Consider the following 40,903-nt stretch of genomic DNA (forward strand, 5'->3'; position numbering starts at 1 on the left):
CGCGTGTTTTAACCGGGGGCCCCGCCTTTTAAACCCGGTGTAGCGCGCGGGGGGCGGGGGGGGGGGGGGGGGGGGGGGGGGGGTGGGTGGTGGTGCCGCGTCTACCATCCGCGCCGCTCGTTCCTCGCGTCGCTCCCGCCAGGCCCCCCACGACGCGGCACCACCACCCACCCCGCCCTACTCCGCCTCGCCCTGGTCGTCGCGCACCCGGGCGACCACCCGCGGTGCCGGTTCGCCCCTTGCAGTGCCGCGAGATGCGGCGGGCGACCCACCGCCGTCGGGCAGGACCACGGTTCTGCTTCGCGGGACCAGGGTTCTGCTTCGCGGGACCAGGGTTCTACCTCGCGCAACCACGGTTCTACCTCGCGAGACCACGGTTCTACATCGGCGGAGCAGGGTGAGCCGCATGCTGAGCGGTATCCAGGCCCGGCGGACCACGGTGACGGCGCCGCGGGCTCGAGCACCGAGGCGACCCGCGCCGCGGACCCGATCACGCGGGCTCGAGGCGGAGGACGGAGATCGGACCTTGCCTCGAACCGTCGACTCGACAACCCGTAAAGGCCGTGTCTCGGGGCGGGCCTGGGTGCTAGCGTCGGTGCCGATCGTGTATGGAGCCGAGGAGGTGAGCCCCGTGAACGCTGTGTCCGTACCGGGCGCTCCCTCGCTGCCCACGATCGCGCGACGACCGTAGTCGTCGTCGGGAGCGCCCGCCGCACCATCGCGAGAGGCGACTCCCATGCGCACCACCACACCTTCTTCTGCACCGGGCACCGCGCCCGCAGGTTCCTCGCTCCCTGATCCCACGGTCTCCGGCACCGTCCCGACGACGGGCGAGCGCGCCCTCGTCCTCGGGGGCGGTGGATCCACCGGCAACGCGTGGCTGATCGGCGTCGTCGCCGGTCTGGCCGACGCCGGGCTGGACGTGTCCACGACGGCCGACCTGACCGTCGGGACGTCGGCCGGGTCGACGACGGCGGCGCAGCTCGCCGGCGCGACGCCCGCGGAGCTGTACGCCGCCGCTCTCGTCGCGCCGACACGCCCGCAGGCGGGGCCGGGCGGCCCGGCCGCGGGCGGGGACCGCACCCGACAGGCGGCGGACCAGATGGCGCGGACGGCCGCGGTCATCGCCGGTGCCCGGGACGCGGCGGACATGCGCCGCCGGCTCGGGGAGGCGGCGCTCGCGCTGCCCGGGTCGTCGGACGAGGCCGTGCAGTCCCGGTGGCGGGCCACCGTCGCCGCGCGCCTGCCGAACCCGTCCTGGCCTCGGACGGCCGTCCTCCTCACCGCCGTCGACGCGCGGACCGGTGAGCCTGCCCTCTTCGACCGGCAGAGCGGGGTCGACCTCGTCGACGCCGTCGCGGCGAGCTGCGCGAGCGGGTTCGCCTACCGGGTCGGGGAGGGGCAGTACCTCGACGGCGGATATCGCCGCAACGAGAACGCGGACCTGGCGGAGGGGTTCCGGCGCGTGCTGGTGCTGTCGCCGTTCGGGGGCAGGACGCGGGCGCCGCTGGGCTGGGGCCTCCAGCTCTCGGCCCAGGTCGACGAGCTGCGGGAACGGGGGAGCGAGGTCGAGGTGATCGTCCCAGGCCCTGGCGCGGACCACTTCTTCGGGCCCCAGGCGATGGACCTGTCGCTGCGCCCGGCGGCGGCCGAGGCAGGGTACGAGCGGGGTATCGCGCTCGCGGAGCCCGTCGCAGCGCTCTGGCACTGACTGGCACTGACTCGCTCTGACGCAGCGGTGGCCCGGGCTGCTCAGGCCCGGGCCACCGCCCGCTCAGGCGCGGGTGCGGGTCGTGAGGACGACGCGCGTGGAGCCGGCGACGAGGAGCGCCGAGCCGAGCATGTGCAGGCCGACGAGGAGCGCGGGCAGACCCGTGAAGTACTGGACGTACCCGATCAGTCCCTGGCCCAGAGTGATCGCGAGGAGGATCCAGGCCGCGCGACGCACATGCTGCGGTCCGCGGCGGACGCTCACGAGGTACGCGACGAGAACGGCGACGAACACCCACACGGCCCACGCATGGAGCTTGCTCATGAGCGCGGGGTCGACGGCGAAGCGGTAGCCGACCTCCTCGTCGCCGCTGTGCGGGCCGGCGCCGGTGACGATGACGCCGAGGACGACGACGAGCGCGGTGAGCCCGTACAGGGTCCAGGCGAGCGCGCGCGAGCGCGGCGCGACCGTCGGGACGGGCGGCGCGTCGCCCTCCCCGGACCGGTGCAGGAGGAGCAGGGAGACGGACACGAGCGCGGCCGAGACGACGAAGTGCAGCGACACCCAGCCCGGGTGCAGGTGAAGCAGGACGATGACGCCGCCGATGACGGCCTGGGCGGCGACGCCCAGCAGCGGGACGGCACCGAGGAGCCGGTACGACAGGACGCGCGAGCGGTCGGTCCACACGAGCACGAGGGCCGCGATCGCGATGACGCTCAGCACCCCGGTGAGCGTCCGGTTCCCGTACTCGATGAACTGGTGGTACGTCGTCTCGGGGTGGAACTTCGCCGCGAACTGCCCGGGCTCGCACTGAGGCCAGGTCGAGCACCCGAGCCCCGAGCCCGTGAGCCGGACGGCGCCCCCGGTGACGATGATGCCGATCTGGGCGACGAGGTTCGCGACGAGCACCGGCCGCGTCCAGCGGCGCAGCGGCGCCAGTCGGTCCGGACGTGCGGCGCCGTCACCGGCAGCCGTGCCGGCGGGGCTGCCGGCGGGAGCGGGATCGAGCGCAGGGGGCGGGGTGCTCACGGTCCCACGGTATCGGGACGACGGCACAGCCCCGGAATCCTGCGGGTGTGAGATGGGCCCGGGGCTCAGGTCCAGCGGAAGAGCTTGCCCGCGCCCCAGCCGAGCGCGGCGGTCCAGCCGAGCAGCACGACGACGGAGAACGGCGGCACCGAGCCGTCGAGCAGCGCGCCGCGCATCGCCTCGCCCAGCGCGCCCGACGGCAGCAGGAGCGCGACGTGCTCGAGCGGACCGGGGAGCTGGTCGGCCGGGACGAGGACGCCTCCGCCGACGGTAAGCAGCACGAGCACGAGGTTCGCCACCGCGAGCACGCCCTCGGCGCGCAGCGTCCCGGCGAGCAGCATCGCGAGCGACGTGAACGCGGCGGTCCCGAGCAGCACGGCGAGCAGGGCCGCGGGAATCCCGGCGAGGTCGGGCTGCCAGCCGAGCGCGAGCGCGACCGCGGTGATGACGACGACCTGCACCACCTCGACGGCGAGGACGCCGAGCACCTTGCCCGCGAGGAGGCCGCCGCGGCCCAGGGGAGTGGTCGACATGAGGCGCAGGACGCCGTTGCGACGGTCGAACGCCGTCGCGATGGCCTGGGACGTGAACGCCGTCGACATCACGGCGAGCGCGAGGACGCCGGGCGTCACGAAGTCGACGCGCGTGGCGCCGCCCGTGTCGAGGTCGACGAACGACGTGAGCACGAGCCCGAGCAGGAGCATCACGGGCAGGATGATCGTCACGAGGAGCTGTTCGCCGTTGCGCAGGATCATGCGCGTCTCGAACGCGGTCTGGGCCACGACGCGACGCCACGCGGGTGCGGCGAGCTCGGCGTCCTGGGCCGGGATCTGGGCCTCGGGCGTGGTCGGCGTCGTCGGGGTCGCGCTCATCGCAGGTGCCGTCCGGTGAGGTCGAGGAACACGTCCTCGAGCGTGCGGCGGCCCACGGTGACGCGCGAGGCGAGGACGCCGCGCGCGGCGAGCCACGTCGTCAGCGCCACGAGCGTCGCGGGGTCGGCGGGCCCGGTGAGGGTGTACGAGCCGGGCTGAGGCTCGGCGACGGTCCACGCGCCCGGCGCGGCGCCGTCGGGCACGCCCGCCCCGGCGAGCGCGTCGCTCAGGCCGCCGAGGTCGAGCGCCGGCGTCGCCTCGAAGCGGACGGTGCGGTCCGCCGCGCCGTCGGCTCCTGTCTCGAGCAGGGCGCGGGTCGCGCCCGCGGCGATGACCTTGCCGTGGTCGACGACGTAGACGTGGTCGGCGAGGTCCTCCGCCTCGTCCATGAGGTGCGTCGTGAGGACGATGCCCACGCCCTCGGCGCGCAGCTCGCGCACGAGCTCCCACACGGCGTGCCGGCTCTGCGGGTCCATGCCCGCGCTCGGCTCGTCGAGGAAGACGACCTCCGGCCGGCCGACGATCGCCGCGGCGAGCGCGAGCCGCTGCCGCTGCCCGCCCGACAGACGCCGGACGGTCGTGCGCGCGAAGCTCTCCAGCCCCAGACGCTCCGTGAGCTCGCCGACGTCGCGCGGGCGGGCGTACATGGACGCGACGTGCCGCAGCATCTCCAGCGCGCGCACGCCCGTCGGGAGCCCGCCGTCCTGGAGCATGACGCCGACGCGCGGGCGCAGGTCGCGCGCGTCGGTCAGCGGGTCGAGGCCGAGGATCTCGACCCGCCCGGCGTCGGGGGAGCGCAGGCCCTCGCAGCACTCGACCGTCGTGGTCTTGCCCGCACCGTTGGGGCCGAGCACCGCGGTGATCGCGCCGCGCTCGGCGGTGAGGGACACGCCGTCGACGACGGCACGACCGTCGTAGCGCTTGACGAGGTCGTGCACGAGCACGGCGGGGGCGGGCACCCGGCGATTCTAGGGGGCGGGCCCGCCACGAACGGCTCCCGCCCGGCCCGGACCGTACGGGTGTCGTGTACGCCACATTGCGGGGGAACGGGGCGGGTCTGAGGGTCGCCTTGCTTGCGCTGAGGCAATTAGGGAACAACCATGTTGTCTATATCTGTTCTGTAGATCTCTACGCCGTACAGGCCGCTGCCGCGCGCACGCGAGCCCACGGGACGCCACGGGAGGTGAGCATGGCCGCAGGATCCGTCCGCCCGGACGCGTTGCGTTCCGCCGCTCCCGCGAGCGCGCCCACGATGCCCGCCGACGCCGACCGGCGCACGCGCGAGCGCGTGCTCGAGCTCGTGGCGAGCGCGGGCCCCGTGAGTGCCGCCGACCTCGCCGCCACGCTCGGGATCACGCCCGCGGCCGTCCGCCGCCACCTCGCCCTCCTCGAGGAGGACGACCTCGTCGCCGTGCACGACGCCGGGCACCCCACCGGGATGCGCGGTCGCCCCGCACGCCGCTACGTCACGACGTCGGCCGGGCAGGGCGCGCTCAGCGGCACGTACGCCGACCTCGCGACCCAGGCGCTGCGGTACCTGCGTGACGTCGCCGGGCCGGACGCCGTCGAGCGCTTCGCCCAGGACCGGCTCGCCGAGCTCGCCGACCGCTACGAGGGTCGGCTCGACGCGGACGACGTCGAGGGGCGGGCCGCCCAGCTCGCGGCGGCGCTCGCGGACGACGGCTACGCGGCGAGCGTGCGCCCCGTGCCCGGCACCTCCGCGGTGCAGCTGTGCCAGGGCCACTGCCCGGTGCAGCACGTGGCCGAGGAGTTCCCGCAGCTGTGCGAGGCGGAGGCGCAGGTCTTCGCCAAGCTGCTCGGCTCGCACGTGCAGCGCCTCTCGACGCTCGCGACGGGCGCGCACGCGTGCACGACGAACGTCCCGGTGGGCATGCCCGTCCCGGTGCCCGCACCGCGGGCGGCTCGCCCGCTCCGAGACCACGACGGCCATGCTCACGCAGGCCACGACCACGACGTCCGGGCGCGCGGTCGCCCGACGTCGGGCGAGACCTGACCCGAGGGGCGCACCGCCGCCCCGAGGCACGCACGACACCCCCCGCACGAACCTTGTACCGACTGCCCCCGCCCGCACACGACGGACAGTGGAAGGACGACCATGAGCGCTCCCACCCAGGACGCCACCGGCACGGCCCAGCCGACCGGTGAGAAGCAGACCGACGACGAGATCATCGCCTCGATCGGTGCCTACGGATACGGCTGGCACGACAGCGACGCCGCCGGCGAGGCCGCGCAGCGCGGCCTGTCCGAGGACGTCGTGCGCAACATCTCGGCGCTGAAGGACGAGCCCGAGTGGATGCTCAAGACGCGGCTCAAGGCCCTGCGCCTCTTCGACAAGAAGCCCATGCCGAGCTGGGGCTCCGACCTCACGGGCATCGACTTCGACAACATCAAGTACTTCGTGCGCTCCACGGAGAAGCAGGCCGCCTCGTGGGACGACCTGCCCGAGGACATCAAGGAGACGTACGACAAGCTCGGCATCCCCGAGGCGGAGAAGCAGCGCCTCGTCGCGGGCGTCGCCGCGCAGTACGAGTCCGAGGTGGTCTACCACCAGATCAACGAGGAGCTCGAGCGCCAGGGCGTCATCTTCCTCGACACGGACACCGCGCTGCGCGAGCACCCGGAGCTCTTCCAGGAGTACTTCGGCACCGTCATCCCGTCGGGCGACAACAAGTTCGCCGCGCTCAACTCGGCCGTGTGGTCGGGCGGCTCGTTCGTCTACGTGCCGCCGGGCGTGCACGTCGAGATCCCGCTCCAGGCCTACTTCCGCATCAACACGGAGAACATGGGCCAGTTCGAGCGGACGCTGATCATCGCGGACGAGGGCTCGTACGTGCACTACGTCGAGGGCTGCACCGCGCCGATCTACTCGTCGGACTCGCTGCACTCCGCGGTCGTCGAGATCATCGTCAAGAAGAACGCCCGCGTGCGGTACACGACCATCCAGAACTGGTCGAACAACGTGTACAACCTCGTGACCAAGCGGGCGACCGCGGCCGAGGGCGCGACGATGGAGTGGGTCGACGGCAACATCGGCTCGAAGGTCACCATGAAGTACCCGGCGATCTACCTCCTCGGCGAGCACGCGCGCGGCGAGACGCTCTCGATCGCGTTCGCGGGCGAGGGCCAGCACCAGGACGCCGGGGCCAAGATGGTCCACGCGGCGCCGCACACGTCGTCGTCCATCGTGTCGAAGTCGGTCGCGCGCGGCGGTGGCCGCACGTCGTACCGCGGCCTGGTCCAGGTCCTCGAGGGCGCCTCGCACTCGGCCTCGACCGTGCTGTGCGACGCGCTGCTCGTCGACCAGATCTCCCGGTCCGACACCTACCCGTACGTCGACGTCCGCGAGGACGACGTGTCCATGGGGCACGAGGCGACGGTCTCGCGGGTGAGCGAGGACCAGCTGTTCTACCTCATGTCCCGAGGCATGGAGGAGACCGAGGCGATGGCCATGATCGTGCGCGGGTTCGTCGAGCCCATCGCGCGCGAGCTGCCCATGGAGTACGCGCTCGAGCTCAACCGCCTCATCGAGCTGCAGATGGAAGGGTCCGTCGGCTGATATGACCACCACCACCATTCCCGAAGAGGCCGGCCTGACCACCGACCACTCGCGCGCGCAGGCCGACGGGGCGCACTCGCACGGCGTCGTGCCCCAGGGCTCGCGCGCCGAGCGGCTCACGTCGTTCGACCTCGCCGACATCCCCGTGCCCTCCGGGCGCGAGGAGGAGTGGCGCTTCTCGCCCGTCGCGCGCCTCGCGCCGCTGTTCGACGAGAAGCTCGTCGGGCAGAGCGGCGGCGGCGACGTGCGCGTCACGGTCGTCGAGGCCCCCGAGGTCGAGGTCGCGATCGTCGGTCGCGACGACGAGCGGCTCGGCACCGCCAGCAAGCCCGGCGACCGCACCGCCGTCACGGCGTGGAACGCGTTCGAGCAGGCCACGGTCGTCACGGTGCCCAAGGAGGCCGTCGCGTCCGACGTCACGTCCGTGCGCGTCGAGGGCCACGGCTCCACGCCGACCGCGAGCCACGTGCTCGTGCGCGCCGAGCGGCACTCGGAGGCCGTCGTCGTGCTCGACCACGTCGGGACCGCGACGCTCAACGAGACGGTCGAGATCGTCGTCGAGGACGGCGCGCACCTCACGGTCGTCTCCGTCCAGGACTGGGCCGACGGCGCCGTGCACGCGTCGTCGCACCGCGCCCGCATCGGGCGCGACGCGCGGCTCAAGCACGTGGTCGTGACGCTCGGAGGCGACGTCGTGCGCATCACCCCGGACGCGACGTTCACGGCCGAGGGCGGCGACGTCGAGATGGTCGGCCTCTACTTCGCGGACGCGGACCAGCACCAGGAGCACCGCCTGTTCGTCGACCACGCCGTCCCCCGCTGCAAGTCGCGCGTCACGTACAAGGGCGCGCTGCAGGGCGAGGGCGCGCACGCCGTGTGGGTCGGGGACGTGCTGATCCAGGCCGAGGCCGAGGGCACGGACACCTACGAGCTCAACCGCAACCTCGTCCTCACGGACGGCGCGCGCGCGGACTCGGTGCCGAACCTCGAGATCGAGACGGGCGAGATCGAGGGCGCGGGTCACGCATCCGCGACCGGCCGGTTCGACGACGAGCAGCTCTTCTACCTCCAGGCCCGCGGCATCCCGGAGGCCGAGGCGCGCCGTCTCGTCGTCCGCGGCTTCTTCGCGGAGCTCATCCAGGAGATCGGCGTCGCGTCGGTCGAGGAGCGCCTGCTCGAGGCGATCGAGCGCGAGCTGAGCAAGTCCATGTCGATCATCGACGGGAGCGCCGAGCCCGCCGAGGCGACGGCGTGACCGCACAGCCCGCCTGCACGACGTCCGACCTCGGCCCGGAGGAGGCGCTCCGCGTCGAGCTCCCGGCCGAGGACGGGCGGGTCGTCGAGGTCGCGGTCGTCCGTGACGGCGACGGCGACTGGCACGCGATCTCGGACATCTGCTCCCACGGAGCGGTGTCCCTGTCGGACGGCGAGGTCGAGGGCTGCTTCGTCGAGTGCTGGCTGCACGGCTCGCAGTTCGACGTGCGGACCGGAATGCCGACCGCGCTGCCCGCGATGCGGCCCGTGCCCGTGTACCCGGTGACGGTCGACGGCGAGCAGGTGCTCGTCGACGTCGACCGCGTCGTCGCTCCCACCTGATCCGTCTCGCTGATCCGTCAGCGGTTCACCAGCACTGACCTGGCGCGCCGCGCGCGCCCCACGGCTCACCAGAACCTCTTGGAGAAGAACCAGATGTCCACTCTCGAGATCCGCGACCTGCACGTCAGCGTCGAGACCAAGGAAGGGCCCAAGCCGATCCTGCGCGGCGTCGACCTGACGATCGCCAGCGGCGAGGTCCACGCCATCATGGGCCCGAACGGCTCGGGCAAGTCCACGCTCGCCTACTCGATCGCCGGCCACCCCAAGTACCAGGTCACCAGCGGCACCGTGACGCTCGACGGCGAGGACGTCCTCGCGATGAGCGTCGACGAGCGCGCCCGCGCGGGCCTGTTCCTCGCCATGCAGTACCCGGTCGAGGTCCCCGGCGTCTCCGTGTCGAACTTCCTGCGCACCGCGAAGACCGCGATCGACGGCGAGGCCCCCGCGCTGCGCCACTGGGTCAAGGACGTCAAGGGCGCCATGGAGCGCCTGCGCATGGACGACTCCTTCGCCGAGCGCTCGGTCAACGAGGGCTTCTCCGGCGGCGAGAAGAAGCGCCACGAGATCCTCCAGATGGAGCTCCTCAAGCCGAAGTTCGCCGTCCTCGACGAGACCGACTCGGGCCTCGACGTCGACGCGCTGCGCATCGTGTCCGAGGGCGTCAACCGCGTCCACGGCGCGACCGACGCGGGCATCCTGCTCATCACGCACTACACGCGCATCCTGCGCTACATCAAGCCGGACTTCGTCCACGTCTTCGTCGACGGCAAGGTCGCCGAGGAGGGTGGCTCGGAGCTGGCCGACCGCCTGGAGGAGGAGGGCTACGACCGCTACCTCTCCGGCTCGGTCGAGTCCGCCTCCGCCGCCTCGGCCTGAGCGGTCGCACCACCCCTGAGGAGACGACCATGACGACCACCGCGCACAGCTCCCCCCTGACGGCGACGGAGCTCGCCGCCGTGCGGGCGGACTTCCCGCTGCTCGAGCGCACCGTGCGCGGTGGTCGTCCGCTCGTCTACCTCGACTCCGCGGCGACGTCGCAGAAGCCGCAGGTCGTCCTCGACACCGAGGTCGACTTCTACGAGGAGCGCAACGCGGCCGTGCACCGCGGCGCGCACCAGCTCGCCGAGGAGGCGACCGAGGCGTTCGAGGACGCCCGCGCGGACGTCGCGGCGTTCGTCGGGGCGCGCCCGGGCGAGATCGTCTGGACGTCCGGCGCGACGGCCGCGATCAACCTCGTCGCGTACGGGATCTCGAACGCGACGCTCGGCCGCGGGGGAGAGGCGGCCCGCCGCTTCGCGCTCGCGCCGGGCGACGAGATCGTCCTCACCGAGGCCGAGCACCACGCGAACATCGTGCCGTGGCAGGAGCTCGCCGCCCGCACGGGCGCCGTCCTGCGGTGGTTCGAGGTGGACGACGACGGGCGCGTGCGCGTCGAGGACGCGGCGACCGTCATCACGGAGCGGACGCGGATCGTCGCGTTCGCGCACGTGTCGAACGTGACGGGCGCGATCACCCCCGTCGAGCCGATCGTGGCCCGGGCGCGCGAGGTCGGGGCGCTCACCGTGCTCGACGCGTGCCAGTCCGTGCCGCACCTGCCGGTGGACCTGCCCGCGCTCGGCGTCGACTTCGCGGCGTTCTCGGCGCACAAGATGCTTGGCCCCACGGGCGTGGGCGTGCTCTACGGACGGCGCGAGCTGCTCGAGGCGCTGCCGCCCGTGACGACCGGCGGGTCGATGATCGAGGTCGTCACGATGACCGAGTCGTCGTACATGGCCCCGCCGCAGCGGTTCGAGGCGGGCACGCAGGCCGTCGCGCAGGTCGTCGGGTTCGGCGCCGCCGCGAAGTACCTGCACGAGCTCGGCATGGACGGCGTCGCGGCGCACGAGCACGAGCTCGCGGCGGAGCTGCTGCGCATCGGGGAGATCCCCGGCGTGCGGATCATCGGCCCGCGCGAGCCGGCCGACAGGCTCGCCGTCGTGTCGTTCGTCGTGGACGGCGTGCACGCCCACGACGTCGGCCAGGTGCTCGACGACGCGGGCATCGCCGTGCGCGTCGGTCACCACTGCGCCCAGCCCCTGCACCGCCGGTTCGGGATCGCGGCGACCGCGCGCGCGTCCGCGTCGGTGTACACCACGCGCGAGGACGTCGACGCGTTCCGGGAAGCATTGGCCGGGGTGCGCGCGTTCTTCTCGGTGGACTGAGAGAGGACCCGATGAGCTCGATCGAGCAGATGTACCAGCAGGTCATCCTGGACCACGCGAAGACCCCGCACGGCCGGGGCCTGGTCGAGGTGGCGGACGGCGCGGCCAGCGGCCAGTCGCACCAGGTGAACCCTACGTGCGGCGACGAGGTGACGCTGCGCGTCGAGCTCGCCGGCGACACGATCGACCGCGTGAGCTGGGAGGGACAGGGCTGCAGCATCTCGCAGGCCTCGCTGTCCGTGCTCACCGACCTCGTCTCCGGCCGACCCGTGACCGAGGCCGAGCACCTGGGCGAGGTCTTCCGCGAGCTCATGGGTTCGCGCGGCAAGGGCCTCGACGAGACCGCGGAGGACGAGCTCGGTGACGCCACGGCGTTCACCGGCGTCTCGCAGTACCCTGCTCGCATCAAGTGCGCCCTGCTCGGCTGGGCAGCGCTGCGCGACTCGCTCGTCACCTCGGGCGCCCTGAGCACGCTGGGCGACGCATCAACCGCAGCAGCTTCCGACGCGGCGCTCGCCGCGCGGGGAACGACGGAGGAGAACCGATGACCACCGAGACCGGCGCGCCCGCCGAGGGCGTCACGCCCAGCCCGCCGAACGTCGCCGACGTCGAAGAGGCGATGCGCGACGTCATCGACCCCGAGCTCGGCATCAACGTCGTCGACCTCGGCCTCGTCTACGGCATCCAGATCGACCAGAACAACCACGCCGTCATCGACATGACCCTCACGTCCGCGGCGTGCCCGCTGACCGACGTCATCGAGGACCAGTCCGCGCAGGCCCTCGAGGGCCTCGTCGACGGCTTCCGCGTCAACTGGGTCTGGATGCCGCCGTGGGGCCCGGAGAAGATCACGACCGACGGCAAGGAGCAGCTCCGCGCGCTAGGGTTCAACGTCTGACGATCCCTCCCGTCCGTCCACGACGCCGCGTCCCCCCGGGGGCGCGGCGTCGTGCTGTCTCCGGCCGTTCGACCCGCAGGCCGCGGCCCGCGGACGGGCCGCTCCGGGCTGCCGCTGCTCACGATCCGATTGCGATCCTTCCGGTGCGTTGACGAGGACTGTCCTGAGTGTTGGGATATGTGCGCCCACACCACTTTTCGGAGGATGACGTGACACAGCAGGACCAGACCGGCGCGGGCGGTTCCCCGCGGCAGGTGCGCTATCGCGGCCGGCACCTCCCGATGGTCGCCGTGGTCATCGCGGCGACGATCGCCACCGCGCTGGCGTACAGCGGCATGGTCCTGTTCGGTCTCGAGGTGGCGCACATGTCGCCGCTCGAGGCGTACGGGCTCGCGGGCTTCCTCGAGATCAGCCTCGTCGCCGTGGCGCTCATGGCGCGCAACGCGGCGCTCGAGGGCCGCCCGTACGGCGTCCTCCTCGCGCTGACGTGGGTGCTCTCGGGCACGTCGGGCCTGTTCGCCGCGCTGCACGAGATCGCCGTCCCGACGGCGAGCACCCCGTACATGGTGGTGTTCCGGTTCGTGCCGCCGCTGGTGGCGGCGCTCATGTGGCACCTCGCCCTCGTGGGGGAGCGGCACATGGTGACGGGTCACACGCTCGAGGAGCGTCGCCGTGAGCTGCGCGTCCACGGCTACGTCTCGGCTCTGGAGCAGTGGCGCGACGCTCGTGCCGACAGCGCGGGCTCGGCCGGGGACCTGCGCAAGGTCCGCGCCGCGCACGAGCGGCAGCGCGCCGCGCGCGACGCCGCGCTCAAGCTCCTGACGGTCGAGGACTTCGAGCGCCGCATGCAGGTCTGGGTCGACCGCCTCGAGGCCGCGGAGCGCCACGGCAACCGGCTCGACCTCATCGGGGCGAGCTCCGTGAAGCGCGGCACCGCCCGTGGGTCGGCCGAGGTCACCGGGTCGACCGACGCGGCGGCTGTCGTCGTCGCCCGGACCACCACGCCCGCCGAGGGGCTCGTCGAGACGCACCGCAGGGAGACGTTCGCGCTGGAGTCCGTGCGCGACGCCGGGGCCAGCACGGAGACCCCGGCGCCCGTCGAGCAGGCCCGGGACCTTCCGGCCGCCGAGCCGAGCCAGGAGAGCCCGGCCGCGGTCGCACCGGCCGAGGCGCCCGCCGTCGAGCGGGACGTCGAGCCGGAGACGGAGCCGGAGACCGAGCCTGCTCGCGAGGCGAACGACGAGAAGCCCTACGTGCCCGAGACGGCGTTCGAGGCGCTCCCCGACCTCGAGGCGCGGGTGAAGGAGCTGTTCGGGCGTCCGCTCCCCTGGGACCAGCCGGCCACGGAGGAGGACAGCGCGGCACCGGTCGTGGAGCCCCCCGCCGTGACGGGCCACACGCGCCGCGTCGAGGTCTTCGACCTCGTGGGCGGCACGAACGGCGCGCAGGCCGCGGCGACCGAGGGGGACGACGCCTCCCTCGGCGAGGACCCGACCGCGGAGCGCGACCGCCGCATCGTCGAGCTCGCCCGCCAGGGCATGAAGCAGGGCGAGATCGCCCAGAAGGTCTCGGCGTCGCGGTCGACCGTGAGCCGCGTCGTGCGCCGCTACGAGGACCAGCGGCCCGTGGCGGACGAGGACCGCGAGCTCGCGAACGCCTGACTTACGAATCGCGCTCGGTCGTCCGGCCACCGTGGCCGTCGTCCGACGCGCCCACCTCACGACGCCGCGTCCCCGTCCCGGGGGCGCGGCGTCGTGGCGTCCGGGTGCGGTCACGCGATGGCCTTCGATGGGGGTACTGAGGACCTTGGTCCCAGACGGCTGATGTGGTCAGACCACCTCCCCTAGGGTCGGAGCAGGGCACCGGTCGCACCCGGACCGAGGCCTCGACGCAGCCCCCGCCTCTCGAAAGTGCTCCCCGTGGCCTCCCTCTCTCACTCCCCGTCGGACGCGGTCGCTCACGCCGCCGGCGGTCCCCTGGACGGCGACCGGATCGTCGTCGTCGGTGCCGGCATGACGGCGCACCGCCTGGTCGCGGGCCTGCGCTCGCGCGACCCCGAGGGCGGCTGGTCGCTCACGGTGATCGGCGACGAGCCGCACGAGCCGTACGACCGCGTGCACCTGTCGGAGTGGTTCGACGCGCGCGACGCCGAGGCGCTCACCCTGGACCGCGGCGTGTGGGACGACCCGCGCGTCACCCTCGTCACGGGCGACGCGGTCGCGTCGCTCGACCGCACGGCGAGCGTCGTGACGACGCGCTCGGGGCGTCAGGTCCACTACGACCGCGCGGTGCTCGCGACGGGCTCGTGGGCGTGGACGCCGCGCGCGGAGGGCACGGACCTGCCGGGTCTGTTCACCTATCGCACGCTGGACGACGTCGAGCGGCTGGCCGAGTGGGTGCGCCTCCGCGAGCGGGCGCTGGGCCGGGCGGTGCGCGGCGTCGTCGTGGGCGGTGGCGTGCTCGGTCTCGAGGCCGCCGCGGCGCTCCAGCGCCTGGGCGCGGAGGCCACGGTCGTCGAGTTCGCCGACCGGCTCATGAGCGTCCAGCTCGACCGGGGCGGCGGCGAGATGCTGCGCCTGCTCGTCGAGGACCTGGGCGTCGCGGTCCGCACGGGTGCGGGTGCGCACCGGTTCCTGCCCGCCGGCGACGGGTCGGTGGGCTCGGTCGAGCTCACCGACGGGTCCGCGCTGCCGACGGACGTCGTCGTCTTCTCCGTCGGCATCCGACCGCGCGACCGTGTGGCGCGCGAGGCAGGCCTCGCGATCGGCGAGCGCGGCGGCGTCGTCGTCGGCGAGGCGTGCCAGACCTCCGACCCGGGAGTGTGGGCGATCGGGGAGTGCGCGTCGGTCGACGGCGTGTGCGCGGGCCTGGTCGCGCCGGGGAACGACATGGCCGACGTCGTCGTCGACCGCTTCCTCGGCGGCGAGCGCGTGCACCGCCGCGCCGACGACGGCACCAAGCTCAAGGGCGTGGGCGTCGACGCGGCGTCGTTCGGCGACGTCAACGCGGTGAGCGCGGGCGCGCTGGAGGTGTCGTTCGTCGACCCGATCCACCGCCGGTACCGGAAGCTCGTGCTCTCGGACGACGCGACGACGCTGCTGGGCGGTGTGTTCGTCGGCGACATCGAGCTCTACTCCGCGCTCCGGCCGCTGCTGGGCCGCCCGCTCGGCGCCGACCCCGCCGCCGTGATCGCGCCCGACGGCGAGGGCCTGGGCGACACCGAGCTGCCCGACGAGGCCGTCGTCTGCTCGTGCAACAACGTGGACGCCGGCACGGTCCGCTCGGCCGTGACCGAGCACGGGTGCCGGACGATCGGGCAGGTCAAGGACTGCACGACGGCCGGCACGGTGTGCGGGTCGTGCGTGCCCGCGCTCACCAAGCTGTTGAACGCCGAGCTGTCCCGGGCGGGCGTCACGGTCTCGGACGCGCTGTGCGAGCACTTCGCGATGTCCCGCGCCACGCTCTACCGGCTCGTGCGTGAGGAGGGGCTGCGCACGTTCTCCGAGATCGTCGCGGCGCACGGGACGGGGCGAGGCTGCGCCGTCTGCCGCCCGACGGTCGCGTCGATCCTCTCGACGCTGCGCCGCGGCCACGTGCTCGAGGGCGAGCAGGCTGCGCTCCAGGACACCAACGACCACGTCATGGCGAACCTGCAGAAGAACGGCACGTACTCGGTGATCCCGCGCATGCCCGGGGGAGAGGTGCGCGCGGACCAGCTCCTGGAGTTCGCGAGGGTCGCCGACGACTTCGGTCTCTACGTGCGCGTGACCGGCGGCCAGCGCCTCGCCATGTTCGGCGCGCGCCTCGACCAGCTCCCGGAGATCTGGCGCCGCCTGACGGCCGTCGGCTTCGAGTCCGGGCACGCCTACGGGAAGTCGCTGCGCACGGTGAAGACGTGCGTCGGGCGCACGTGGTGCCGGTTCGGCGTGCAGGACTCGTCGGCCATGGCGGTGCGGCTCGAGCTGCGCTACCGCGGGCTCCGCTCGCCGCACAAGATCAAGTTCGGCGTCTCGGGCTGCGCGCGCGAGTGCGCCGAGGCGCGCGGCAAGGACGTCGGCATCATCGCCACGCACAAGGGCTGGAACCTCTACGTCGGCGGGAACGGCGGAGCGCAGCCCGCGCACGCCCAGCTCCTCGCGGAGGACCTCGACGACGAGACGCTGGTCCGCTATGTCGACCGGTTCCTCATGCTCTACGTCCAGGAGGCGGACCGCCTCCAGCGCACGGCCCCGTGGGTCGCGGAGCGCGCGGGAGGGCTCGACGAGCTGCGCCGCGTCGTCGTCGAGGACTCGCTCGGGATCGCCGACGAGCTCGAGGCCGCGATGGCCGAGCACGTGCGTGACTACGAGGACGAGTGGGGCGCGACGCTCGCCGACCCGGCCAAGCTGCGCAAGTTCACGCCGTTCGTCAACGCCCCCGAGGCGATCGACGGCGACCTCGCCTTCGTCCCCGAGCGCGGCCAGGTCCGGCCCGCCGACGAGGGCGACGCCGTCGCCTATCCCGACCCGCGCGCCGCACGCGACGTCGCGCTCGTCGCCGCCCGTGCCGACCTGGAGGACGCCCGATGAGCATGTTCGTCGACATCTGCGCGCTCGACGACCTGGACCCCGAGCGCGGGGCCGGCGCGCTCCTGGGCGACACCCAGGTCGCCGTCTTCCGGCTCGCCGACGGCACCGTGCGCGCAGTCCAGCAGCGAGACCCGTACTCCGGTGCCAACGTCATGTCGCGCGGCCTCGTCGGCACGCACCGGGTCACCGGAGACGACGGCGTGGAGCGCGACGTCGACACGGTCACCACTCCCATGCTCAAGCAGGTGTGGGACGTCGACACCGGTGAGGTGCTCGACGCCGGGGGCAAGGACCGCAGGTCGCTGAAGGTCTTCGCGGCGCAGGTGCGCGACGGTCGCGTGTTCGTCGCCGACGCGCCGCGTCCCGCCGCACAGGGACGCTGATCCATCGTCGCCCACCACCCTCGTCTCGCCGTGGTATGACTGGTTATACTCGACGCATGAAAACTGCGATCTCCGTACCCGATCGTGAGTTCGAGCGGTTCGAGCGAGTGGCGGCCCGGCACGGGATGAACCGCTCGGAGTTCTTCCGACGCGCAGGCGAGAAGTTCGCCGACGAGCTCGAGGGCGGCAGCGATCTGACAGCACTGGCGGACGCTGCGCTCGCGGACGCCGGTCAGCCGTCCGAGGACGGCCTGTTCCTCGCTGCGTCCGAGCGCGAGATGTCGCGCGGGACCGAGTGGTGATCTCCCGCGGGGATGTCGTCTGGGTGGGCTTCGGGCAGCCTCGCGGGAGCGAGCCCGCGAAGACGCGCCCGGCCCTGATCATCCAGGAGGACTGGCTCCTCGCCTCGACGATCAACACGGCGATCGTCGTCCTGATGACCTCGAACCTCCGGCTCGAAGCGTTCCCCGGGAACGTCCTCGTGCCCGCGGCTGCGTCGGGGCTGGACAAGGACTCCGTCGCCGTCGTCTCGCAGGTTGGGCCCGTGAGTCGCGAGTTTCTCGATCCGTACCCGGTCGGGCACCTGCCGGGATACCTGATGTCGAAGGTCTCCGACGGCGTGCGCTTGGTCCTCGGGCTGTAGCCGCACCGCGCACAGCGACGTGACGGTCGCCCTCCGCGCTCGATCGGCGAGGGTTCGTCGATCACGGCGGCACGACACGCACACCGGCGGTTCCCCGCCAGGCCGACGGCGATCGCCTAGCCTGGCGCCATCCCGTCAGTAGGCGCGGACCACGCGCCGCGCGTCGCAAGGGAGCCGCGGGTGCGCGTCCTGCTCGTCATCGACCAGTTCGAGGATCCCACCAACGGGACCACGATCTCCGCGCGTCGCTTCGCCGTCGCCTTGCGTGAGCGCGACCACGAGGTGCGCGTCGCGTGCTGCCGAGGCGCGGCCCGCCCAGGTGGCGCCGACGCCGCGAACCGCGCGGACGGCGTCGCGCACTACCGGCTGGAACCCCTCGGCGTCCCGGGCTTCGACCGGGTCATCGCGGGCCAGGGCTGGGTCCTCGCCAAGCCCGATGACGACCTGCTGCGCGATGCCCTGGGCTGGGCCGACGTCGCGCACGTCATGTCGCCGTTCTGGCTCGGCTCCCGGGCCAAGCGGCTCGCGGACGCGCTCGGCGTCCCCTCCACCGCGGCGTTCCACGTGCAGCCGGAGAACGTCACCTACAGCCTCGGCCTGGGGCGGTTCGCAGCACTGAACGACCTCGTGTACGCGGTGTTCCGGCCGTTCTACGACCGGTTCGGGCACGTCCACTGCCCCAGCCGGTTCATCGCCGGGGAGCTGCGCGACCACGGCTACCGGGCGGCCCTGCACGTGGTGTCCAACGGCGTCGACCCCGGGTTCGTCCCGCGCACGCTGCCGAAGAGCGCCGACCTGGCCGGCCGGTTCGTCATCACCATGACGGGGCGGCTCTCGCGCGAGAAGCGGCAGGACGTGCTCCTCGACGCCGTCGGCCGGTCCCGGCACGCCGACCGCATCCAGCTCGTGCTCGCCGGGCGCGGTCCGCTCGCGGAGAGGTACGCCCAGCAGGGCGCGTCGCTGCCGCACCCGCCGCGCATCGGCTTCCTCGCCCAGGACGAGCTCCAGGACGTGCTGGCCATGAGCGACCTGTACGTGCACGCCGCCGACGCGGAGATCGAGGCCCTCGGCTGCCTCGAGGCCGTCGCCACCGGGCTCGTCCCGGTGATCTCCGACTCCCGCGCCTCAGCGACCGGGCAGTTCGCGCTCGACGAGCGCAGCCTCTTCCGCGCCGGGGACGCCGCGGACCTCGCGCGCGCGATCGACTACTGGATCGAGCACGACGACGAGCGTGCCCGCATGGGTCCGGCCTATGCCGAGGTCGGCCGGGAGCACGCGCTCGACGTGTGCGTCCCGCAGATCGAGGAGATGCTGCGCCAGGCGGTCGTCGAGCGAGGCGGCTCGGCCGACCCCACGCCGGTCGACCGGGACGACGCTGCGGGCCGAGGGCCGGGGCGCTCGCATGAGCGCTGACCGCGGTCGCGGGTCCGCGACGCCGCGGCTCTGGAGCCGCTTCGACGTGGTCTTCTTCGACGTCGCCATGGCCGTCGTACGTGGGTACGGGTACATGGCCCACGGGCTGCGGGTCACGGGGCGCGAGCACCTCGCCCGCGAGCGAGGTGGGGTCGTCACGGTCGCCAACCACGTGCACTACCTGGACGGCCCGTGGGTCGCCGGGCAGTTCCGCGGCCGGCGCGCCGCCGTCGTCTCCCAGCCCTCGAACTTCCACCTGCCCGTGGCGGGCGTCCTCGTCAGCCACCTGCTCGCCGTCCCGCTGCCCCGCGGGCCGGGAGAGCTCTCCGCGTTCGAGGCGCGGCTGCGCCGGACCGTCGCCGCCGGACAAGGCGTCCACTTCTTCCCCGAGGGCGAGCTGGTCATGTACGACACGACGCTGCGGCCGTTCCGTCGCGGCGCCTTCGTGTACGCCTGCCGCCTCGGCGTGCCCGTCGTGCCGATGGTCTTCACCTACGGCCGACGGCCCTGGTGGCGTCCGCGGCCGCCGATCCGGCTGACGATCCTGCCGGCGGAGCATCCCTGCGGCGCCGCTCCCGCCGACGTCGCCGAGCTCCTCGCGCGCTCCCGGGCGGCGATGGAGTCGGTCGCCGCGGGGGCTCCCGACGAAGCGGTCCGGCGGTGACGACGTCCGGGCCTACAATCGCTCGTCCCGGCAACGACGCCGGCAGCACCACCGAAGGAGTCCCGACACCCATGCTCGCCGCGTGGGGCGCGCTCGCCCTGCTCACCCTCGTCCACCTCGCCGCGCAGCTCGCGGGCGCCTCGGCGCTCGCCGACACGTCGCAGTGGTTCCTCATGCCCCTCCTCGCGGTCTGCCTGTGGCTCGCGACGCGACGACGCGACGGCGACGGACCGGCCCGGCGCTCGCGGCTGGTCCGCCTCACGCTCGTCGCGCTCGTCTTCTCGTGGCTGGGCGACACCGCCCCCGACCTCGCCGACGGGGACACCGCGTTCCTCGTCATGGTGGGGTTCTTCCTCTGCGCCCAGGTGACGTACACGCTCGCGTTCTGGCCGTACCGGGCGGGGTCCGTCCTGCGCCGGCCGCTCGCGCTCGCCCCCTACCTGCTGGCGTTCCTCGTCCTCGTCGCCGCGTGCGCGCCGGGTGCCGGTTCGCTCCTCGTCCCGGTGGTCGTCTACGGCGCGTGCCTCGTGCTGATGGCCGTGACGGCGACGGGCGTCGACCGGCTCGCAGCCGTCGGCGGCGCGGTGTTCCTCGTGTCCGACGCGCTCATCGCGCTTGACGCGTTCGCGCCTTGGTACGCCCTGCCCGTGCACGGCTTCTGGGTGATGCTCACCTATGTCGTCGGGCAGGTGCTCCTCGTCCTCGGCGTGCTCCGGCGGGAGCGCCTCGCAGCGGTGCCCGTCGACGAGAAGGGCGGCGCCGCGTGGGCGTCGACGTGACGCTCGCGCGGATCGTCCAGGAGGGGACGAGCCCGCGGCGTCGTGCGACGTCGTCGATCGCCGTGGTGCCCGACGACGGCGACGTGCTGGCCCGCGTGCTCCCGACGAGCGGTCTGCCGATGCTCGCGCGCGTCGACCCCGACGGCGACGTCGTCCTCAGCGGCTCCGAGATGGTCCTCGACGAGCTGCGCGTCCTGGTGTCGAGATCGGCCCGTTCCGACGTCGCCGTCGTGGACAGGGTGGTCGCGCTCGCCGAGCGGTGCCGTCGCGATCCGGGCACCGAGCTACGGTTCGAGGGCGGCTGAGGGCCCCCGACGACGATGGTCAGGCGTCGGGACCCGTGGAAGGGTCCCCGTCGTCGACGTGCACCATGACGAGGGCGACGTCGTCCTGGGCGCCGTGAGGGACGAGCCCGGCGAGGAGCGCGTCCAACAGCTCCTCGGGGGCCACGTCGCCGAGCTCCTCGACCCGGGCCGGGAGCTCGTCGAGCACGTCGCGCAGCGAGCGGTCCCGGCGCTCGACGAGTCCGTCGGTGTAGAGCACGAGGACGTCGCCCGGGCCGAGCGAGGCCTCGTGCTCCGCCCGTCCGCCGCCGAGGCCGATGCCGAGCATCGGTGCGGGGCGCGCCTCGAGCAGGTGCGCGGTGCCGTCCGCACGGCGCACGACGGGCGGCACGTGCCCGGCGCTCGCCCAGCGGAGCAGCCGTCGGCCGTCCGGTCCGGGAGCCCCGATCCGCGCGACGGCGACCGTCGCCAGGGCCTGGAGCCCCAGCCCCTCGGCGGTCTGCTCGGCGGCGTCGAGCGCGGCGGCGGGCCCGGCGTCGGTCGCGAAGGCGACGGAGCGCAGGACCCCACGCAGGTGGCCCATGTGTGCGGCGGCGGCGACGTCGTGCCCCGTCACGTCGCCGACGACGACGGTCGTGTCGCCGTCCGGGTGCGCGAACGCGTCGTACCAGTCCCCGCCCACGTGGACCTCGGGGACCGCGGGCCGGTAGCGGACGTCGATGGCCAGACCTGGGATGTCGGGCGGCGGGGTGAGGATCGAGTCCTGGATCGCGAGCGACGCCTGCCGCTCGCGCGTGATCACCTCCGCGTAGCGGTCGACCGACGAGCCGAGGAGCAGTGCCCGGTCCACGAGCGACATCTCGTCCGGGCACTGCGTCACCTCGTCCCGGACGGTCTCCGGTGCCGCGGGACCGCGGGCGAGCACGACGCTCGTCACGTCCTCGGCGCGGTGCACCACCGCCGAGACCCGCCCGCCCGCGTCGAGGACGGGGAGGTTCGTCGTGATCCACCAGCGCTCGGTCCACCCGCCGTCGTGGCGGTGCAGGTCGTACCGGTGCGGCCCGATCATCTCGAGCCGGCCCGTGCGCGCGACCCGTTCGAGCGACCGGACGACCCGCTCGACGGTGCCCTGGTCCGGGCCACGCGCGGGGAACACGTCAAGGTAGTGCCGACCGACGACGGCGCTCGCGGGCGCGTCGATCGTGCGCAGCAGCGACTCGTTCGCGTCGAGCACCGTGAGGTCGGGCGAGAGGACCGCCTTGGGGGAGGTGAGCACCGCGAAGACGGCGTGGTAGTCGACAGGACCGGCGGCCCTGTCGCTCGTGCGAGACGTCCGGACGGCGCGCCCCCGATGTCCTGCCACACCTCGAGCCTGCCCCAATTCCGGGCACTCGCAGGTCGAGCGAAAGTCCCGACGTTCCCGGGCGGACGGCAGGTAGAACCGCGACCGGTAACCCGAGCGGGTTATCCGACGGCCGTCACCGGAGACGCGAGCGGCGTACCCGACCCGTCGCGGCGCTGGTCGACATCGGGCAGGTCGACGGCCTGGCCGCCGGAGCCCGTGGCACGCGCGGGACCCTGCCCGACCCACGCGAGGATCAGCGCGTCCTCGCCCTTGAGGAACCGCTGCGCCCGGACGCCGCCGGTGCCGCGGCCCTTGCCGGGGTAGAGCTCGTACGGCGTGACCTTGCCGGCCCCGGTCTGGGTGCCCGCGAGGGCGCCCGACGACCCGGCGACGGTGACGACGACCCCGAGGTCGCGCACGTCGGCCGGCACGACGCCGAAGAACGCGACGCGGTGGCCGTCCGCGAGCCGGATCCCGGCCATGCCGCCCGCCGCGCGGCCCTGGGGGCGCACGGCCGACGCGTCGAAGTGCAGGAGCGACGCGTCGGAGCTGACGAACACGACCTCGTCCGCGTCGGTCGCGGGCGCCGCGCCGACGACGGTGTCGCCGTCCTTGAGGCCGATGACCTCCCAGTCGTCGCGGTTGTTCGGCACGTCGCCCGGGAGCACGCGCTTCACGACGCCCTGCGCGGTGCCGAGCGCGAGCGGGGGAGCGTCGGCGTCGAGCGACGCGATCGTCACGGCCTCCTCGCCCGGCTCGAGCCCGACGACCTCGCTGAGCGGCACGCCGCCCGAGAGGCTCGGCGCGTTGTCGGTCGGCGGCAGCGCGGGCAGGTCGAGCACGGACACGCGGACCATGCGCCCGCGGCTCGTGACGAGGCCGACCTCGCCGCGCGCCGTCGTGCGCACGACGGCCCGCAGCACGTCGTGGGCGGCTCGTGGCCCGCTGCGCGCGGGCTCGGTCTCGTCGCTCGTACGGGCCAGCAGGCCGGTCGCGGAGAACAGCGCCCAGCAGGGCGTGTCCGCGACCTCGAGCGGCACGGCCGCGGTCGTGGTCGGCGCGGCGCCGGCCGACTCCAGGAGGATGGTGCGGCGTGGGGTGCCGTAGGTCTTGGCGACGTCCGCCATCTCGCCCGAGACCACGGCCCGGAGCCTCGCGTCGCTGCCGAGGATCTCCTGGAGCTCCTCGATCTCGCGGCGCAGCGTCTCCTGCTCCTTCTCGAGCTCGATGCGGGAGAACTTGGTGAGGCGGCGCAGCTGGAGCTCGAGGATGTACTCCGCCTGCGGCTCGGACAGGTCGAACACGGTCTGCAGGCGTCCGCGGGCCGTCGCGGTGTCGTCGGACGAGCGGATCACCTGGATCACCTCGTCGATGTCGACGATGGCGATGAGGAGGCCGTCCACGAGATGCAGCCGCTCGGACCGCTTGCGCAGCCGGTAGGCCGAGCGTCGGCGGACCACGTCGATCCGGTGGTTCACCCAGACCGTGAGCATCTCGCGCAGGCCCAGCGTGCGCGGCTGCCCGTCGACGAGCGCGACGTTGTTCATGCCGAACGAGTCCTCGAGCGGCGTGAACTTGTAGAGCTGTTCCAGCACCGCCTCGGGGTTGAAGCCCGTCTTCACCTCGACGACGATCCGCAGCCCGTGCTCGCGGTCCGTCAGGTCGGTCGCGGCGGTGATGCCCTGGATCTTCTTCGTCTTGACGCCCTCGGCGATCTTCTCGATCACCTTCTCCGGCCCGACGAGGTAGGGCAGCTCGGTGATGACGATGCCCTTGCGGCGCGGCGTGAGGTTCTCCACCCGCGCGGTGGCGCGCGTGCGGAACGTGCCGCGGCCGGTGCGGTAGGCGTCGCGCACGCCGTCGAGACCGACGATCTTGCCGCCCGTCGGCAGGTCGGGGCCGGGGACGAACCGCATGAGCGCGTCGAGGTCGGCGTCCGGGTGCGCGACGAGGTGGCGCGCCGCGGCGACGACCTCGACGAGGTTGTGCGGCGCCATGTTGGTGGCCATGCCGACCGCGATGCCCGAGGCCCCGTTGACCAGCAGGTTGGGGATCGCCGCCGGCAGCACCTCGGGCTGCTGGAGCTTGTTGTCGTAGTTCGGCACGAAGTCGACGACGTCCTCGTCGAGCCCGGCCGTCATCGCGAGCGACGGGGGAGCGAGGCGTGCCTCGGTGTACCGGGAGGCCGCGGGTCCGTCGTCGAGCGTGCCGAAGTTGCCGTGCCCGTCGACGAGCGGGAGCCGCAGCGAGAAGTCCTGCGAGAGGCGCACGAGCGCGTCGTAGATCGCCGCGTCGCCGTGCGGGTGCAGCTTGCCCATGACCTCGCCGACGACGCGCGCCGACTTCACGTGGGCGCGGTCGGGACGCAGCCCCATGTCGGCCATCATGTAGAGGATCCGGCGCTGCACGGGCTTGAGGCCGTCGCGCGCGTCGGGCAGGGCGCGGGAGTAGATGACGGAGTAGGCGTACTCGAGGAACGACGTCTCCATCTCCGCCTGGACGTCGACGTCGACGATCTTCTCGTTCACCTCGGCCGGGTCGAGCGAGGGGGTCGAGGACTTGCGCGCCATGGGCCTGCGGGCTCCTGCCGTTCGGTGCGCCGCGAGGGCGCGGGATCTGTGCCGGCGTGCGCCGGCGCTGACGTGCTGCGGTTGCGTGCCGCACGCGAGGGTACGCCAACCCTCCGACACGCCGGGTCGCGATGCTGTCGAGGGACCATTGTCCTCCCGGGTCGGGCCGGGGTGGCGCAGGCGCACCGCGCTCCGGACCGCATAGCCTGAGGGCGTGAGCGACGGCGGCGCACCCGGGCGGGGCCCGGACCGGTACCCGGTGGAGTGGGAGGCGGACGTCGTCCTGCGCGACGGGACGACGACGCACGTGCGCCCCATCCGCCCCGAGGACGCCGACGCGCTGCAACGATTCCACGTGGGTCAGTCCGAGCGCTCGACCTACCTGCGCTTCTTCGCCCCCATGGAGCGGCTCTCGGAGCGCGACCTGGAGCGGTTCACGCGCGTGGACCACGTCGACCGCGTCGCGCTCGTCGCGGTCCGCCCGCGCGACGGCGTGGACGTCGGGACGCCGGACGCGGAGGTGGGGGAGGCGCAGGAGGACATCATCGGCGTCGCGCGCTTCGACCGCACGGGCACGAGCGAGGCGGAGGTCGCCTTCAACATCGCCGACTCGGCGCAGGGTCGGGGGTTGGGTTCCGTGCTGCTCGAGCACGTCGCCGCGGCGGCGCGCGAGCGCGGCGTGCGACGCTTCACCGCCGAGGTCCTGCCCCAGAACGGCAAGATGCTCGCCGTCTTCCGCGAGGCCGGCTACGACGTGCGCCAGCAGATGGACGACGGGTTCGTCCAGGTGAGCGTCGACCTCGACCCCACGGAACGGTCGCGGGCCGTCATGGCCGACCGCGAGCACCGCGCGGAGGCGCGGAGCATGCAAGGGCTGCTCGGTGCGACGAGCGTCGTGCTCGTGGGACCCGGCGCACCGCCCGGCGACGGGCCGGACCACGACGGCGCACCCCTCGACCGCGTCCTCGCGCACCGCGCCCTGGCGGCGCTCGTGCGCAGCCCGGACGTGACCGTCCACGTCGTGGGCGCCGGCGCGGACGTGCCCGACGGCGGGCCGGCACCCCTCGTGCACACGACCCTCGCCGACGTCCCCGGCCCGGTCGACCTCGCGGTCGTCGCCCTGCCGCCGCCCGACGCGATCGACGCCGTCCGCCAGCTCGCGCGCCTCGACGTGCGCGGCGTCGTCGTCCTCTCCGCCGGGTTCGCCGAGACGGGGCCCGACGGGCTCGCGCTCCAGCGCGAGCTCCTGCGCGTCGCGCACACGGCGGGACTGCGCGTCGTCGGGCCCGCGAGCTACGGCCTGCTGCGCACGGGCGAGACCCGCGAGCGGCCCGCGCTCGCGGCGATGCTCGCCGAGGACCTGCCGCTGCCCGGCGTCGTGGGCCTGTTCAGCCAGTCGGCGCCCATGGCCGTCACGCTGCTCGCGACGACGGCGCGGCGCGGGCTGGGCGTGTCGTCGTTCCTCTCCGCGGGCCACCGCGCGGACGTGTCGGGCAACGACCTCATGCAGTACTGGCAGGACGACGCCGCGACGCAGGTGGTCTGCCTGTACCTCGAGTCGATCGGCAACCCGCGCAAGTTCTCGCGCATCGCGCGCCGCCTCGCGTCGGTCAAGCCCGTCGTCGTCGTCACGGCGGGGCGCTCCGGCCAGGTCGTGCCGCCGGGCCACGCCGTGCGCTCGACGCGCGCTCCCCGCCGCACGCTCGAGGAGATGCTGCGCCAGTCGGGCGTGATCCGGGCCGAGAACACGCACCACATGATCGACATCGCCCAGCTCCTCGCGCACCAGCCGCTCCCGCGCGGGCGCCGCGTCGGCATCCTCGCCAGCTCGGCGTCGCTCGCCGCGCTCGTCGCCGAGGCGTCGTCGTCGGCGGGGCTCGTCGTTGCGCGGTCGGACTTCCTGCCCGAGGACGCGTCGTCGGACGAGCTCGCCGCCACGGTCGACGCGCTCTACGCGCCCGACGCGTGCGACGTCGTCGTGGTGGTCCAGGTCCCCGTGGTGCACCCGCGCCGCGAGGACGTCTCCCACGCCGTGGCGCTCGCGGCGGCCCGGACGGGCCGGACGACCGTCGCGAGCATGCTGGGGCTCCACGGCCTCACCGACGAGCTCTCGGCCCCGGACGCGCCCGACGGCGGGGCATCCGACGCCCTCCTGCGGGTCCCCGCCTACTCCACCCCCGAGGACGCGGTCGCCGCGCTCGGCGCCGTCGTGCGCTACGCCCGCTGGCGCGAGGCGGACCACGGGACGCCCGTGCGCCCCGCGGGCGTCGACGCGGGCCGCGCCCGCGCCCTCGTCGAGGGCGCCCTGGCCGGTCGGGACGCCGTCGACCTCGACCCCGCGACGACCGCCGACCTGCTCGCGTGCTACGGCGTGCGCCTGTGGCCCGCACGCCGGGTCCGTACCGCCGACGAGGCGGTCGCGGCCGCGCGCGAGATCGGCTGGCCCGTCGCGCTCAAGAGCACGGCGGCCGGGCTGCGCCACCGCGCGGACCTCGGCGGCGTGCGCCTCGACATCGCGGACGAGACGGAGCTGCGGTCGGACATCGCGCAGATGCGCGAGGCGCTCGCGGCCGTGCTGCCGGGTGCGGCCGACCAGCCGTTCGAGGTGCAGGCGATGGCCGACGCGGGCGTCGCGTGCGTGGTCCGCTCGACGGAGGACCAGCTCTTCGGCCCCGTCGTGTCGTTCGGCCTCGCGGGCGACGCGGTCGACCTCCTGGGCGACGTCGCGTACGGGGTGCCGCCGCTCACCGACGTCGACGTCGCGGCCATGGTGCGCTCGGTGCGCGCCGCCCCGCGGCTCTTCGGCTACATGGGCACGCACGTGGTGGCGACGGCCGCGCTCGAGGACGTCCTGGCGCGGGTTTCCGTGCTCGCGGACGACCTGCCCGAGGTCCGCAGCCTCGAGCTGTACCCCGTCGTCGTCTCCGAGCGCGAGGCCGCCGTCCTCAGCGCGCGCGTCACGCTCGCGGACGCCCAGCGCGCCGACGCGCTACGCCGCGCCCTGCCCGGCTGAGGACCGGTCGCCCGTCCACAGGTGGCGGGGCGGGTGGCCGCGCCCGCTCGCCGGATGGGAGAATGCGCGGGTGCCCTCAGCAACCTCGAACGCCTGGACCGACCTGACGACCCAGCTCCACCGCGCCGGCTACTACCCGGAGCTCGTCGCGGACGTCCTCGACCTCGCGGTCGCGGGGGAGGAGATCGTCTCGCACCTCGTGCTCCCGGAGACGACGTTCGACGCGTCGGAGGTACGGCGCCACCTCACGGTGCTCGTGCTGACGCCCACGCGGCTCGTCACGGCGCACGTCGACGACCACCCGGCCGACAGCGAGAACCCGTCCGCGTCCGCCGCCGCCACGACCGAGTCGGTGCCGCTGGCCGAGGTGCGGTCCGTCTCGCTCACGCACGTCGTGGCCGAGCCGCACGAGCACCGCGCGGGCGCCGCGCCGCTCGAGGTGACGCTCGCCCTCGGCTGGGGCGCGGTGTCGCGCGTCGACCTCGAGCCCGCGGGCTGCGCGGACCCGAGCTGCGACGCCGACCACGGGCTCACGGGGCAGATCACGCCGGACGACGTCGTCGTCCGCGTGAGCGCCGAGGCGGAGGGCAGCGACGCCGTGCGCGCCGCGGTCGACTTCGCGCGCGCCCTCTCGCGCGCCACCGCGAGGCACAGCGCCCGGTGAGCGAGGCACGCACGGACGAGGCTCCTGTCACCCCGGCGCTCCCGGCGGGGTTCCTCGCGCCCGACCTCGGGCTCGGCGGCCTCGCCGCCGTGCTCCCGGGGGCCGCGGGGGCGCTCGGCGTCCGCTTCACGACCGCCACGGGCATCGGGAGCGAGGCGGCACGCTCGGCCCTCGACCTGCCGCGGGCCGAGCGCGTGTGCGTCGTCCTCGTCGACGGACTGGGGCACGTCAACCTCGCGGAGCGCGCCGGGCACGCGCCGTTCCTGCGCTCGCTCCTGCCCGACGCGCGGGCGCTCACCTCGACCTTCCCCAGCACGACGGCCGCCGCGATCGGCGCGTTCGGCACCGGCACGGCCCCCGGCCGCACCGGCATGCTCGGGTACACGCAGCGCAACCCCGCGACGGGCGGGCTCGCCAACATGGTGTCGTGGGAGGGCGCGCCGGCCCCGGCGGAGCTCCAGCGGGAGACCCCGGTGCTCGAGCGGCTCGCCGCGGCGGACGTCTCCGTGACCTCGACCGGGCCGGCCCGGTTCGCCGGGTCCGGCATGACGGTCGCCGCCCTGCGGGGCGGGTCGTACGCCGCTGCCGAAGGGCTCGGGGCGCGTGTCGACGCCGCCGTGCGGGCCCTCAAGCGTCCGGGCCTCGTCTACCTGTACTGGGGCGAGGTGGACAAGGCCGGGCACCACCACGGCAGCACGTCCTGGCAGTGGGGCGACGAGCTCGAGGCGCTCGACCGCGAGCTCGCCCGGCTCGCCCGTTCGGTCCCGCGAGGCACGCTCGTGCTCGTCACGGCGGACCACGGCATGGTCGACATCGACCCGGCGCTGCGCCGCGACGTCGCCACGGACCCGGTGCTCGCGCGGGGCGTCACGCTCGTCGGCGGCGAGCCGCGCGCGGTGCACGTCTACACCGAACCGGGGGAGACGACCGCCGTCGCGGCGCGCTGGCGCGACGTCCTGGGCGACGACGCGCTCGTCCTGGTGCGCGAGGAGGTGCTCGCGCGCGGCCTGCTCGGGCCCGACCCGCGCCCGGAGGCGGTCGCCGCCGCCGGCGACGTGATCGTCGCGCTGCGCGGGCAGGCGACCGTCGTCGACTCCCGCACCCAGACGCCCGCGTCGCTCGCCCTCGTCGGTGTGCACGGCTCGCTCACCGAGCGGGAGATGCGCGTCCCGCTGCTCGTCGCCGGGACCTGACCACCCGCGAGGCCAGACGCCACCCACGCCACGTCGCGGCCCGCCCGCGATCTCGCACCGACCGACCTCGCACCGACCGACCTTGCGAAGGAACGCCCGATGGCCGAGCTCGTCTTCTTCTCCGGGACCATGGACTGCGGCAAGTCCACCCTCGCCCTCCAGCTCGACCACAACCACGCCGCACGTGGCCGTCGCGGGCTGATCTTCTCCCGCAACGACCGGGCCGGGACCGACCGGCTCTCGTCCCGGCTCGGGCTCGAGGTCGTGGCGCGCGAGGTCCGGGACGACACCGACTTCTGGACGCTCGTCACGGCCGAGCCGGACCCGGTCGACTACCTCGTCTGCGACGAGGCGCAGTTCTACTCGCCGGCGCAGGTGGAACAGCTCGCGCGGCTCGTCGACGAGACGGAGATGGACGTCTTCGCGTTCGGCATCACCGCCGACTTCCGCACCCGGCTCTTCCCCGGCTCGGCCCGCCTCATCGAGCTCGCCGACCGGGTCGAGGTGCTCCAGGTCGAGTCGCTGTGCTGGTGCGGACGGCGCGCGACGCACAACGCGCGCACGGTCGACGGGCGCATGGTCGTCGAGGGCGACCAGGTCGTCGTCGGGGACGTCGGGGCAGGCTCGGGCGAGATCGGCTACGAGGTGCTGTGCCGCCGCCACCACATGCGCCGCATGACCACGGCCCTCGCGCGCCGCCAGGCGGCGTCCGACGGGCTGCCGCTCGACCTGCCGCGCTGACCCGGCGCCTGTGGCCGGGCGTGCCCGGTCGGCGCGTGGGCGCCTACTCCGGGCGCGCTCCGAACACGATCTCGTCCCAGCTCGGGACCTTCGCGCGCGAGCGGTTCTTCCCCTTGCGCGGCTCGCGCGCCGTCTGGGGGCGCGCCGCCGGTGGCGGGTCGTCCGTGTCCGCAGGGGTGGCGCCGCCGCCCGAGCGCTCGTCGCGCAGGGGACGGCCGCCCTCGCCGTCCTCCGGCTCCGCGCCCGCGTCGTCCCGTGCGTCCGAGAGCGCCGGCTCCGGCAGGCGTACCGCGTCGAGCGGACGGATCGTCGGGAGGTGGACGACGGTCGCCCCGGCCGAGGTGGCCGCGTCGTCCCGAGAGCCGTCCGGCGACCCGTCGCGGTCCGGACCGGCTCCGACCTTCGGGCCGAACCCCTCGAACGGCTCCTGCCCGTCGACCTCGACCGGCCCCGCCGGGGCCTTGCGCGGGCGCACGCCCCGGCGCTGGCTCAGGTCGTCGAGGAGCTCGGCGGTCCCGTCGTCGGCGGGCGGAGCGGCCGGGGGAGCGGCGCGGAGCCCCCGGCCGCGCCCCGTCGCATCGACGTCGAACACCGCGACGGCCCCGGGCGTCGGATCGCGCGGGGCGTCCGTCCCCGAGAGCCAGCGGGCCTCGTCGTCGAGCGCCTGGAGCGCGCGCGTCGCCGCGTCGTACTCCCAGCGGGCGGTCCGGCTGCCCGTCCCGACCTCGAACTCCGCCGTCACGACCCACGAAGCCCCGGGCTGGCGCGCGGCGCTCCACTCCACGGTGTCGGGCTCGACGTCGCGCGCCGCGAGCCGCTGCGCGACGAGATCCCCGACGGTCGGCGAGTCCTCGTCGTGCCCCTGGCGAGAGGCGCGGACCCGGTCGACGACGTACTCCTGCTCCGCGACCACCGGGCCCGCGAAGCGGCGCACGTTCTCGACGCCGAGGCCGGCGGCCTCGGCGACCGTCTCCACGGACTCCCCGGCACGCAGCCGGGCCTGGATCTCGCGCGGCGCGAGGTTGCGCTCGCCCTCCGCGCGCAGGTGCTCCAGGTGCGGGCGGTCGCGTCGCACGGCCGCCCGCAGCGACTCGGTGATCGGCAGCGTGAACTGCGTGCCGCCCGTCGCGCGCAGGACGAGGTGCTCCCCGTCCTCGTGCAGTCTCACCAGCTCCAGCTCGTCCATGGACCCTCCCGTGTCGCCGCGCCCGGTGACGCTCGCGGTGCCGCTCCAGATGGCTGCCCGGTCGCTCGTCCAGCCGCCCGGTGCCGGGCCGCGAGCCGGTCTCCCGGGCTCGGCGGACCGCGACGCCCGCGTCACCGCTCCCTCGAGGGTGCCATCGTCCCACCCGCGAGCCGCGCAGCACGCGCGGTGTGCCGCGGACTCGGCGCGGGCTCGTCCGCGCCCCGGGGGCGGGCGGCTGGGATGATGCCGGGTGTGATCCTCGACCTCGTGCCCGGCGACGCCCTCGAGCTCGGCGGCGTGTTCTTCGCGGCGCTCTCGGGCGGGCTCGCCGCGGTGCGCAAGCGGTTCGACCTCGTGGGCGTCCTCGTGCTCGCGTGGGTCGCGGGTCTTGGCGGCGGCCTGCTGCGCGACGTCCTGATCGGCGCGATCCCCCCGGTCGGGATCTCCGACTGGCGCCTCGTCGCCGTCGCGGTGCTCGCGGGCGTCGTGACCTTCTTCTGGCACCCGCGTCTCGAGCGGCTCCGGCGGAGCATCATCGTCCTCGACGCGGGCGCCCTCGCGCTCTTCGTGCTCTCCGGCACGATGAAGGGCCTCGACTACGGCGTGGGCCCGCTCGCGGCGATCTTCGCCGGCGTCATCACGGGCGTCGGGGGCGGCATCCTGCGCGACCTGCTGACCAACGAGGCGCCGCTGCTGTTCCAGGACAAGCAGCTCTACGCGATCCCGGCGCTCGCGGGGGCGGCGCTGACGGCCGGGCTCGCGGAGGCCGGCGCCCTCGGCCTGCTGTCGCAGGCGGCGGTCCTCGCGCTCGTGTTCGGCTTCCGCCTCCTCTCCCTGCGCCTCGGCTGGTCCGCGCCCGGTCCGTGGGAGGGTCGCACCGCACACCGCGGGTCGGGCAGGATGTGAGCCGTGCGCCTCTTCATCGACGACCCCCGACAGCCCGACGACGTGACCGTGGCCGACCTGCGCGACCTCGCGGAGCGGCTCGCCCGCGAGGCGGGCGACCTCGTCCGTTCCGGTCGACCCGACCGCGTCGAGGTGGCCGCCACCAAGTCGACGGCCACGGACGTCGTGACGCGCATGGACGCCGACTCCGAGGCGCTCCTGCGCCGCGGCATCGCGGCGGCACGGCCGGACGACGCCGTCCTCGGCGAGGAGGAGGGCGCCTCGTCCGGCACGTCCGGCATCACGTGGGTCATCGACCCCGTCGACGGCACGGTCAACTACCTCTACGGGATCGCGTCGTACGCGGTGTCCGTCGCCGCGGTCGTGGGTCCGCCGGACCCGCTCGAGTGGACGGTCCTCGCCGGCGCGGTGCACTCCGTCGTCGACGGGCGCACCTGGACCGCCGGCCTCGGGGCAGGCGCGACGGTGGACGGGCGCCCGGTCCGCGTGAACGCCGAGACGGACCTGGGGCAGTGCCTCGTGGGCACGGGCTTCGGGTACGACGCCGACCGCCGCCGCGCGCAGGCGCGCGTGCTGGTCGACGTGCTGCCCCAGGTCCGGGACATCCGCCGCCTCGGCTCGGCGGCGATCGACCTGTGCCTCGTCGCCTCGGGCGAGCTCGACCTCTACTACGAGCGCGGCCTCAACCCCTGGGACATGGCCGCGGGCGCCCTCGTGGCGCACGAGGCCGGAGCGCGCGTCACAGGCCTCCGGGGCCGCGCCGCGGACCGCGAGATGACCGTCGCGGGGCCGCCCGAGGCGGTCGCGCGGCTCGTCCGGATCCTCGAGGACGCGGACGCCGACACCGACGCCTGAGCGCACGCGGCGGGGCTGGGAGCGTTCCCGCGTCCCCGGTCCGGACTACCCCGTGTTCGCCCGTGACGAACGACACCGGGCGGGCGGGGCGCCACAGGGTGCATCCCTCCCGGAAATGGTGCAGAATCCGGTGGCCCGCCGGGAACAATTCCGGTGCGCCGTGCATTGATCAGCGTGCACGTGCCACGACGACCTCGGGGCACGCCACGTCACGGGGTGCCCCGCGCCCCGCACCTGTGCCGCCCGGCACGACCGGCCATCGCCGGTGGTCCCGGACGGGCACTGTCGCGATCGACGAATACTCCGGAGAGTGACCCCACAGATGGCAACAGACTACGACGCCCCCCGCAAGAGTGAAGAGGAGCTCAGCGAGGACTCGCTCCAGGAGCTCCAGGCTCGTCGCTCCGACAAGAGCTCGGGCGTCGTTGACGAGGACGAGACCGAGGCGGCGGAAGGTTTCGAGCTGCCCGGTGCCGACCTGTCCGGCGAGGAGCTCTCCGTCCGGGTCCTGCCTCGTCAGGCCGACGAGTTCACGTGCTCGAGCTGCTTCCTCGTGCACCACCGCAGCCAGCTCGCGTACGAGAAGAACGGGCAGCAGATCTGCTCGGAGTGCGCCGCCTGACCTGCACGACGCACGAAGGCCGCCGCCCCTGCCCCGGGGGGGCGGCCTTCGTCGTTCGCAGTGCTCATCTCGCGGTGCTCGTGGGGTGGGCTCGTCGAGCCCAACCCGGCGGGCCGTCCCTCAGGTCGTACCCCGTCAGGACGCGCGCGCGGCCCGGATCGCGTCCGCGAGGCGCTGCGGGTGCCGCGAGGAGACGAGCCAGTACGGCGTCGGGTCCTGCGGGTCGTCGAGCACGACGTGCACACCGGTGCGGGCCCACGCGCGCAGGCACACGTAGGCGCGGGCGTCGAGGCGCGGGCCGAGCTGGACGCGCATCGCCTCCGCGTCGAGGGTCGTGACCTGGCCCAGCAGGGACACGGGGATGTGCGCCCGCCCGGCCCGGAGCTCGCCGTCCGCCACCGCGACGACCGGCGAGGTCCACCAGAGACCCGCGACGCCCGCCACCGCGGCGAGCGCGCCCACGCCGAGCGCGATGGCGTGGCTCGCGGGCCACAGCGCGATCCCGAGGACCAGGGCGAACCCGACGGCCGCGGCCCAGCCGCCGACGCCCGGGACGAGGCGCTCGCGGTACGGCGTCGCGCCCCCGGCACCGGGTGCCCCGGCGGATCCCGGGGTCGAGGCGGGCGTGCTGCGGTCGGCGGGGTCCGTCATGGGTCCATCATCCCAGCAGTCGGGGCGTCGCCCGACGTGCTCGCCGGTCCCGCCCGCGACCACTAGGCTCTGCCGGGTGCCGAACCACCACCAGCCCGAGACCGGGGACGTCGACGTCCTCATCACGCTCCTCGACGACGTCCCCGTGCCGTCGTACGCCCACCCGGGCGACGCCGGCGCCGACCTCGTGACGACCGTCGACGTCGAGCTGGCGCCGGGGGAGCGCGTCGTCGTCCCGACCGGGGTCTCGATCGCGCTGCCCGACGGCTACGCGGCGTTCGTGCACCCGCGCTCGGGTCTCGCCGCGAAGCACGGCCTCACGGTCGTCAACGCGCCGGGCACCGTGGACGCCGGCTACCGCGGCGAGATCAAGGTGACGCTGCTCAACACCGACGCCCGCGACGCCGTGGTCCTCCGGCGGGGCGACCGCGTCGCGCAGCTCGTCGTGCAGAAGGTCGAGCGGGCGCGGTTCGTGCAGGCCGAGCGGCTGCCCGGCTCGCACCGCGGCGAGGGCGGCTTCGGGTCGAGCGGCGGGTGGGGCGCGGCGACCTGACCGGTCGTGGACGGGCGGCGGGCGCAGGAGCCGCAGCGCCCGTCGTCGCGCAGCGAACGTCGCACCACGACCGTCGCTGCGCGGGCTAGTGTGGAAGCAGTGCGGGGCGAGCGCCCCGTGAGGAGTCCCGGCCGAGGGCCGGGCAGGTGAAGGAGTTCCTCCGTGGGTCTGTTCCGTCGCTCCAGGTCGTCCGAGCCGACCGAGTCGCCCGAGCCGTCGGGCACGACGTCCGCGCCGGTCGACGACGGCGCGCCCGTCGAGGCGGCGAGCGAGGAGAAGCCCGCCCGTGGGCCGTACGACTCCTCCCAGGTCCCCGAGCGCGGGCCCCGCCTGGACCTGGGCGCCGTGTGGCTGCCGGGCGTGCCCGGGATGGAGCTGCGCATGGAGGTCGACAAGAAGACCCAGCGCATCACCGGCGTGGCGTGCGCCGTCGCCGGCTCCGGTCTCCAGGTGCAGGCGTTCGCCGCGCCCCGTACGGACGGCATCTGGGACGAGATCCGCGGGGAGATCGCCGCGTCGGTGACCAAGCAGGGCGGCACGGTCGACGACCTCCCCGGCCCGTTCGGCCGCGAGCTGCTCGCCCGCATCCCCGCGCAGACGCCGGACGGGCGTCCCGGCGTGCGGCCCGCCCGCTTCGTGGGCGTCGACGGCCCGCGCTGGTTCCTCCGCGGCGTGCTCACCGGCAAGGCGGCGGTCGACCCGGCAGAGGCCCGGCTGCTCGAGTCCGTGTTCGCCAACATCGTCGTCGTGCGCGACCAGAGCCCGCGCCCGCCTCGCGACCTCCTCGCCCTGCACCTGCCGGGCAAGGGCCCGGCCGCCGCGGCGCCGGCGCCCGCCGGCGCCCCCGAGACCCCCTCGTTCGACCCGCTGACCCGTGGGCCGGAGATCACGGAGATCCGCTGACATGGCCCCCACGCTGCGGGACGCCTGGCGCACCGCCCTCGCCTCCCAGGAGGAGGTCGCCGCCGACGAGGAGCGCTCCGAGGCGGCACGGCAGAAGGGCTGCCGAGCCGTCTCCGAGCTGCCCAACCGCCGTCGGGCCAAGATCTCCGGCGTCCTGCGGTCCGTGGTGCTGCGTCCCCGAGAGGGCGTCCCGACGGTCGAGGTCGAGCTGTTCGACGGCTCCGGCGTCGTGGACCTCGTGTGGCTCGGCCGGCGGCGCATCGCGGGGATCGAGCCCGGTCGCCGGGCCCTCGTCGAGGGCCTGGTGTGCGACGTCGACGGGCGTCGCACCATCTTCAACCCGCGCTACGAGCTCCTCGCCAAGCCGGGGGAGTGACCCACGCCCGCCGAGGCGCGGCGGTGCCGTACGATCCTGCGGACGTGCAGCGGCCGACCCGGGCCACGCGCCCGGACCGTAGCCGACCGACCCCGAGCCACCGAGGACGCCACGAGATGACGAGCAGCAGCGACGCGAGCGGCGCCCCAGCGGACGGGCGTCCGGGCCCCGGGCACGTCCCGGAGGGTCTCGCGCACGACGCGGACGTCGCGGAGACCGTCGTCGACGACGTCGCTGCGCCCGAGGACGGTCGCGCCCGCGGGGTCCGCGCGCTCGCCGGGCAGGACTTCTCCGTGGCCGACGCCATCGGGGGCGTGCGCGGGCTCGTGGAGTCGGTCGCCCCGGGCCTCGTCTTCGTCGTCGTCTACGTCGCCACGACGAACCTCCAGTGGGCGCTCGTGACCTCGGTCGCGGCGGCGCTCGTCGCGGTCGCGGCGCGGCTGATCCAGCGCACCCCCGTGACGCAGGCGTTCGGCGGCCTGCTGGGCGTCGGCATCGGCGTGATCTGGGCGTGGCGGTCGGGCGAGGCGCAGGACTACTTCGCGTGGGGCCTGTGGACGAACGCCGCCTACCTCGTCGCGCTCCTCGTCTCGGTCGTGGCCCGCTGGCCGCTCGTCGGGCTCGTGGTCGAGGGCTTCCGCAGCGGCTTCGGCGCGGGTGCGGCCTCGGGTTCGGCCGGGACGACGGCGGACCCGTCACCGGACACGGTCGACGCCGCGGACTCCTCGGCCGAGCGGCCCGCGGCGACCGCGACGCCGGCGGGCACCCCCGTCGACGCGGACGCCGCCGAGCCCGGCGCGTTCGCCCGCTGGGCCCGCACCTGGCGGTCCGACCGGGCGCTGATGCGCCGGTACACCGCCGCGACGTGGCTCTGGATCGGTCTGTTCGCCGCCCGGCTCGCGGTCCAGGTCCCGCTCTACCTCGACGGCGACGTCGGCTGGCTGGGCACGGCGCGCCTCGTCATGGGCATCCCGCTCTGGGCGCTCGTCCTGTGGCTCACGTGGATCCTCGTGCGTCGGCCCCACGCCGCGGCGGGGCCCGCACAGCCGACGGCGTAGGCCCGGCGGACGCTACGCGCCCGTCAGAGGGCGCCCTCGCCCTCCTCGGGCGCCGCGACGCCTGCCTCCGGGGCGGTCGGCTCGACGTCGTCGGGCGCACCGGCGAGGAGCCGGCCGAGGGCTCCCTCGTCCGCCTCGTCGCCCGTGACGAGCAGGAGCTCGTCCCCGGCCTCGAGCGTGTCGTCCTGGCTGGGCGCGATCGGGCGCGTGCCGCGGACGATCGCCGCGAGCACCGTGTCCGCGGGCCAGCTCACCTCGCCGACGCGGCGACCCACGAGCGGGGAGGTCGGCGGCAGGGTGACCTCGAGGATGTCCGCCCCGGACTGGTGGAACGTGAAGATGCGGACGAGGTCGCCGACGGCGACGGCCTCCTCGACCATGGCGGTCATGATGCGCGGTGTCGAGACGGCCACGTCCACGCCCCACGACTCGTCGAACATCCACTCGTTCTTCGGGTTGTTCACGCGTGCGACCGTGCGCGGCACCCCGAACTCGGTCTTGGCGAGGAGCGACACGACGAGGTTCACCTTGTCGTCGCCCGTCGCCGCGACGATGACGTCGCACTCGTCGACCTTGGCCTCGGCGAGCGTCGAGAGCTCGCACGCGTCGGCGAGCAGCCAGTCCGCCTCCGCGACCTGGGCGACCCGCATGGCTGCCGGCTGCTTGTCGATGAGCATGACCTCGTGGTCGTGGCTGAGGAGCTCGCGAGCGATCGAGCGGCCGACCGAACCCGCTCCCGCGATGACGACGCGCATCACTCGGCCTCGACCTTCGGTGCGTGGGTGAGCTTGCGTTCGACGACGGCGGCCTGCTCGTCGTCCATGAGCACGTGCAGCACGTCGTTCTCCTGGAGGACGGTGCGGTCGGTGACGAGGACACCGTCGCCGAAGCGGCTGACGAACGCCACGCGCGCGCCCGTGGCGTCCTCGATGGCGCGGACCGTGCGCCCGACCCAGTCGGGGTGGAAGTCGACCTGCGCGAGCCGCACGCGGCCGGACGGGTCGCGGTACTCGTCGGTCGCGCCGAACGGGAGCATGCGCCGCAGCACCTGGTCCGCGGTCCAACGCACGGTCGCGACCGTGGGGATGCCGAGGCGCTGGTAGATCTCGGCGCGCTGGGGGTCGTAGATGCGGGCGACGACCTTCTCCACGCCGAACGTCTCTCGCACGACGCGCGCGGAGAGGATGTTCGAGTTGTCGCCGTCGGAGACCGCGGCGAACGCGTACGCCTCCTCGATGCCGGCCTGCACGAGCGTGTCGCGGTCGAAGCCGACCCCGGTCACCTTCTTGCCCGTGAACTCGGCCGGGAGGCGCCGGAACGCGTCGGGGTTCTGGTCGACGACGGCGACCGAGTGGCCGCTCGACTCGAGCGACTGGGCGAGCGTCGCGCCGACGCGGCCGCAGCCCATGATGACGAAGTGCACGCACCGAACGCTACCGCTCGCGGGGCCGCCGGGCGCGCACCAGCGCGACCGGGCGCGGTCGGGCATAGCATGAGGCCTCGTGTCGGAGATCGCTGATGCCGCGAAGCGGCTGCTGCTCGGGCGGCCTGTCCGCAGCGAGCACCTGGGGCACACGCTGCTCCCCAAGCGTGTGGCCCTGCCCGTGTTCGCGTCCGACGCACTGTCGTCGGTCGCGTACGCCCCGGACGAGATCCTGCTGACGCTCGCTCTCGCGGGGCTCAGCGCCACGATGATCTCGCCGTGGGTGGGCCTCGCCGTCGTGGTCGTGCTGCTGACGGTCGTCGCGTCGTACCGCCAGAACGTGCGCGCCTACCCGTCGGGCGGCGGCGACTACGAGGTGGCCACGGTCAACCTGGGCCCGTCGGCGGGCGTCGGCGTCGCGTCGGCGCTCATGGTCGACTACGTGCTCACGGTCGCGGTCTCGATCTCCTCCGGCGCGCAGTACGCGGCCAGCGCGATCCCGGCGCTGCGCGACCACGAGGCGGCGTTCGCGATCGGGCTCGTCGTCGTCCTCACGCTCGTCAACCTGCGCGGGGTCAAGGAGTCGGGGACGTTCTTCGCGATCCCTGTCTACCTCTTCATGCTGGCCATCGGCACGACGGCGGTCGTCGGGTTCTTCCAGTACGTCACGGGCAACCTCGGCCCCGCGGAGAGCGCGGAGTTCGAGCTCACGGCGGAGAGCGGGTTCGACCAGGGGCTCATCGGCATCGCGGGCGCCTTCCTCGTGGCCCGGGCGTTCGCGTCCGGGTGCGCCGCCCTCACCGGCGTCGAGGCCATCAGCAACGGCGTCCCGGCGTTCCGCAAGCCCAAGTCGCGCAACGCGGCCACGACGCTCGCCCTGCTGGGCGGCATCTCGGCCGTGATGATCATGTCCATCCTCTTCCTCGCGCGCGCGACCGGCGTGCACTACGCCGAGGACCCGCACACGCAGCTCTCGCTGGACGGGGAGCCGCTGCCCGTGGACTACGTGCAGCACCCGGTGATCGGGCAGCTCGCCGAGACCGTGTTCAGCGGGGTGCCCGTGCTCTTCTACGTGGTGTCCGCGGTGACAGGACTGATCCTCGTGCTCGCGGCGAACACGGCGTTCAACGGCTTCCCGGTGCTCGGCTCGATCCTCGCGAAGGACGGCTACCTGCCACGCCAGCTCCACACGCGGGGCGACCGGCTCGCGTTCTCCAACGGCATCGTCACGCTGGCCGTCGCGGCGATCGTGCTCATCTGGGCGTTCGACGCGCAGGTCACGCGCCTCATCCAGCTCTACATCGTGGGCGTGTTCGTGTCGTTCACGCTGTCCCAGCTCGGCATGGTGCGGCACTGGACGCGGGCGCTGCGCACCGAGCACCAGCCCCGCGAGCGGTCGCGCATGCGGCGATCGCGCGTGGTCAACACGGTGGGCCTGGCGATGACTGGCACGGTGCTCGTCATCGTCCTCATCACGAAGTTCACGCACGGCGCCTGGATCGCGATCCTCGCGATGGCGCTCGTCTTCGTGCTCATGAGGTCGATCCGCAAGCACTACGACAGGGTGCGCGACGAGCTCGCGCTCGGCGACGAGGCCGCCGCGGCCCGTGCCCTGCCCAGCCGGGTGCACGCCATCGTCCTCGTGTCCAAGATCCACCGCCCGACGATGCGGGCGCTCGCCTACGCGCGGGCGTCGCGCCCGTCCGTCCTAGAGGCGGTCACCGTCGGCGTGGACTCCGAGGACGTCGAGGACCTCATGCGGCAGTGGGAGGCGCTCGACCTCCCCGTCCCGCTGCGCGTGCTGGACTCGCCGTTCCGCGAGATCACGCGCCCGGTGCTGTCGTACGTGCGCTCGGTGCGCCGCGAGTCCCCGCGCGACCTCGTGGTCGTCTACATCCCCGAGTACGTCGTCGGCCACTGGTGGGAGCAGCTCCTGCACAACCAGAGCGCGCTACGACTCAAGGGCCGCCTGCTCTTCACACCCGGCGTCGTCGTGGCCTCCGTGCCGTGGCAGCTCTCCTCGACCGAGGGGCAGACCGGCCTCGAGGGCGAGGGGTTCCGCCAGCGGTTCACGGGGTACTGACCCCCGCTACGGCCGCGAGCGTGAGGAGGGGGGCCGCGGGGGCGGTACCCCGCCCCCCCGACCCCCCCCGGGGGGGGGGGGGGGGGGCGCGGGGTCTCGGGGGGGGGGCGGGCGCCCGGCGCGGGGCGGCGGGGCCCGCCCGC

At 74.2% G+C, this 40,903-nt stretch carries 39 protein-coding genes; 30 read left to right on the forward strand and 9 right to left on the reverse strand.

Annotated features, from left to right (window positions below; genetic code table 11):
* Window positions 1-736 precede the first annotated feature (736 nt).
* Window positions 737-1,711: a patatin-like phospholipase family protein gene (locus tag ACFWH7_RS11325; protein ID WP_378216612.1), complete on the forward strand. Its 975-nt coding sequence runs from the start codon at window positions 737-739 to the stop codon at window positions 1,709-1,711.
* A 63-nt stretch (window positions 1,712-1,774) separates the two neighbouring features.
* Here the strand turns inward: ACFWH7_RS11325 and ACFWH7_RS11330 are convergent, their stop codons facing one another.
* The 3 genes from ACFWH7_RS11330 to ACFWH7_RS11340 all read right to left on the reverse strand — a co-directional run bounded on the left by ACFWH7_RS11330 (window position 1,775) and on the right by ACFWH7_RS11340 (window position 4,571).
* The gene (locus tag ACFWH7_RS11330) at window positions 1,775-2,740 is read right to left on the reverse strand and encodes a COX15/CtaA family protein (protein ID WP_378216613.1); all 966 of its coding nucleotides are present in this window, start codon (window positions 2,738-2,740) and stop codon (window positions 1,775-1,777) included.
* Between the two features lie 65 nt (window positions 2,741-2,805).
* Window positions 2,806-3,612, reverse strand: a complete 807-nt coding sequence (locus ACFWH7_RS11335; protein WP_378216614.1) for an ABC transporter permease — start codon at window positions 3,610-3,612, stop codon at window positions 2,806-2,808.
* Window positions 3,609-4,571, reverse strand: a complete 963-nt coding sequence (locus ACFWH7_RS11340; protein ID WP_378216615.1) for an ABC transporter ATP-binding protein — start codon at window positions 4,569-4,571, stop codon at window positions 3,609-3,611. The genes ACFWH7_RS11335 and ACFWH7_RS11340 overlap by 4 nt, the downstream gene beginning before the upstream one ends.
* A gap of 230 nt (window positions 4,572-4,801) precedes the next feature.
* On the opposite strand from ACFWH7_RS11340, the gene ACFWH7_RS11345 reads away from it, so the two are divergent.
* The 17 genes from ACFWH7_RS11345 to ACFWH7_RS11425 all read left to right on the forward strand — a co-directional run bounded on the left by ACFWH7_RS11345 (window position 4,802) and on the right by ACFWH7_RS11425 (window position 20,639).
* The gene (locus ACFWH7_RS11345) at window positions 4,802-5,626 is read left to right on the forward strand and encodes a helix-turn-helix transcriptional regulator (RefSeq protein ID WP_378216616.1); all 825 of its coding nucleotides are present in this window, start codon (window positions 4,802-4,804) and stop codon (window positions 5,624-5,626) included.
* Between the two features lie 102 nt (window positions 5,627-5,728).
* On the forward strand, window positions 5,729-7,189 hold the full coding sequence (gene sufB / locus ACFWH7_RS11350; protein ID WP_141390547.1) for a Fe-S cluster assembly protein SufB: 1,461 nt from the start codon (window positions 5,729-5,731) through the stop codon (window positions 7,187-7,189).
* A 1-nt stretch (window position 7,190) separates the two neighbouring features.
* A complete protein-coding gene (sufD, locus tag ACFWH7_RS11355) occupies window positions 7,191-8,444 on the forward strand; it encodes a Fe-S cluster assembly protein SufD (RefSeq protein WP_378216617.1) in 1,254 nt (417 codons plus the stop codon).
* The gene (locus ACFWH7_RS11360) at window positions 8,441-8,785 is read left to right on the forward strand and encodes a non-heme iron oxygenase ferredoxin subunit (RefSeq protein ID WP_378216618.1); all 345 of its coding nucleotides are present in this window, start codon (window positions 8,441-8,443) and stop codon (window positions 8,783-8,785) included. Before sufD ends, ACFWH7_RS11360 begins: the two co-directional genes overlap by 4 nt.
* Before the next feature lie 93 nt (window positions 8,786-8,878).
* Window positions 8,879-9,661 carry a Fe-S cluster assembly ATPase SufC gene (sufC, locus tag ACFWH7_RS11365; protein ID WP_264030324.1) on the forward strand — a complete coding sequence of 261 codons (783 nt, stop codon included), beginning with the start codon at window positions 8,879-8,881 and terminating at the stop codon, window positions 9,659-9,661.
* A 29-nt stretch (window positions 9,662-9,690) separates the two neighbouring features.
* Window positions 9,691-10,986: a cysteine desulfurase gene (locus ACFWH7_RS11370; protein WP_378216619.1), complete on the forward strand. Its 1,296-nt coding sequence runs from the start codon at window positions 9,691-9,693 to the stop codon at window positions 10,984-10,986.
* Window positions 10,987-10,997: 11 nt separating this feature from the next.
* On the forward strand, window positions 10,998-11,534 hold the full coding sequence (gene sufU / locus ACFWH7_RS11375; RefSeq protein ID WP_378216620.1) for a Fe-S cluster assembly sulfur transfer protein SufU: 537 nt from the start codon (window positions 10,998-11,000) through the stop codon (window positions 11,532-11,534).
* Complete coding sequence (locus ACFWH7_RS11380; RefSeq protein WP_047234322.1) at window positions 11,531-11,884, forward strand: metal-sulfur cluster assembly factor; 354 nt, start codon at window positions 11,531-11,533, stop codon at window positions 11,882-11,884. Before sufU ends, ACFWH7_RS11380 begins: the two co-directional genes overlap by 4 nt.
* A 209-nt stretch (window positions 11,885-12,093) precedes the next feature.
* On the forward strand, window positions 12,094-13,545 hold the full coding sequence (locus tag ACFWH7_RS11385; RefSeq protein ID WP_378216621.1) for a helix-turn-helix domain-containing protein: 1,452 nt from the start codon (window positions 12,094-12,096) through the stop codon (window positions 13,543-13,545).
* A 258-nt stretch (window positions 13,546-13,803) separates the two neighbouring features.
* Window positions 13,804-16,452 carry a nitrite reductase large subunit NirB gene (gene nirB, locus ACFWH7_RS11390; RefSeq protein ID WP_378216622.1) on the forward strand — a complete coding sequence of 883 codons (2,649 nt, stop codon included), beginning with the start codon at window positions 13,804-13,806 and terminating at the stop codon, window positions 16,450-16,452.
* A complete protein-coding gene (locus ACFWH7_RS11395) occupies window positions 16,449-16,835 on the forward strand; it encodes a nitrite reductase (NAD(P)H) small subunit (RefSeq protein ID WP_378216623.1) in 387 nt (128 codons plus the stop codon). Before nirB ends, ACFWH7_RS11395 begins: the two co-directional genes overlap by 4 nt.
* Window positions 16,836-16,891: 56 nt before the next feature.
* Complete coding sequence (locus ACFWH7_RS11400; RefSeq protein ID WP_336726393.1) at window positions 16,892-17,137, forward strand: ribbon-helix-helix protein, CopG family; 246 nt, start codon at window positions 16,892-16,894, stop codon at window positions 17,135-17,137.
* Window positions 17,134-17,478 carry a type II toxin-antitoxin system PemK/MazF family toxin gene (locus tag ACFWH7_RS11405; RefSeq protein WP_378216624.1) on the forward strand — a complete coding sequence of 115 codons (345 nt, stop codon included), beginning with the start codon at window positions 17,134-17,136 and terminating at the stop codon, window positions 17,476-17,478. The genes ACFWH7_RS11400 and ACFWH7_RS11405 overlap by 4 nt, the downstream gene beginning before the upstream one ends.
* A gap of 180 nt (window positions 17,479-17,658) precedes the next feature.
* Window positions 17,659-18,891: a glycosyltransferase gene (locus ACFWH7_RS11410; protein WP_378216625.1), complete on the forward strand. Its 1,233-nt coding sequence runs from the start codon at window positions 17,659-17,661 to the stop codon at window positions 18,889-18,891.
* On the forward strand, window positions 18,881-19,555 hold the full coding sequence (locus tag ACFWH7_RS11415) for a lysophospholipid acyltransferase family protein (RefSeq protein ID WP_378216626.1): 675 nt from the start codon (window positions 18,881-18,883) through the stop codon (window positions 19,553-19,555). The genes ACFWH7_RS11410 and ACFWH7_RS11415 overlap by 11 nt, the downstream gene beginning before the upstream one ends.
* A 71-nt stretch (window positions 19,556-19,626) precedes the next feature.
* Window positions 19,627-20,334, forward strand: a complete 708-nt coding sequence (locus tag ACFWH7_RS11420; protein WP_378216627.1) for a lysoplasmalogenase — start codon at window positions 19,627-19,629, stop codon at window positions 20,332-20,334.
* On the forward strand, window positions 20,319-20,639 hold the full coding sequence (locus ACFWH7_RS11425) for a hypothetical protein (protein WP_378216628.1): 321 nt from the start codon (window positions 20,319-20,321) through the stop codon (window positions 20,637-20,639). Before ACFWH7_RS11420 ends, ACFWH7_RS11425 begins: the two co-directional genes overlap by 16 nt.
* 19 nt (window positions 20,640-20,658) lie before the next feature.
* On the opposite strand, the gene ACFWH7_RS11430 is transcribed toward ACFWH7_RS11425, so the two are convergent.
* Together ACFWH7_RS11430 and ACFWH7_RS11435 are read right to left on the reverse strand one after the other, a co-directional pair.
* The gene (locus ACFWH7_RS11430; protein ID WP_378216630.1) at window positions 20,659-21,981 is read right to left on the reverse strand and encodes a PP2C family protein-serine/threonine phosphatase; all 1,323 of its coding nucleotides are present in this window, start codon (window positions 21,979-21,981) and stop codon (window positions 20,659-20,661) included.
* 101 nt (window positions 21,982-22,082) lie between these two features.
* On the reverse strand, window positions 22,083-24,533 hold the full coding sequence (locus ACFWH7_RS11435; protein WP_378216631.1) for a DNA gyrase/topoisomerase IV subunit A: 2,451 nt from the start codon (window positions 24,531-24,533) through the stop codon (window positions 22,083-22,085).
* A gap of 214 nt (window positions 24,534-24,747) precedes the next feature.
* On the opposite strand from ACFWH7_RS11435, the gene ACFWH7_RS11440 reads away from it, so the two are divergent.
* From ACFWH7_RS11440 to ACFWH7_RS11455, 4 genes are all read left to right on the forward strand, one after another.
* Window positions 24,748-27,546, forward strand: a complete 2,799-nt coding sequence (locus tag ACFWH7_RS11440) for a bifunctional acetate--CoA ligase family protein/GNAT family N-acetyltransferase (RefSeq protein ID WP_378216632.1) — start codon at window positions 24,748-24,750, stop codon at window positions 27,544-27,546.
* Window positions 27,547-27,616: 70 nt separating this feature from the next.
* On the forward strand, window positions 27,617-28,210 hold the full coding sequence (locus ACFWH7_RS11445; protein ID WP_378216634.1) for a DUF5998 family protein: 594 nt from the start codon (window positions 27,617-27,619) through the stop codon (window positions 28,208-28,210).
* Complete coding sequence (locus ACFWH7_RS11450; RefSeq protein ID WP_378216635.1) at window positions 28,207-29,403, forward strand: alkaline phosphatase family protein; 1,197 nt, start codon at window positions 28,207-28,209, stop codon at window positions 29,401-29,403. Before ACFWH7_RS11445 ends, ACFWH7_RS11450 begins: the two co-directional genes overlap by 4 nt.
* Before the next feature lie 99 nt (window positions 29,404-29,502).
* On the forward strand, window positions 29,503-30,144 hold the full coding sequence (locus ACFWH7_RS11455; protein ID WP_378216636.1) for a thymidine kinase: 642 nt from the start codon (window positions 29,503-29,505) through the stop codon (window positions 30,142-30,144).
* Window positions 30,145-30,187: 43 nt separating this feature from the next.
* Here ACFWH7_RS11455 and sepH read toward each other — a convergent pair whose 3' ends face one another.
* Window positions 30,188-31,330, reverse strand: a complete 1,143-nt coding sequence (gene sepH, locus ACFWH7_RS11460; RefSeq protein ID WP_378216637.1) for a septation protein SepH — start codon at window positions 31,328-31,330, stop codon at window positions 30,188-30,190.
* A gap of 252 nt (window positions 31,331-31,582) precedes the next feature.
* On the opposite strand from sepH, the gene ACFWH7_RS11465 reads away from it, so the two are divergent.
* The 3 genes from ACFWH7_RS11465 (at window position 31,583) to ACFWH7_RS11475 (ending at window position 33,713) form a co-directional block, all read left to right on the forward strand.
* Complete coding sequence (locus ACFWH7_RS11465) at window positions 31,583-32,236, forward strand: trimeric intracellular cation channel family protein (protein WP_378216638.1); 654 nt, start codon at window positions 31,583-31,585, stop codon at window positions 32,234-32,236.
* 3 nt (window positions 32,237-32,239) lie between these two features.
* Window positions 32,240-33,091 carry an inositol monophosphatase family protein gene (locus ACFWH7_RS11470; protein ID WP_378216639.1) on the forward strand — a complete coding sequence of 284 codons (852 nt, stop codon included), beginning with the start codon at window positions 32,240-32,242 and terminating at the stop codon, window positions 33,089-33,091.
* 322 nt (window positions 33,092-33,413) lie between these two features.
* A complete protein-coding gene (locus ACFWH7_RS11475; protein WP_047234722.1) occupies window positions 33,414-33,713 on the forward strand; it encodes a DUF4193 domain-containing protein in 300 nt (99 codons plus the stop codon).
* Between the two features lie 135 nt (window positions 33,714-33,848).
* On the opposite strand, the gene ACFWH7_RS11480 is transcribed toward ACFWH7_RS11475, so the two are convergent.
* Entirely contained in the window at window positions 33,849-34,364 is a 516-nt protein-coding gene (locus ACFWH7_RS11480; protein WP_378216640.1) for a DUF3093 domain-containing protein, read from the reverse strand.
* Between the two features lie 76 nt (window positions 34,365-34,440).
* On the opposite strand from ACFWH7_RS11480, the gene dut reads away from it, so the two are divergent.
* From dut to ACFWH7_RS11500, 4 genes are all read left to right on the forward strand, one after another.
* Window positions 34,441-34,917, forward strand: a complete 477-nt coding sequence (gene dut, locus ACFWH7_RS11485) for a dUTP diphosphatase (protein WP_378216641.1) — start codon at window positions 34,441-34,443, stop codon at window positions 34,915-34,917.
* Between the two features lie 162 nt (window positions 34,918-35,079).
* The gene (locus ACFWH7_RS11490; RefSeq protein ID WP_047234724.1) at window positions 35,080-35,820 is read left to right on the forward strand and encodes a DUF3710 domain-containing protein; all 741 of its coding nucleotides are present in this window, start codon (window positions 35,080-35,082) and stop codon (window positions 35,818-35,820) included.
* 1 nt (window position 35,821) lies between these two features.
* Window positions 35,822-36,196 carry an OB-fold nucleic acid binding domain-containing protein gene (locus ACFWH7_RS11495; protein ID WP_378216642.1) on the forward strand — a complete coding sequence of 125 codons (375 nt, stop codon included), beginning with the start codon at window positions 35,822-35,824 and terminating at the stop codon, window positions 36,194-36,196.
* A 116-nt stretch (window positions 36,197-36,312) separates the two neighbouring features.
* The gene (locus tag ACFWH7_RS11500) at window positions 36,313-37,254 is read left to right on the forward strand and encodes a DUF3159 domain-containing protein (RefSeq protein ID WP_378216643.1); all 942 of its coding nucleotides are present in this window, start codon (window positions 36,313-36,315) and stop codon (window positions 37,252-37,254) included.
* A gap of 23 nt (window positions 37,255-37,277) precedes the next feature.
* On the opposite strand, the gene ACFWH7_RS11505 is transcribed toward ACFWH7_RS11500, so the two are convergent.
* Complete coding sequence (locus ACFWH7_RS11505; protein ID WP_378216644.1) at window positions 37,278-38,009, reverse strand: potassium channel family protein; 732 nt, start codon at window positions 38,007-38,009, stop codon at window positions 37,278-37,280.
* Entirely contained in the window at window positions 38,009-38,662 is a 654-nt protein-coding gene (locus ACFWH7_RS11510) for a potassium channel family protein (protein ID WP_087472929.1), read from the reverse strand. The genes ACFWH7_RS11505 and ACFWH7_RS11510 overlap by 1 nt, the downstream gene beginning before the upstream one ends.
* A 94-nt stretch (window positions 38,663-38,756) precedes the next feature.
* On the opposite strand from ACFWH7_RS11510, the gene ACFWH7_RS11515 reads away from it, so the two are divergent.
* Complete coding sequence (locus ACFWH7_RS11515) at window positions 38,757-40,760, forward strand: APC family permease (protein ID WP_378216645.1); 2,004 nt, start codon at window positions 38,757-38,759, stop codon at window positions 40,758-40,760.
* The last annotated feature ends 143 nt before the right edge of the window (window positions 40,761-40,903 follow it).

Origin of the sequence: Cellulosimicrobium cellulans, from assembly GCF_042723955.1 — a bacterium.
Taxonomy (GTDB): Bacteria; Actinomycetota; Actinomycetes; order Actinomycetales; family Cellulomonadaceae; genus Cellulosimicrobium; species Cellulosimicrobium cellulans_H.

Coding starts and splice junctions, on each gene's coding strand:
- sufB (WP_141390547.1), top strand. CDS start 5,729: ATGAGCGCTCCCACCCAGGACGCCACCGGCACGGCCCAGCCGACCGGT.
- sepH (WP_378216637.1), bottom strand. CDS start 31,330: ATGGACGAGCTGGAGCTGGTGAGACTGCACGAGGACGGGGAGCACCTC.
- ACFWH7_RS11420 (WP_378216627.1), top strand. CDS start 19,627: ATGCTCGCCGCGTGGGGCGCGCTCGCCCTGCTCACCCTCGTCCACCTC.
- ACFWH7_RS11500 (WP_378216643.1), top strand. CDS start 36,313: ATGACGAGCAGCAGCGACGCGAGCGGCGCCCCAGCGGACGGGCGTCCG.
- ACFWH7_RS11400 (WP_336726393.1), top strand. CDS start 16,892: ATGAAAACTGCGATCTCCGTACCCGATCGTGAGTTCGAGCGGTTCGAG.
- ACFWH7_RS11325 (WP_378216612.1), top strand. CDS start 737: ATGCGCACCACCACACCTTCTTCTGCACCGGGCACCGCGCCCGCAGGT.
- ACFWH7_RS11480 (WP_378216640.1), bottom strand. CDS start 34,364: ATGACGGACCCCGCCGACCGCAGCACGCCCGCCTCGACCCCGGGATCC.
- ACFWH7_RS11395 (WP_378216623.1), top strand. CDS start 16,449: ATGAGCATGTTCGTCGACATCTGCGCGCTCGACGACCTGGACCCCGAG.
- sufC (WP_264030324.1), top strand. CDS start 8,879: ATGTCCACTCTCGAGATCCGCGACCTGCACGTCAGCGTCGAGACCAAG.
- ACFWH7_RS11510 (WP_087472929.1), bottom strand. CDS start 38,662: ATGGGCTGCGGCCGCGTCGGCGCGACGCTCGCCCAGTCGCTCGAGTCG.
- ACFWH7_RS11370 (WP_378216619.1), top strand. CDS start 9,691: ATGACGACCACCGCGCACAGCTCCCCCCTGACGGCGACGGAGCTCGCC.
- ACFWH7_RS11380 (WP_047234322.1), top strand. CDS start 11,531: ATGACCACCGAGACCGGCGCGCCCGCCGAGGGCGTCACGCCCAGCCCG.
- ACFWH7_RS11435 (WP_378216631.1), bottom strand. CDS start 24,533: ATGGCGCGCAAGTCCTCGACCCCCTCGCTCGACCCGGCCGAGGTGAAC.
- ACFWH7_RS11455 (WP_378216636.1), top strand. CDS start 29,503: ATGGCCGAGCTCGTCTTCTTCTCCGGGACCATGGACTGCGGCAAGTCC.
- ACFWH7_RS11505 (WP_378216644.1), bottom strand. CDS start 38,009: ATGCGCGTCGTCATCGCGGGAGCGGGTTCGGTCGGCCGCTCGATCGCT.
- sufD (WP_378216617.1), top strand. CDS start 7,191: ATGACCACCACCACCATTCCCGAAGAGGCCGGCCTGACCACCGACCAC.
- ACFWH7_RS11475 (WP_047234722.1), top strand. CDS start 33,414: ATGGCAACAGACTACGACGCCCCCCGCAAGAGTGAAGAGGAGCTCAGC.
- ACFWH7_RS11415 (WP_378216626.1), top strand. CDS start 18,881: ATGAGCGCTGACCGCGGTCGCGGGTCCGCGACGCCGCGGCTCTGGAGC.
- ACFWH7_RS11495 (WP_378216642.1), top strand. CDS start 35,822: ATGGCCCCCACGCTGCGGGACGCCTGGCGCACCGCCCTCGCCTCCCAG.
- ACFWH7_RS11345 (WP_378216616.1), top strand. CDS start 4,802: ATGGCCGCAGGATCCGTCCGCCCGGACGCGTTGCGTTCCGCCGCTCCC.
- ACFWH7_RS11335 (WP_378216614.1), bottom strand. CDS start 3,612: ATGAGCGCGACCCCGACGACGCCGACCACGCCCGAGGCCCAGATCCCG.
- sufU (WP_378216620.1), top strand. CDS start 10,998: ATGAGCTCGATCGAGCAGATGTACCAGCAGGTCATCCTGGACCACGCG.